The 57671-nt window shown below is 71.5% G+C and carries 47 protein-coding genes and 1 tRNA gene (1 of these 48 running past the window's edge); 34 read left to right on the plus strand and 14 right to left on the minus strand.

The features are described from left to right. The first annotated feature begins 175 nt into the window (after positions 1–175). Positions 176–601 (plus strand): nuclear transport factor 2 family protein, encoded by a 426-nt coding sequence (locus ACZ6EJ_RS13640; RefSeq protein WP_469267026.1) that lies wholly within the window; start codon positions 176–178, stop codon positions 599–601. Positions 602–811: 210 nt separating this feature from the next. Here the strand turns inward: ACZ6EJ_RS13640 and ACZ6EJ_RS13645 are convergent, their stop codons facing one another. The 3 genes from ACZ6EJ_RS13645 to ACZ6EJ_RS13655 all read right to left on the minus strand — a co-directional run bounded on the left by ACZ6EJ_RS13645 (position 812) and on the right by ACZ6EJ_RS13655 (position 4003). After that, the gene (locus tag ACZ6EJ_RS13645) at positions 812–1630 is read right to left on the minus strand and encodes an AfsR/SARP family transcriptional regulator (protein WP_469267027.1); all 819 of its coding nucleotides are present in this window, start codon (positions 1628–1630) and stop codon (positions 812–814) included. 105 nt (positions 1631–1735) lie between these two features. Next, the gene (locus ACZ6EJ_RS13650) at positions 1736–2722 is read right to left on the minus strand and encodes an aldo/keto reductase (protein WP_469267028.1); all 987 of its coding nucleotides are present in this window, start codon (positions 2720–2722) and stop codon (positions 1736–1738) included. 123 nt (positions 2723–2845) lie between these two features. Beyond that, positions 2846–4003, minus strand: coding sequence for an acyl-CoA dehydrogenase family protein (locus ACZ6EJ_RS13655; protein WP_469267029.1), 1158 nt, complete (start codon positions 4001–4003; stop codon positions 2846–2848). Positions 4004–4857: 854 nt separating this feature from the next. On the opposite strand from ACZ6EJ_RS13655, the gene ACZ6EJ_RS13660 reads away from it, so the two are divergent. Both ACZ6EJ_RS13660 and ACZ6EJ_RS13665 read left to right on the plus strand, forming a co-directional pair. Next, positions 4858–9429, plus strand: coding sequence for an AAA domain-containing protein (locus ACZ6EJ_RS13660; RefSeq protein WP_469267033.1), 4572 nt, complete (start codon positions 4858–4860; stop codon positions 9427–9429). 1 nt (position 9430) lies between these two features. Next, positions 9431–10402, plus strand: a complete 972-nt coding sequence (locus ACZ6EJ_RS13665; protein ID WP_469267034.1) for a hypothetical protein — start codon at positions 9431–9433, stop codon at positions 10400–10402. A 253-nt stretch (positions 10403–10655) separates the two neighbouring features. On the opposite strand, the gene ACZ6EJ_RS13670 is transcribed toward ACZ6EJ_RS13665, so the two are convergent. From ACZ6EJ_RS13670 to ACZ6EJ_RS13690, 5 genes are all read right to left on the minus strand, one after another. Further along, entirely contained in the window at positions 10656–11894 is a 1239-nt protein-coding gene (locus tag ACZ6EJ_RS13670) for a hypothetical protein (RefSeq protein ID WP_469267035.1), read from the minus strand. Positions 11895–13683: 1789 nt separating this feature from the next. Beyond that, positions 13684–16182 carry a S8 family peptidase gene (locus tag ACZ6EJ_RS13675; protein ID WP_469267037.1) on the minus strand — a complete coding sequence of 833 codons (2499 nt, stop codon included), beginning with the start codon at positions 16180–16182 and terminating at the stop codon, positions 13684–13686. 142 nt (positions 16183–16324) lie between these two features. Continuing rightward, positions 16325–17311 carry an AAA family ATPase gene (locus ACZ6EJ_RS13680; protein WP_469267038.1) on the minus strand — a complete coding sequence of 329 codons (987 nt, stop codon included), beginning with the start codon at positions 17309–17311 and terminating at the stop codon, positions 16325–16327. A 378-nt stretch (positions 17312–17689) separates the two neighbouring features. Continuing rightward, positions 17690–18097 (minus strand): alkyl sulfatase C-terminal domain-containing protein, encoded by a 408-nt coding sequence (locus ACZ6EJ_RS13685; protein WP_469267123.1) that lies wholly within the window; start codon positions 18095–18097, stop codon positions 17690–17692. Between the two features lie 728 nt (positions 18098–18825). Then, positions 18826–18897: transfer RNA gene (locus ACZ6EJ_RS13690), tRNA-Arg, on the minus strand. A gap of 213 nt (positions 18898–19110) precedes the next feature. On the opposite strand from ACZ6EJ_RS13690, the gene ACZ6EJ_RS13695 reads away from it, so the two are divergent. The 25 genes from ACZ6EJ_RS13695 (at position 19111) to ACZ6EJ_RS13815 (ending at position 45126) form a co-directional block, all read left to right on the plus strand. Further along, positions 19111–19548 (plus strand): response regulator, encoded by a 438-nt coding sequence (locus ACZ6EJ_RS13695; protein ID WP_469267039.1) that lies wholly within the window; start codon positions 19111–19113, stop codon positions 19546–19548. 55 nt (positions 19549–19603) lie between these two features. Then, positions 19604–20686, plus strand: coding sequence for an ArgS-related anticodon-binding protein NrtL (gene nrtL, locus ACZ6EJ_RS13700; RefSeq protein ID WP_469267040.1), 1083 nt, complete (start codon positions 19604–19606; stop codon positions 20684–20686). A gap of 32 nt (positions 20687–20718) precedes the next feature. Then, positions 20719–22110 carry a diaminopimelate decarboxylase gene (gene lysA, locus ACZ6EJ_RS13705; RefSeq protein WP_469267042.1) on the plus strand — a complete coding sequence of 464 codons (1392 nt, stop codon included), beginning with the start codon at positions 20719–20721 and terminating at the stop codon, positions 22108–22110. A gap of 95 nt (positions 22111–22205) precedes the next feature. After that, the gene (locus ACZ6EJ_RS13710; protein ID WP_469267044.1) at positions 22206–23507 is read left to right on the plus strand and encodes a homoserine dehydrogenase; all 1302 of its coding nucleotides are present in this window, start codon (positions 22206–22208) and stop codon (positions 23505–23507) included. Positions 23508–23514: 7 nt separating this feature from the next. After that, complete coding sequence (gene thrC, locus ACZ6EJ_RS13715) at positions 23515–24585, plus strand: threonine synthase (RefSeq protein ID WP_469267045.1); 1071 nt, start codon at positions 23515–23517, stop codon at positions 24583–24585. Positions 24586–24955: 370 nt separating this feature from the next. Further along, the gene (gene thrB, locus ACZ6EJ_RS13720; RefSeq protein WP_469267047.1) at positions 24956–25873 is read left to right on the plus strand and encodes a homoserine kinase; all 918 of its coding nucleotides are present in this window, start codon (positions 24956–24958) and stop codon (positions 25871–25873) included. A 388-nt stretch (positions 25874–26261) separates the two neighbouring features. After that, positions 26262–28325 (plus strand): transcription termination factor Rho, encoded by a 2064-nt coding sequence (gene rho / locus ACZ6EJ_RS13725; RefSeq protein WP_469267048.1) that lies wholly within the window; start codon positions 26262–26264, stop codon positions 28323–28325. A 319-nt stretch (positions 28326–28644) separates the two neighbouring features. Beyond that, positions 28645–29748 carry an LCP family protein gene (locus ACZ6EJ_RS13730; RefSeq protein ID WP_469267049.1) on the plus strand — a complete coding sequence of 368 codons (1104 nt, stop codon included), beginning with the start codon at positions 28645–28647 and terminating at the stop codon, positions 29746–29748. A gap of 211 nt (positions 29749–29959) precedes the next feature. Then, on the plus strand, positions 29960–30184 hold the full coding sequence (rpmE, locus tag ACZ6EJ_RS13735; protein WP_030915942.1) for a 50S ribosomal protein L31: 225 nt from the start codon (positions 29960–29962) through the stop codon (positions 30182–30184). A gap of 154 nt (positions 30185–30338) precedes the next feature. Beyond that, complete coding sequence (gene prfA, locus ACZ6EJ_RS13740) at positions 30339–31415, plus strand: peptide chain release factor 1 (RefSeq protein WP_469267051.1); 1077 nt, start codon at positions 30339–30341, stop codon at positions 31413–31415. 45 nt (positions 31416–31460) lie between these two features. Further along, the gene (gene prmC, locus ACZ6EJ_RS13745; RefSeq protein ID WP_469267052.1) at positions 31461–32306 is read left to right on the plus strand and encodes a peptide chain release factor N(5)-glutamine methyltransferase; all 846 of its coding nucleotides are present in this window, start codon (positions 31461–31463) and stop codon (positions 32304–32306) included. 52 nt (positions 32307–32358) lie between these two features. Next, entirely contained in the window at positions 32359–33006 is a 648-nt protein-coding gene (locus ACZ6EJ_RS13750; RefSeq protein WP_469267054.1) for an L-threonylcarbamoyladenylate synthase, read from the plus strand. Next, positions 33003–33644 carry an arsenate reductase/protein-tyrosine-phosphatase family protein gene (locus ACZ6EJ_RS13755; protein ID WP_469267056.1) on the plus strand — a complete coding sequence of 214 codons (642 nt, stop codon included), beginning with the start codon at positions 33003–33005 and terminating at the stop codon, positions 33642–33644. Before ACZ6EJ_RS13750 ends, ACZ6EJ_RS13755 begins: the two co-directional genes overlap by 4 nt. A 126-nt stretch (positions 33645–33770) precedes the next feature. Beyond that, complete coding sequence (locus ACZ6EJ_RS13760; RefSeq protein WP_469267058.1) at positions 33771–35045, plus strand: serine hydroxymethyltransferase; 1275 nt, start codon at positions 33771–33773, stop codon at positions 35043–35045. Positions 35046–35129: 84 nt separating this feature from the next. Next, positions 35130–36533, plus strand: coding sequence for an MraY family glycosyltransferase (locus ACZ6EJ_RS13765; RefSeq protein ID WP_469267060.1), 1404 nt, complete (start codon positions 35130–35132; stop codon positions 36531–36533). A 263-nt stretch (positions 36534–36796) separates the two neighbouring features. Continuing rightward, complete coding sequence (locus tag ACZ6EJ_RS13770; protein WP_469267061.1) at positions 36797–37237, plus strand: hypothetical protein; 441 nt, start codon at positions 36797–36799, stop codon at positions 37235–37237. Between the two features lie 200 nt (positions 37238–37437). Beyond that, positions 37438–38265, plus strand: a complete 828-nt coding sequence (gene atpB, locus ACZ6EJ_RS13775; RefSeq protein ID WP_469267062.1) for a F0F1 ATP synthase subunit A — start codon at positions 37438–37440, stop codon at positions 38263–38265. A 94-nt stretch (positions 38266–38359) separates the two neighbouring features. Further along, positions 38360–38596: an ATP synthase F0 subunit C gene (gene atpE / locus ACZ6EJ_RS13780; RefSeq protein WP_156726126.1), complete on the plus strand. Its 237-nt coding sequence runs from the start codon at positions 38360–38362 to the stop codon at positions 38594–38596. Between the two features lie 37 nt (positions 38597–38633). Further along, the gene (locus ACZ6EJ_RS13785) at positions 38634–39170 is read left to right on the plus strand and encodes a F0F1 ATP synthase subunit B (RefSeq protein WP_179181440.1); all 537 of its coding nucleotides are present in this window, start codon (positions 38634–38636) and stop codon (positions 39168–39170) included. Then, positions 39167–39982, plus strand: coding sequence for a F0F1 ATP synthase subunit delta (locus ACZ6EJ_RS13790; protein WP_469267063.1), 816 nt, complete (start codon positions 39167–39169; stop codon positions 39980–39982). The genes ACZ6EJ_RS13785 and ACZ6EJ_RS13790 overlap by 4 nt, the downstream gene beginning before the upstream one ends. Before the next feature lie 135 nt (positions 39983–40117). Further along, on the plus strand, positions 40118–41689 hold the full coding sequence (gene atpA / locus ACZ6EJ_RS13795; protein WP_469267065.1) for a F0F1 ATP synthase subunit alpha: 1572 nt from the start codon (positions 40118–40120) through the stop codon (positions 41687–41689). A 3-nt stretch (positions 41690–41692) separates the two neighbouring features. Then, complete coding sequence (locus ACZ6EJ_RS13800) at positions 41693–42610, plus strand: F0F1 ATP synthase subunit gamma (protein ID WP_469267067.1); 918 nt, start codon at positions 41693–41695, stop codon at positions 42608–42610. Beyond that, complete coding sequence (gene atpD, locus ACZ6EJ_RS13805; protein ID WP_469267069.1) at positions 42611–44062, plus strand: F0F1 ATP synthase subunit beta; 1452 nt, start codon at positions 42611–42613, stop codon at positions 44060–44062. It abuts the gene before it with no gap. A gap of 109 nt (positions 44063–44171) precedes the next feature. Next, the gene (locus tag ACZ6EJ_RS13810) at positions 44172–44546 is read left to right on the plus strand and encodes a F0F1 ATP synthase subunit epsilon (RefSeq protein ID WP_469267071.1); all 375 of its coding nucleotides are present in this window, start codon (positions 44172–44174) and stop codon (positions 44544–44546) included. Between the two features lie 133 nt (positions 44547–44679). After that, positions 44680–45126, plus strand: a complete 447-nt coding sequence (locus ACZ6EJ_RS13815) for a DUF2550 domain-containing protein (RefSeq protein ID WP_469267072.1) — start codon at positions 44680–44682, stop codon at positions 45124–45126. Positions 45127–45260: 134 nt separating this feature from the next. On the opposite strand, the gene ACZ6EJ_RS13820 is transcribed toward ACZ6EJ_RS13815, so the two are convergent. The 3 genes from ACZ6EJ_RS13820 to ACZ6EJ_RS13830 all read right to left on the minus strand — a co-directional run bounded on the left by ACZ6EJ_RS13820 (position 45261) and on the right by ACZ6EJ_RS13830 (position 49151). Next, positions 45261–47132 carry a glycosyl hydrolase family 18 protein gene (locus tag ACZ6EJ_RS13820; RefSeq protein ID WP_469267074.1) on the minus strand — a complete coding sequence of 624 codons (1872 nt, stop codon included), beginning with the start codon at positions 47130–47132 and terminating at the stop codon, positions 45261–45263. Between the two features lie 169 nt (positions 47133–47301). Next, on the minus strand, positions 47302–47952 hold the full coding sequence (locus ACZ6EJ_RS13825; RefSeq protein ID WP_469267075.1) for a response regulator: 651 nt from the start codon (positions 47950–47952) through the stop codon (positions 47302–47304). Next, positions 47949–49151: a sensor histidine kinase gene (locus ACZ6EJ_RS13830; protein ID WP_469267076.1), complete on the minus strand. Its 1203-nt coding sequence runs from the start codon at positions 49149–49151 to the stop codon at positions 47949–47951. The genes ACZ6EJ_RS13825 and ACZ6EJ_RS13830 overlap by 4 nt, the downstream gene beginning before the upstream one ends. Positions 49152–49302: 151 nt before the next feature. Here ACZ6EJ_RS13830 and ACZ6EJ_RS13835 point away from each other — a divergent pair, with 151 nt between their 5' ends. Beyond that, the gene (locus tag ACZ6EJ_RS13835; RefSeq protein ID WP_469267077.1) at positions 49303–49872 is read left to right on the plus strand and encodes a hypothetical protein; all 570 of its coding nucleotides are present in this window, start codon (positions 49303–49305) and stop codon (positions 49870–49872) included. A gap of 58 nt (positions 49873–49930) precedes the next feature. Here ACZ6EJ_RS13835 and ACZ6EJ_RS13840 read toward each other — a convergent pair whose 3' ends face one another. After that, on the minus strand, positions 49931–50503 hold the full coding sequence (locus ACZ6EJ_RS13840; protein WP_469267079.1) for a cob(I)yrinic acid a,c-diamide adenosyltransferase: 573 nt from the start codon (positions 50501–50503) through the stop codon (positions 49931–49933). 246 nt (positions 50504–50749) lie between these two features. Here ACZ6EJ_RS13840 and ACZ6EJ_RS13845 point away from each other — a divergent pair, with 246 nt between their 5' ends. The 3 genes from ACZ6EJ_RS13845 to ACZ6EJ_RS13855 all read left to right on the plus strand — a co-directional run bounded on the left by ACZ6EJ_RS13845 (position 50750) and on the right by ACZ6EJ_RS13855 (position 54910). Next, positions 50750–51598 carry a 3-hydroxyacyl-CoA dehydrogenase family protein gene (locus ACZ6EJ_RS13845; protein WP_469267080.1) on the plus strand — a complete coding sequence of 283 codons (849 nt, stop codon included), beginning with the start codon at positions 50750–50752 and terminating at the stop codon, positions 51596–51598. 267 nt (positions 51599–51865) lie between these two features. Continuing rightward, positions 51866–52189: an STAS domain-containing protein gene (locus tag ACZ6EJ_RS13850; protein WP_469267082.1), complete on the plus strand. Its 324-nt coding sequence runs from the start codon at positions 51866–51868 to the stop codon at positions 52187–52189. Positions 52190–52462: 273 nt separating this feature from the next. After that, positions 52463–54910: an ATP-binding protein gene (locus ACZ6EJ_RS13855; RefSeq protein WP_469267083.1), complete on the plus strand. Its 2448-nt coding sequence runs from the start codon at positions 52463–52465 to the stop codon at positions 54908–54910. Positions 54911–54977: 67 nt separating this feature from the next. Here the strand turns inward: ACZ6EJ_RS13855 and nucS are convergent, their stop codons facing one another. Next, entirely contained in the window at positions 54978–55640 is a 663-nt protein-coding gene (gene nucS, locus ACZ6EJ_RS13860) for an endonuclease NucS (protein WP_469267085.1), read from the minus strand. 273 nt (positions 55641–55913) lie between these two features. Here nucS and ACZ6EJ_RS13865 point away from each other — a divergent pair, with 273 nt between their 5' ends. Continuing rightward, a complete protein-coding gene (locus ACZ6EJ_RS13865) occupies positions 55914–56306 on the plus strand; it encodes an SCO5389 family protein (RefSeq protein WP_469267086.1) in 393 nt (130 codons plus the stop codon). 95 nt (positions 56307–56401) lie between these two features. Here the strand turns inward: ACZ6EJ_RS13865 and ACZ6EJ_RS13870 are convergent, their stop codons facing one another. After that, the gene (locus ACZ6EJ_RS13870) at positions 56402–57445 is read right to left on the minus strand and encodes an LLM class flavin-dependent oxidoreductase (protein ID WP_469267087.1); all 1044 of its coding nucleotides are present in this window, start codon (positions 57443–57445) and stop codon (positions 56402–56404) included. Positions 57446–57658: 213 nt separating this feature from the next. On the opposite strand from ACZ6EJ_RS13870, the gene ACZ6EJ_RS13875 reads away from it, so the two are divergent. Further along, positions 57659–57671, plus strand: the 5' end (the start) of a protein-coding gene (locus ACZ6EJ_RS13875) for an ATP/GTP-binding protein (RefSeq protein WP_469267089.1). It continues 317 nt past the right edge of the window; 13 of the gene's 330 nt are visible here — the first part of the coding sequence; the start codon lies at positions 57659–57661; its stop codon lies off the right edge, out of view.

The following is a 57671-nucleotide window of genomic DNA, read 5'->3' on the forward strand; positions in this document are numbered from 1 at the left end:
CCCCCCCCCCCCCCCCCCCCCCCCCCCCCCCCCCCCCCCCCCCCCCCCCCCCCCCCCCCCCCCCCCCCCCCCCCCCCCCCCCCCCCCGGGCCCCGTCCGGACTCCAGGACGGCTCTAGCCCTCCGGGACATCGTGCTGATGTCAACACCGCCCCACCACACGAGAGGCCCCCGCCATGAGCCCGGTCGTCAGCAGCGATCTCTACGCCCAGGTGCAGCACTTCTACGCCCACCAGATGCAGGCACTGGACAACGGACGGTTCGAGGAGCACGCCGACACCTTCACCGAGGACGGCAGCTTCGCGCTGACCCCCGGCGAGGAGCCGGCGGTCGGCCGCGCGGCCATCCTGCGGGAGCTCCACGCCTTCGCCAAGCAGTTCGAGGGCAACCCCACCCAGTTGCGCCACTACTTCAACCAGTTGACGCTCGTCCCGCAGGACGACGGCAGCCTCACCTCCACCGTCTACGCCCTGATCGTGCAGACCCCCCGCGGCAAGCAGCCGGAGCTCGGGGTCAGCATCGTCATCCACGACGTCCTCGACGTGGCCGGCGAGGCGTTCCAGGTGCGGTCCCGCTCCGTCGCGTACGACCAGGCGGTCTGAGCCGCCGGCCGCCCGCACCGGCCCCGCCGCGGGGCCGGTGCGGGCGGCCGTGCGGGCGACGGCCGGAACGCGCGAAGCTCCTGGTGGAACGGGAGGCCCCGGAAGGGGCCCCGTTCCACCAGGAGCTTCGTCGCTTCGAGCGGGTCGCCGGCCGGAGCACGCGGACGGCGCGGGCTGAGGGCGTTCCCGCCAGGGACCGCGGGAGGGCCCTCAGGCGGTGAGCACATGCGGCGCGGAGCAGGGAGCGCCCAGAGGGGCCTCCATGGACGGGTCGTTCGCCAGCACGGCCTGGTGCAGCCGCTGCAACCGGGGCGACGGCTCCACCCCCAACTCCTCGATCAGCGACCGGCGCAGCGACTGGAAGACGTCCAGCGCGCGCCATGGATGGCCGGCCCGGTACAGGGCGGTCATCAACTGGGCGGAGAAGGTCTCGTGCAGCGGCTGGCGGCTGACGAGCATCCGCAGCTCCCCGATGATCTCCGCGTGCCGCCCCAGACCGAGGTCGGCGTCCAACCGCATCTCCAGGGCCCAGGCGCGCTCCTCCTGCATCCCGATGACCTCGGTGCTGAGCACCTCCCCGACCGGCACGTCGGAGAGGGCCGGGCCGCGCCACAGGTCCAGGGCGCTGCTCAGGTGCCCGGTCGCGGCCGCCATGTCGTTCTCCGCCAGCGCCCGCCCGCCGAGGCGGACCAGCCGCTGGAAGCTGTGCAGGTCGAGGGTGAACTCGTCCGGCGTCAGCCGGTAGCCGCCGTAGCAGGTCGTGAGGATGTCCTTGGCGCCGCGGCCGGACTCCTGCGCCCCGGCCTCGTTCAGCTTGCGGCGCAGTTGCAGGATGTACGTCTGGAGCGTCGTGGCGGCGCTGCGCGGCACGGCCGCGCCCCACACCTCGGCCATCAGCGTCTCGACTTGCACGACGCGGCCCGCCCGGATGGCGAGCAGCGAGAGGATCTGGCGGGGCTTGCCCGCGGTCGGCACTACGGATGTGTTGCGCATACGCGCTTCGAGCGGTCCGAGAACTCCGAATTCCATGGATCGAGCATCGCAGTCGGGCGGCGGGCCCAGCCAGTGACGCCGGCACGGGCGCACATGAAGATCTCACATGCGCCCGTGCCGCCGAGACCGCCCGTGCGCGGCTCAGCGGTTGACGAAGCTGAGCCCGACCTCGTCGTAGCGGGTGCCGGCGATCCGCTCGGGCGGGGCCGCGACCTCGATGGCGGCCAGGTCCTCGGGGGACAGCCGCACCGCGAGCGCCGCCGCGTTCTCCGCCAGGAACCGCTGCCGCCGGGTGCCGGGGATCGGGACGGTGTCCTCGCCCCGGTGCTGCACCCAGGCCAGGGCGAGCTGGCCCGCGCTGATGCCCTTCGCGTCGGCCAGGGCGGTCAGCGCCGCGACGACGGCCAGGTTCCGCTGGCGGTTGCCGTCCGCGAAACGGGGGTGGCCCCGCCGCACGTCGCTCGCGGCGAGCCCGTCCACGGACCGGTACCGGCCGGTGAGGAAGCCGCGCCCGAGCGGGGCGTACGGCACCAGGCCGATGCCGAGCTCCCGGCAGGCCGGTGCGATCTCCGCCTCCAGGTCGCGGGACCACAGCGACCACTCGCTCTGCAGGGCGGCGATCGGGTGCACCGCGTGCGCCCGCCGGATCGTCGCCGCGCCCGCCTCGGACAGGCCCAGGTGGCGGACCTTCCCGGCCCGCACCAGCTCGGCCATGGCGCCCACGGTCTCCTCGATGGGCACGTCGGGGTCCACCCGGTGCTGGTAGTACAGGTCGATGTGGTCGACCCCGAGCCGCCGCAGCGAGGCGTCGCAGGACTCCCGCACGTAGGCCGCGTCCCCGCGCACGCGGGTGGGCTCGCCCAGCCGGTTGGCGAAGCCGAACTTGGTGGCCAGCACCACCTCGTGGCGGCGCCCGGCGACGGCCCGCCCGATCAGCTCCTCGTTGTGCCCGGAGCCGTAGAAGTCGGCGGTGTCCCAGAACGTCACGCCCAGTTCGAGGGCGCGGTTCAGGGTGGCGAGGGACTCGGCGTCGTCCACGGCGCCGTAGCCGTGGCTCATGCCCATGCACCCCAGGCCCTGTGCGGACACCTCGAGTGCGCCCAGGCGCCGGGTGGGGACGGTGGTCATGGTGCTGCCTCCTGGGTTCGGAACCTGGATGGTGAACGATGGGCGCCCCCGCGACGGCACGGGAGCGCGCGGCGCGGCGGCCGCGTCACGGGGACGCCGCCGCCGCGCCGGAAGCACGCCGGATCAGCGTCCGAACGCGCGGGACGCGTACAGCGTCGCGGCCGGGTCGAAGGTCAACGCGATGTGCGTGGCGATGGAGTTGACGTCGCGCCAGGCGCGCTGCAACGGGCTGTCGGTGGTGTGGCCCGACGTCCCGGCGGTGGCGAACATCCGGTTGACGGCGTTCACCAGGTACTCGGTCGACAGCGCGTAGTCGCGCACGTTGCGCGCCGTCTCCTCGGGCGTGATCCGCCCGCCCTCGTCCGCCAGCCGCGCGGCCCGGTCCAGGAGCAGCCCGGCGGCGTCGATCTCCCCGGCGGCGCGGGTCAGGACCGTCTCGTACGTGCCGAGCGCCGGGCCGGGCACCCCCGGCCGTCCCGCGCCGCGCTCCAGCCGCTGCGCGGTGTCCGCGGTCCACAGCCGCAACGCCTCACGGGCCGCGCCGAGCGCGGTGGGCGCGCACGACAGCCCGTTGACCGCCTGGATCGGCACGGTGTGGCAGTCGGCCGACGACGCCACGGGCTGCCCGTCGAAGAGGCGCTGCCGCTCGATGCTGCGCCGGTCGGGGACGAACACCTCGTCGGCGACGAGGGTGTTGCTGCCGGTCCCGCGCATACCGGAACCCATCCAGGTGTCCTTGATCGCGTAGTCGCGGCGCGGGATCGCGAACAGGCGCATGGCCGGCGCCCCCGGGGAAGCGTCCCCGCTCCGGGGCACGACGGCCCCCAGCACGGCCCAGTCGGAGTGGTCGACCCCGCTGATGTACGCCCAGGAACCGGTGAGCAGCCAGCCGCCCGGCGCCGGCACGGCCCGCCCGACGGGGGAGAGGGAGCCGACCACGAAGGCGTCGGGCCCCTCGGCCCACACCTCCTCCTGCCCCTCCCGCGGCAGGAGCGCCGCCATCCGGGCCAGGCTCGACGCCACGGAGGCGCACCACGCGGTGGCGGCGCACCCCGCGGCCACCGCGGCGACGGCTTCGTTGAACTCCTCGAACGTCCCCTCCGTGCCGCCCAGGTGGGCCGGCACGAAGTGACGGGCGAACCCGGCCCGCAGTATCCCCTCGGCCACATCCGGAGTCAGCCGCCGCTGGTCCTCCGCGTCCAGGGCCCGATGGCGGGCCAGTTCGGCCAGTTCCGCCGACCGAGAGACGAGCCCGGTCCTCCGGGGAGTCTGGGTGAGCATCCTGCCTCCTTCTTGGTGCCGATGATCGGGCACCGACCCTGACGCACCCCGCTGGACGACGACTCGGGCGGGCCTGGAGTCGTCCGGGGGGAGGGGGCGGGGAGGGAAAGGGGGGAGGGCGAGAGGGCGATGCGTGGGGCCGGCGGCCGACCGGCCTTCCCGCTGCCCGCGGCCGGGGGCGCCGCCGAATGCCCTCCGACCGGCACAAAAAAGGCGCTGACCCGCATTTCTGCTGGCCAGCGCCTTCATGGCACTTCTCGCGAAGTGCCCCCGGCAGGATTCGAACCTGCGCACCCGGCTCCGGAGGCTGTCGCTCATTTGTTCGTTTCCCGCAGGTCAGTGGCATCTCTGACGCTACGTTAGCCACGCGATCCCGCGTATGTCCCATGAAATATGGATGCCCTTTTTAATGCCATATGGGAATGAATATGCTGTAGCGGCCGGACGGTGTGACGTGATGCATGCCACGCCGCTTCGGCGAGTGGGGGGTGGGTGGAGGCGGCGGATGCATGGCTTCAATCGAACGACCGGACGGCTGGTAGTGAACACGGGAGGCGGGAACTGGCGCGGCGGCCGAGGTGGTCACGCGGGCCGCCGGTGCCGGCTGTCGCTCCTTCCGCAGGGGGCGTGACAGCTGTCGCCAAGGTGACGATTGGGCTGAGTGAGGTCGCAGCCGGTGGGGCTGGTCGGCATGCGGTTGAATCCGTGAGGGTTTGCTCTTGATGGATGGCTTGGTTACGGCCAATTTTTGCTTAGTGCGGCTTGTTTCTATCCTTGCTCGCCGCTCCTTGTTGAAGCGATCGCCTCTCTCGTGAATCCTGAAAGGCTTTGTCGAGTCAAGGTCAGGGGGATAGGTGTCCTTCAACTCTCCACTCCGTGCGAACAACCCGGAGGCGGTGCATCGCACACGCCAGCTAATCGAATATATGCGCGAAATCGTCCGGGGGTCGCACAAGCCGGTGCGTGACTGGCGAAAGTACCCGGAGGTCCTCTGGCTTTCTGGGCTGCCGGACGACAGGCTCCGGCGGCACCCGGACGGCGATCGGACGTTGCTCAAGGTGACACACCGCCCGGCACGCCCGGCTCCTGTTTTGCCCGAGGTGCTAGTGGGGTGGGTCGATTCCGAGGCCGCCGTCGCCGCGACGCCCGATTCGCCGCCGCTGGCCGACTCGGGACCGGGGCAGGGCTGGCAGGAAGACGAGAATGGAGACCTGGTCGAGGTCTCCGAGATCCGCCGGGACGAAGCACACGACGTGTTGCGCGCCTACACGCGATGGCTTGAGGCGTGGCGGAAGTGGTCGGAGAAAGAGCGTGCCGACCGGCCATACCGGGAACTCCACCAGCAGCTGTACCGAATGGCGACCAGGATTCAGCAGGACGGCGAGGAATACGAGGCGGTGCTAGGCGTCGGCTTCCTGACCGTTGGGGCCGCACGCCCTTCTGCCCGTGTCGCCCGGCACATCCTGACGGCGCCGCTGACGCTCGCCGTAAATTCCACGGATATGTCCATCACCGTCGCCCTCGCACCTGGCGATCCCGCACGGCTGGAGGACGGAGAGTTCCTTGACGCGGACACGGGCTACAGCGCCCGTCTGTTGAGCCCGCTGCGAGACCGTGTCGACGCAGAGGGTTTTCATCCGCTGTCCCGTGACTGCCAGGACGTGCTAGGTGACTGGTCGGAGCGGGCGTTCGGGACTGATCGAGCGGTCGCACTCCACCATGGTTGGAGCCGACCGCCCGCCGACCCGATGCTGCCGGTGCCCACGCTCGGGTTCGCGCCGGCGATCATTCTCCGTCAGCGGGGCCAGGGCGCCCTGGTGAACTTCTACGACGGCATCGCGAGCCGCCTCGCCCAGCCCGGCGCTGTCGCTCCGCTGGGCCTCGCTCAGTTGCTGTACCAGTTGGAAGCGGAGGACCGCAGGGCGTGGGGCACAACGGGGGGCCGCGACGTACCGCCTGCCCTCGGCCCCGACCCGCTGTTCCCACTGCTGTCGAACGAAGCCCAGCTGGAAGTTCTGAGGCGCCTCCAGACCGACACTGGCGTCGTCGTTCAGGGACCGCCGGGTACGGGAAAGACGCACACCATCGCCAACCTTGTGTGCGCACTGCTAGCCGACGGCAAGCGAGTGCTCGTGACAAGCGAGAAGGGCCAGGCGATTAAGGTCCTGCGGCAGCAACTGCCCGCCGAGCTTCGCAGCCTGTGTGTCCTCCAAGGCGACCGGCGTCAGGACGGCAGCGGCGATCTGGAGCAGTCCGTGCGCGCGCTCTCCCAGCTCAGTGCCACCCAGTCGACGGAACGTCTCGGAAAGAGGATCCAGGACTATGAGGCGTTGCGCTCGGAACTGTCCGACACCCGAGCGCGGCTCCGTGACGAACTCCGCGTCGTTCGCGAGGCGGAGTGGTACGAACACCTCGACGTCGCACCCGGGTATCAGGGACGGCTTGCGGAGATAGTGGAGGCTGTCGCGGCCGGGGCACCGCAGTACGACTGGATGCCGGCCCTGCCCACCTCGGCGCCACGAGAACCTTCGCTGGGCCAGGACGAGGCCCTGCGCCTACTGGGCCTGGTGTCCCGTCACGGTGCCGGGGTGCTAGCCGAGCATGCCGCCCGTTGCCCGGACCCCGCGGACTTCGTCGCACCTGTGCTGTTCGAAGAGGCAGTCCATGCCTTGGACATCGCCATGCGTTCTTGCGCCGAGGCCCAGTCGGATCCGCTCGCTTTCGAACTCGCCGACCAGGGGCGAGGTCTGATCACGACGCTGGTGGAACTCCTGGACTCGGCGGAACACGCGCTCCAAAGTGAGGGTCTGCCGGGTGAGCCCGCCGCTTGGGCGCCCGAAGCGTGGACCACTCATGCCCTGCGGGACGGAATGGCCGGTCAACGCCAGCAGCTCTGGGACAATGTGCGCCGGTCAGCCGCGCGTGCCGAGGAGGTGCAGAGCGTGCTTCGGCACGCGCCCTTCTCCGAGCTCGATGTGCCGGCCGTATCGCTTGCCGAGGAATCGCGTCTCATAGCCGCCGGGAGGGATCTCGAACAGTTCCTGCGCGACGGCGGAAAGCTGCGCAGGCTGGCTCCGAAGGCGGTGCAGAAGGAAGCTCAGGTTCTCCTGCGGGATTGCCGAGTGGACGGCCGGCCGCCCACGACTCCAGGCGAGATCTCCGCGCTGGTGGCTCACCTGGCGGCACGCCAGTGCGTCCGGCAGCTGAATGAGCGCTGGCAGAGCGTCGGTGTGCCCGCAGCCAAGGGCTCCACGGAGGTGGCGCTGTCGGAGCTGCTGGACCGGACGCCGACGCTCCGTGCGGTGGACGGGTTCGCCCACTCCGTGCGCACGCTGCACGATGTGCTGCTCAAGGCCCGGATCAAGGCCACGGTGCGGACGGCACAGCAGTGGGACGACGTCCGCATGTCAGCGATCCGTGCGGAACGGCTGCTCCGTGCCCGCGAAGCGGAGGAGAGGCTGCGGTCCATCGCGGAGCAGCTGCCGCGGCCCGACACTCACGGAGTGGCCGAACTGGCGGAGGTGCACAGGGCGGTCACCGCCCGTGATCCGCAGGCGTATACGTCAGCGATCGACTCCCTGACCCAGGCGTTCCACCGTGAAGCCGATCGCCGGGAGGCCCGCAAACTCCTGGACCGGCTGTCCGAGGACCATCCCGAACTGGCCCGGTGCTTCGCGGAGTCCCCGACCGAGGCGGCTTGGGAAACCCGCCTCGTGGACCTGAACGGAGCCTGGGCATGGCGGCGAGCGCGTACCTTCCAGGACACGAAGTTGGTGCCTGGAAGGGAAGCCAAACTGGAAAGGGAACTGGAAGCCGTCGAGGCACAGCTGAGGGACACCGTGACGCAACTGGCGGCCGGCCGGGCACTCTACCACTGCCTTGACCGGATGACGGCCGGACAGAAGCAGGCGCTGAGCGCCTACGCGTCAGCCACGGCGAACGCCGGAAGGGGGATGACGGCGCTCGGCAGGCGACACCTGAAGGCCGCTCGTTCCGCGATGCGTGACGCGCGTGCCGCGGTCCCGGCATGGATCATGCCGATCAAGCAGGTGGCCGAAATGATCGACCCCGAGCCGGACGCCTTCGACGTCGTCATCGTGGACGAGGCGAGTCAGGTCGGTCTGGACGGCTTGATGCTGTTGTGGCTCGCTCCGAGGATCATCGTCGTGGGCGACAACAAGCAGTGTGTCCCCTTCTACACAGGCGGCAAGCACGAGCGGTTCAACGAACTCCTCGACTCGCTCCTGCCCCATCTCACCGACTGGCAGCGAGACGGGCTCAGCCCCAAGTCCAACCTCTACGACCTGCTGTCCGCGCGCTTCAGCGAGACGATTCGGCTCACCGAGCACTTCCGGTGCATGCCGGAGATCATCAAGTGGTCCTCCGCCCAGTTCTATCCCGACAACGAACTCGTGCCGCTGCGACAGTACGGAGCGGACCGGCTGCGGCCCCTCGAAGTCGTCCACGTCCATGAAGGTCACTGCGAGGGACGGCGGGAGACTCTGGTGAATCGGCCCGAGGCCGAACGCATCGTTGCCAAACTGGCGGAACTCGCGCAGGACGAGGCGTACGCGAAACGGAGTCTCGGCGTCATCGTTCTCCGTTCCGGTCACCAGACAAGGCTGTTGGAGAACCTCATCGACACGCGGATCGACTCCGCGATCCGGGAACGGCACAACATACGCGTTGGCACGGCCGAACAGTTCCAGGGCGACGAACGGGACGTCATCCTGCTCTCGCTAGTCATCGACGCCGACAACGCCCGGGCCCTGACCGGCCAGGGCGACGGCCGGCGGTTCAACGTGGCCGCCAGCAGGGCCCGAGACCAGATGTGGCTGTTCACCTCCGTCACACCCGACCAGTTGCGCAGCCGGGACCTGCGTCACTCCCTGCTCACCTACATGCAGGCGCCGCCGGAGCTCCAGGGCACCTCGCCCAGCCTTTCCGCCGTCTCGCCAGATGAGCGGTGCGAACCGTTCGAATCTCTGTTTGAGCAGCGAGTCTTCCGAAGGATCAAGGAACGCGGCTACCACGTCGTCCCTCAATGGAAGGTCACTGGCAAGCGCATCGACCTCGTCGTCGTCGGAGAGACAGGCCGCCTCGCCGTGGAGTGTGACGGCAGCCCGTACCACTCCACCCTTGACCAGATCCGCGACGACGCCGAGCGGGCCCGGGAACTGCGCCGGGCTGGCTGGCAGTTCTGGCGCGTCCGCAGCAGCGAGTTTGCCCTGTCTCCGGAGGGCTCGCTGGCTCCGTTGTGGAAGCGCCTCGACGCTCTGGGCATCCGGCCCGGAGTCACCGAGGAGGGCCAGGGCGACTCACGGAGCACCTGGGCCCCGGTCGACATGGACGACATCGATTTCACCTCCGACGAACTCGACGCCTTGCAGGGCGAGGACATGTCGGTCTCTCTTGAAGGAGTCTGACGTGAGTGAGCCCTTCGACGACAGCACGCTGACCGAGATCGCCCACCTCATCTGCGGGGACGAGACGCCACTCCTCTATCGGAAGGGATACGAGATCGCCGCATTCTTCGAGCGGGCGGGCTGGGACGACGTCCCGGAGTACGACGGCACACCGAGGCACAAGTGGACCCTGGATCTCCTCAAGGAGCGACAGGAAGACGGCACCAACGATGCCGAGCGAGCCGTCCTTCGCCTGGCGAATCGTCTCGAGTACTACAACCAGCAGCGGGAGTATCACGCCACTCTGGAGAGGCTGAGCGAGGTTCTCGTACTCGACGGACGCCGGATCGATCACGCGGAGGGTCAGCCGCTCCTCGTCCCGTGCGAAGCCGGTTTCGGGGCCGACACGCGGCAGCTGCTACGTGTCGAGCTGAAGGTCTCCGTGACAGAAGTGGTGAGCGACCCGGAGCTCGCCTCGACCGTGCAACTCCGGCTTGACGAGGCGCGCACCTGTTATGAGCACGGCGCCTACACGTCAGCGGTGATCATGCTAGGCAGCCTGCTGGAAGGTGTTCTGGTGCACGCCGCCGAGGCCCGCGCCAGCGTTACGCGCTTGCCGAAGCCGCTGCGGGACATGGGCCTGAAAGATCTCGTGGACTTCGCACACCGAAACAAGTGGATCGAGCACGATGCCAAGCTGGCCTCGGAACTCGTCCGGTACTACAGGAACCTCGTCCATCCCCTCGCAGAGAAACGGACGGGGCACAGCCCGAACCGAGACACGGTCGACATGTGCTGGCCGGTGGTGAACGCCACCCTGAACGATCTCGCGGCCACGGCTGGAGCGCACCCTGCTCCATCTTCTCCCCGTGCGTCAACAGATCGAGGTCGTGAACCCACAGACCCCGTGCGACGTCCCACTCCAGCTACCGTGGCCCGTCGCCAGCCGGGCGTGAGGACGCCAACGGGAGATTCGGCCAGGGGCAAACCTTGATGACGGTGACTCGTTCGTTGCACAGAGTGGCGAGGGCCTCGGGGGCGGAGGTGACGAAGGGGGGCCGACCCCGGGGCGGCCAAGGCGGTGGCTGCGAGCATGGCGCCGACGGGTATTCGTGATTGCAGAAAGTGACAGTGTAGGGAGCAGTATCCGGAGAATCCCCGGTTGGGGAAAACGGGGATCTTCGGCTATATTCCGGCCTCGCTCAGGCGCTCGCCTCAGGCGAGTTTGAAGTGACGCGGCTCAGGGATCAGAGAGGGCTTCTTCGGCGGACAGGCAGGATACTCAGGGCCATGACGGTGCCGTCCTCGTGGAACGAGATCGGCCCGTTCCATTTCTTGGCCTCTTCGGCGCTGGGCAGGGCGGAGCGGAACTCGTAGGCCGCGCGCCGGTATTCCTCCACGTGCCCTTCGCTGATGAGCCCGTACAGGTCCGCGTCCATTCCGGAGAATGCCTCGATGCGGACGGTCTCCATGCGGAAGACGTGGTCGGTGCCGACGAATTTCCTGCCGCCGACCGTGATCTCGGCGTCGTGTGAGCTGGAGGTGACGGCGAAGGTGGGCACGTCGTAGTGCTCGCGGCCTTGGTGTTTAGTGAGGTACTGGGCTGTCTTCTTGCCTCCGCCGGCGAAGGCGGTCAGCCCGGCGGCGCCGGTGCGGGCCAGGAGCTGACCGAACCAGGAGAGGTCGTTCTCGCCGACCTGGAATCCGTCGACGTTCCGAGCCCGTCGGCCCTCGTGGGCCGGGATGCGGATGGCATTGGGGTAGGGGATACCCGACTTGCCGTCGATCTCCACATCGGCGTTCCCAGGTGCTCCCGGTATACGGAGAGGAAGCCGGGCTTCGCCGGGGGACTGCAGGGTGTTGACGACGACCCCGCCCTGCCCCATGAGCTCGGTGGACAGCATCAGGCACGGTGTCGAGTTCCACTCGCCGATCTGCATGCCCTCGGCCAGCTCTGTTCCCTTGACCAGTTGCTGGATCGTGGTGCTGCGGGTGAGGCCGGACCGTTTGGACGGCTTCTGGTGGTTGCCCCGGCAGACCACGAACGTGACTTTCGACGGCTCACCGGGCTTCCACGCCTCGATGATGAAGTCGGGCCGGGGACGTGACCCCTTGTCCCGCTGCGCGCCGCCGAGGGCCCACCCGGCCCGCAGGATCGTGCTCGTGTCCACGACCGAGACGATGTGATCCGGATACCGCTCCCGCACGATGCGCTCGGCGGCGGCGAGGCCGAAGCCGACCGCCAGCTCCCGGGCCTGCATGGACTTGTACCAGCGCTCGGCGGTGCGGCCCTTGTCGGTGAGGTCCATGCTGCCGGCTCTGTTGCCGTGCAGCGCCTCGCAGTACTTCAGGCTCAGCCAGTGCTCCGCGAGTCCTCGCCCCATGCCCTGGCCTGCCAGTACGTACCCGCGGGCGACAGTGTGCAGCACCTGCCAGGGGGTCAGGCCGAGAGAGCCGCCGACGTCGGCCTTGGCGATGGGACGCACGTTGGGCTTCCTCCGGACCGCCCCCTGGCCCTTCTCCCTGCGCTTTTTGTCGAGGGCCGCTGCCGCGGAGTCGACATGGGCGACGAGGTCTGCAGTCGACGTGAGGTGAACGTTCTGCGTGCGGCTGAGTGAGTTCAGGATCTGTCGAGCGGTTCTTGCCATGCATCCCCCACGGTGTCCGCGTGCCCTGGCCGACCGGGACGGTAGTCGGGTGTGTGAGGGCGCACGCAAGTACGCATGGTGTGTCATCGTGCGGATCTGGCCATGGCGGCTGTCGGGCATCGGCGGCACCGGACACCTCCATCAGGTACCGGCCTTTCTGTTCGTCAACTCTGCGTGACCCGGGTGGCCTCGTTCAGGTGGATGTCCGAATGCTCGTGCCGGGAAGTCATGCCTGTGCCGATCAGGAGGAGGGGACATGGACTCGAACGTGCGCAGCCTCGGGGCCGCGCCGTATTACGCGGTACCGCTCCACGGTGAAGCGCGGTGGGACGGGAGCAGCGCCGTCGCGGAGATGGCGGGTGAGTTCGGTGCGCAGCTGGTGCGGGCCATCCAGGCGGGCCTGGCGCAGGGCCCCAGCACCGCCCGGGAACCGCAGAGACTGTCCCAGCTGACCTGGTACGCCTTCGCGACCGAGTACGCCCGGGCCCACTGGCCCGGCCGGGCGGCCAAGACCCGCGACGAGGTCAGCGACGCGCTGACCGCCGTCACGCTGGCGATGTGCTGGGACCGGCGCGGCAGACCCACCGAGCAGGTGCTGCGCCGGGCCCTGCGCCACTGGGCCTTCGTCATGCCCAGGCAGGGCGACCCTATGCCGTCACCGCAGGACCGGCTGGCCCTACAACGGGTGGCCAAAGCGTCCCGGCCCTTGATCGACCTGTACGACCCGGTCCTGGCTCGCGACGTGCTGGAGTCGCTGCGCCGCAAACAGGACGGCGGCGAGGCGGCCGTGGAGACGATGCGCCGCAAACGCAAAGTCCTCGTACACGCCCTGGGGTACGCCATGGAGCGGGGCGAGTTGGGCAGCAACCCGCTGGAGCGTGCCCAAACCGGCTGTTTCCGTAGCCCCGCGAGTCGTCGCCAACCCGAGCCAGGCCCGGGATCTGCTGACGGCCATCTCCTAGGTCGGCGGATACCGGCGGGCCCGCAGACGCCGATTGGTAGGACTGTTCGCGGGCATGTACTACGCCGGTCTACGCCCCGAAGAAGCTGTTGCGGTGACGCTGTCGGACTGCCGCCTGCCGAGCAGTGGCTGGGGCCGGCTGGTCCTGCACCGCACCCTGCCGCAGGCCGGGAAACGGTGGACCGACACGGGCCTGAACCACGACGAGCGCGGCCTGAAGAACCGCCGCCCCGGCGACACGCGGGTGGTGCCGCTCCCGCCTCACCTCGTCGCAATGTGGCGCGAGAGCGTCACCACCTTCGGCACGGCCGACGACGGTCGGCTGTTCTTCAGCGAACGCGGCAACATCCTCAGCTACACCGCCTATCACCACGTCTGGCGCGAAGCCCGCGCCCTGGCCCTGCCACCCGCCCTCGCGGCCACCCCACTCGCCAAACGCCCCCTACGACCTGCGCCACTCCGCTCTGTCGACCTGGCTGTGCGCCGGGGCGGATCCGGCCGAGGTCGCCCAACGCGCCGGCAACAGCGTCGAAGTCCTCCTCACCCGCTACGCGAAGTGCCTCTACGACCGCCAGTCCATCAACAATCAGCGTATCGAGGAGCTGCTGTACGCCTACGATCCGCCGGTCGATCCGGAGGAGTAGGCCGTTGCCGGCCTGGGCAAGGTCACCAGCCGAGCTCCATCTGGACGGGGAGTCCGTCGGTGATCTCGGGCCGCGCCTCCGGCGCGATCTCCACCGGGACGCCGAGCTGAGTGGCAATGGGGGTGTACAGGTCGGTGGAAACCTCCGAGGTTCGCAGGGAGACCAGCAGGGCGTAGCTGACGGGCAGGCCGATCCGGTCCTTACGCTTGTTGGCCTTCCACCAGCCGCCGACGGGGTAGACGGCGAGCATGCCGCAGTCGGCGAGTTCGGCGGCGGAGCCGCGCCAGATGTCGGCGTGCAGGGAGCCGAGGTTGCGGAACCGCGGGCCGACCAGCCAGTGGCCGTCGGACTCGAACGCCTTGGGGTTGCCGGTTCCGTCGGTTTCGTGTTCTGCCTGTTCGGCCAGGCGGCTCTGGAAGGCGTCGGCGGACTCGGTGGAGCCTTTGACGGCGAAGCGCAGGCCGTGCGAGGCGTAGCTGTAGCGGCCGAGCATGCCGCGCCGGCCGGGTTTCGGCTCGAACATATAGGCGAGGGTCACGCGCAGGTCGACGGTGGTCTCGGCCAGGTCGCGCAGCTGTTCCAGTGGCCAGGGCAGTTGGTGCAGTTTCAGTTCGGCCAAGCGGAGCTGGCCGTTCTTGCCCTGCTTCAGCGGCATCAGGGTGTTCTGGATGATCATCGTGACGGCGTTGGACGCGCTGCTGCGGATGCGGTCGGCGGTGGGAACTCCCCAGCCGTAGCGGCGGATCACCTGCCGCATGAGATCGCCCTTGGCGAGCTTGGGGGTACCGGTCTTCTTGAACAGGCCGGGCTCGACCATCGCCGGGGTCCACTGGGCCTCGTGGACGAGCAGGGCGCGGACGGTCTCCGCGCGCAGTCCCGGGTAGGTGCTCATGGCCGTGGCGGCCAGGGCCGCTGCCTGAGCGGTCGCGGCGCTGGTGGCGTTGGCCCAGGCGAGCTGACGCGCGGCGTCGTGGTGGGTCGTCGGCACGCTCACCAGCTCGTGCGCGTCCAGCAAGCTGTCGTCGGGGGCGACGAGGAGGTTGCCGCCTTCCAGGACGATGTCGGGCTTGGTGATGGCCGGGTTGGTCAGGGCCACCGAGGTCCGGCTAAACGGGGACAGGCCGCCCGGAGCAACCAGGGGCCTGAAGCCCCGGAAAGGAGGGAGGTCGGGGACTGTGTCCAGGTGGGTGCAGGCGCCGACGGTCAGCACGTTGTGTGCCTGGGCGGGCTCCTCGATCCGGGAGAGGTCGCAGAGCAGCAAGGGGTCGAGCCGGCCGGTGTCGTCGCGCATCTGGTGCGGGACGTGTCCGCGGATGTTGCCGGCGCTGACGATGATCAGCCGCGACGCCTGCGGGTCCGGTGCGCCGATCAGATCGATACGGTCCTCGCGTACGGCCACGGTCGTTCCGGCTGCCAGGGCGTCCAGGGTGGCCGACCACAGGGTCGCTGTGCCGTCGACACCGTTCTCGCCTTCGCCCGAGTGCCGGGTGACGGCCATGGAGAAGACCCGGCTCGAGGGTGCGGGGCCGCCGTTGCCGATCTCGGTGGTCGCCACGGCGTTCGCGGTCGTCTCGGCCAAGGTCCGCGGAGTCTTGACCGGTGCAAGACCGTCGTCGAGGATTTTCACGGACTCGAGGCCGTGGCTGAGGACCACAGGGCCTTGTACTTCCAGGGCGGCGGCGAGATCGCCGAACAGGGCGAGTCCGGCCATCTGCGTCCCGTGCCCGTTGCGGTCGCCCGGGGTGCTGCCGGGCAGCACGCTGTAGGCGCGCTCGTGCAGCGCCGGCTTCAGCAGCGGGTGCTCCTGCGCTATCCCCGTGTCCAGGACGCATACGGCGGGTGCGTGCGGGTCGGCGGGCTTGACGCGCTGGGCGAGGTCCTCGGCGAGGCGCACCCGGAAAGAGCGGTCGACTGCGTAGAGGCCCTCGGCGAACGTCGGCGTGCGGATCTCGACAGGGCAGGTATTCGTGCCCAGCAGGGCCGTCAAGTCGTTGCCGGTTGCCGAGACGTGCGCGACGATGCGTTCGCCCACGTGGATGGCACGGTCGCTCATCCGCCACCGCCATGCCTCCGCCAGGGCGCGCAGAGCGGCCACCGGATCTGTCGGCGAGATCCGGGGATCGAACCACAGCTCCCACCACCGCTCGTCGGCCAGCGGCGGCAGCGCGTGCCGCTCCTGCCAGAGGTGCTGCAGCAGTGCCCGCCGGATGTGCTCCATATTGGCCACGAGTGCGGCCTGCTGGGGGTTGCCGTCTTCGGTATCCAGGGTGAAGGCGGAGATCCGCTGTGTGAAAGAGGCGACCTTGTCGAACGGGACCCACACCAGCGCATCCTGTGACCTGTCGTCGGTCTGCGGATGGCTGCTCATCAAGGTCAGGCCGGAGCCGTCCAGACGGTCCAGCTGCATGGGATGGTCACGCGCCGCCTCGATCCGCACCGCGAAACCGTCGGGCTGGAAGCCGTCGGGCGCCTCCTGGGCGAGCCGGGCCGACTCCCGTTCGGCCGTTTCCAGACCGTCCACTAAAGCAGCGGCGTGCCCGCTGCGGTCCTCACGGCGGACCAGCTTCGTACCGCCTCCGCCGGAGGGCTCGGAACGCGGTGTCAGGGTGGCGGCCCGCCAGGGCACCATCAGGTGCGGCGTGGACCGTGCGGGGGTGGAAGGCTCAGGCATGACGGGAGGCGTGCCGTTCGGTCAGCGCCTCCAGCAGCAGCGGTTCGTCCACCACGTCCTGGTCGGCGAGGATGGCCCGCTTGGCTGCGGCTTCCGCCGCCTTGACCAGCTCGGCATGGCTCAAACCGGATGCACTGTCTGTCACAGCGTCCCACCGTACTGTGCTCGTATCCATTCCGGCTAGGCGCCGGCGCATGACCTGAACCGCCTGTTCGGGAGTAGGGGGGCCGTAGGTGGCGACCATGTCGAAACGGCGGAACAGCGCCCGGTCCAGCAGTTGGTGGTGATTGGTGCCGGCCACCACGAGGCTCTCGGAGGGCGCCTCGTCCAGGAACAGCAGGAACGAGTTGAGGATCCTGCGGGCCTCTCCGACGTCATTACCTGCCGCGCGTTCAGCCCCGAGCGCGTCGAACTCGTCGAACAGATACACCGCCCGCGTCTGGGCCACCGCGTCGAAGACCAGACGCAGCTTCGCCGCCGTCTCGCCCATGAACCGGCTGATCAGACCGTCCAGGCGGATGGTGAACAACGGCAGCTTCAGCTCGCCGGCCAGGGCCGCGGCGGTCATGCTCTTGCCCGTACCAGGGGGTCCTGACAGCAGGATCCGGTGTACCGGAGTGAAGCCGAAACGCTCCAGCCGGGCACGCTGACGCTGCTCGTGCAGCACCCGGTCCAGGGAGGCACGCAACCCGGCGTCCAGCGTCATGTCGTCTAGCTGAATATCGGGATATCCGGCCGTCAACAGGCTGGAGAGCTCACCGCGGGGCTGCACCACCGGTGTCGCGGCACGCCGTTTGCTCACCTGTCCCTGTTTTTGCCGTGCTGCCTCCACGAGCTCCCGCAGGTCCACAGCGAACTTCCCCTGCCCTTGCCGGGCGGACTTCGCCGCCACCTGCAGAGCCACGCTGTAGAAGAGATCGTCATCGGCCTCGGCATGTGCACGCACCAGCGCCTTCAGGTGCTCGGCGTTCGCTGCCATCGCCTGTCACCTTCCCGATGCCGACCGCTGATGTACGAGTGTGCTCGGTGGTCTGATACCCGGGGGCCGTGGAGGCACCCGCGCCTGCATCGTACGGCCCGCCAGGACCGGCCGCCGCCCGGATGGGCAGGGCCAGCGAGGCCGGCAGGAACGCTCCCCGAAGATGGTGTGCAGCAGATGTGGCGGCGGCCTGGCTGTGCGACCGCCCTCGGGACCTGGCCCGGTTGCGAAGCAAGGGCCGATCGTCGTGGATGTGCTGTCCTGCCGCATGGCAGCGCAGGCGTGCGGGCCGCCGCAGGGACAGGGCAGGGCAGGGTGCGGTCGAGAGCCGATAGGCGCCGGGCGGACCGCTGCGTGGGCCGGTGGCCCGCATGGATTTCAGGTGGGGTGGTTCCTCTGCCTCTGCCAGGCTGTCACAGGGTGACGATGGAGACGTTCTTGTCTGCCCGGGTCCAGCGCATCGGTGAGCCGGGCGAGTACGGAGACGTCGCCGCTCATCTGGATGCCGGTGGCGGCGAGCTGTTCCGGGGCCAGGCCGAGGGCCGGCAGCGCGCGCCCCGTCGTCGTGATCGTGGCATCGGCGTCACCGGACGAAGCCGCCGCACTGTAGGTCAGTACTCCGTTAGCCAGGCGCAGCCGGAAACGGGCGTCGGTGTCGGTGAGGACGATGTCGATGGACAGGTTCTCGTCCCACGCCTTGAGGCGGTCGATCTGGATGGCGAGGGCGTCGGAGAGCATCTGCGGGGTGAGCTGGCTCATGACGTCGGGGGCGGGCGTCTCGGTCAGTGTTCCGAACCGGCCTCGCGCAGTTCGGTGGCCGCAGAGAGGAAGAAGGAGCGCCAGGTGCCGTTCTCCGCCCCGTAGTCGACACGCTCGCCAGCCTTGTCCGTCATGTCCGCCCCGGCGGTGACCACGGGGCGCGGTGGGAGCCGTCCGACTCGCGCCGCACGGGCCGTGTCTGGGCGGCAAACCAGGCACCGGGCGCCTGGCACTCGGCCGCCCCTTCGCGTCGCATCGCCCTGCAGACTTCCGGGGATCAGGGAGCCAGGATCCCGAGGCGGGCGCCAGGACAGGCAGCAGGTGAAGACTGGCGTGGGTGACGCGGCCTGCCGGTCCGCAGACAGGTACCGCGAAGAGCGGAGGCGCCATGGGAGGCGGAGCCCTCCATGAATGGCGTAAATGATCCGACATCGGGCTAGGGCAACGACCCACTGGATCACTTGCGTTTTGATGCGCGGTCGACCGCGTTCGCTCAGGTCGCAGCCGGTGTGTGAGGGAAACGGCACCACTCAGTCGTACGTTCCGTCACATCATTTGGTTTTTGATGGCGGGTGGATTCGCCGGACCTCGGAGGGGTGCCTGACCTGCAGGAACGAGTAGCGAGAGGGGTGGTGCTCGAATCGCAGACCCCGCGGGTCAGGGAAACAGTAATGGCCGACGGGCCGTTTGCGTTTTGACATGTACGAGAAAGGGCCTGACCGGCGTTTCCGCTGGTCAGGCCCTCTTTCCGGAAGTGCCCCCGGCAGGATTCGAACCTGCGCACCCGGCTCCGGAGGCCGATGCTCTATCCCCTGAGCTACGGGGGCGTGTCGCTGTCGTGCTCTGCGACGGGTGAAACACTACCAGCTCCCGCGGGGTGCCCGTGAACAGGTATTCCGCGCCGCCGCTCCGCCCCTCCCGGCCACCGGGAGGCCGCCCGGACCGGTGCCCCGGCGGTCCCCCCGAGGCGCCGCCACCCCTCCGGGGCGGAAGTGGACAAAACCCGTACGCGGCCGCTCGGGCACCCCTACTCTCGAAGGGTGTCAGGGGCGTACGGCCGCGTGCTCGTTGTCGACGACAACAGGGTCATCCGGCAGTTGATCAGGGTCAACCTCGAGCTGGAGGGCTTCGAGGTCGTGACCGCGGCCGATGGTGCCGAATGCCTGGAGCTGGTCCACCAGGTCCGCCCCGACGCGGTCACCCTGGACGTCGTGATGCCCCGCCTCGACGGGCTGGAGACCGCCACCCGGCTGCGCGCCGACCCCCGCACCCGCGGCCTGCCCATCGCCGTCGTCAGCGCCTGCACGCCGTGCGAGGTCGACGCGGGCGTGGCGGCCGGCGTCGACGCGTTCCTGGCCAAGCCGTTCGAGCCGAGCGAGCTGGTGCGGATCGTGCGCCGGCTGGTGACCGGCGCGCCCCGGCCCCCGGTGGACGGGCGGCGCGGGGCGGCCGGGCGGGCGGGGAGCGCCGCCGGCTGACCGGATGGCGAAACGCGGTCGCGGAGCGCCCCCCGCTCTCCCCTACGCTTGTCCTGTGACCCCCGCCGACCTCTCCCGGACCGTGCTGTGCGCCGTGCGCCGCGCGGTCGACGAGGGCGCGTTGCGCGCGCCCGTGCCCGCGCGCGTGCGGGTGGAGCGGACGCGGCCCGGCGGCAGCGGGGAGTACGCCTGCGCCGTCGCGCTCCAACTGGCCGGGCCGGCCGGCCGGCCCGCCCTGGACGTCGCCCGCGTCCTGCGGGACCGGGTCGCCGCCGAGCCCGGCGTGGCACGGGTGGAGATCACCGGACCGGGGTTCCTCAGCCTCACCCTCGACGCCCCCGCCCGCGGCGACCGCGCACTCCTCGACGCCGTACGGGAACAGGGCCCGGCGTACGGGCACGGGGACGCGCTCGGGGCGGAGGTCCACCAGCTCCACCACGCCCACGAGGTGCGCGCCGCGGTCACCGCCCACGCCGTGCGCCGGCTCCTGGCGGCCCAGGGCGCTCGGGTCCGGACCAGTTGCGCGCACGCCCCCGACCCGGACTGGGCCCGCCTCGGCGTCACCGTCGACGCCCACGGGCGGCCGCCCTCCCCGCTCACCGGCATCCGCCCCGTCCCCGCCGGGGCCACTGCCGCGGAGCTGCTGGAGCGGCTCGGCCCCGACGCGGCCCGCTGGGGGCTGCTGCGCCCCGCCGCGCACGACCGCGCGCCCCTCGGCGCCGACCTGCTCGTCCAGGGCGAGGCCAACGCGCTCTTCCGCGTCCGGTACGCCCACGCGCGCGCCCGCGCCCTCACGCGCGGGGCCGCCGCCCTCGGCTTCACGGCCGCCCCGGCCCCGTCCGGGCGCCCGTCCCCGTACGGCGAAGGCGCCGCCCGCCGCCTCCTCGACCTGGTCGCCGACCACCCCGGCGTCCTGCTCGCCGCGGCTCGCCACCGTGCGCCCGACCGGGTCGCCCGGCACCTGGAAGCCGTCGCCCAGGCGTTCTTCGACTTCCACGACGCCTGTCCGCCGCTCCCCGTCGGCGACGAGAAACCCTCGGCCGCCCACCGTGCCCGGCTGGCCCTCGCCGAAGCCGCCGGGACGGTGCTGGCAGGCGGCCTGTCCCTGCTCGGCGTCCGCGCGCCCGAACATCTCTGACGAGATCCGAGAAGACCCGAGAGAACACCACGATGAGCCGCTCCGCACACCCCGCCGGTCCCCGCCACGCCGACGTCCTGACCGAGGGGCACTACTCCGCCCCCGCCGCCGACCTCAACGCGCTGGACGAGAAGGTCTGGTCCCGCACCGTCACCCGCGACGCCGACGGCGGCCTCACCGTGGGCGGGATCGCCGTCGCGCGGCTCGCGGAGGAGTTCGGCACCCCCGCCTACTTCCTCGACGAGGCCGACTTCCGCGCCCGGTGCCGGGCCTGGGCGGACGCCTTCGGGCCGGACGCCGACGTCTTCTACGCCGGAAAGGCCTTCCTCTCGCGCGCCGTCGTGCGCTGGCTCAAGGAGGAGGGGCTCAACCTCGACGTCTGCTCCGGCGGCGAGCTGACCACGGCCCTCGACGCCGGGATGCCCCCCGAGCGCATCGCCTTCCACGGCAACAACAAGACCGCCGCCGAGATCGAGCGGGCCGTCGAGGCCGGCGTCGGGCGCATCGTGCTCGACTCGTTCCAGGAGATCGTCCGCGTCGCCCACACCGCCCAGCGGCTCGGCCGGCGCCAGCGCGTCCAGATCCGCGTCACCGTGGGCGTCGAGGCGCACACCCACGAGTTCATCGCCACCGCGCACGAGGACCAGAAGTTCGGGATCGCGCTGGCCGACGGGCAGGCCGCCGAGGCGGTGCGCCGCGCGCTCACCCTCGACGGCCTCGAACTCATCGGCATCCACTCGCACATCGGCTCGCAGATCTTCGACATGGCCGGCTTCGAGGTCTCCGCCCGGCGCGTGGTCCAGCTCCTCGCCGAGATCCGCGACGAGCACGGCGTCGAACTGCCCGAGATCGACCTCGGCGGCGGCCTCGGCATCGCCTACACCTCCGAGGACGACCCCCGCGAGCCGCACGAGATCGCCGCGTCGCTCACCGACATCGTCACCCGCGAGTGCGACGCCGCGAGCCTGCGCACCCCCCGCATCTCCGTGGAGCCGGGCCGCGCCATCGTCGGCCCCACCGCCTTCACGCTGTACGAGGTCGGCACCATCAAGCCGCTGGAGGGGCTGCGGACCTACGTCAGCGTCGACGGCGGCATGTCGGACAACATCCGCACCGCGCTGTACGACGCCGAGTACAGCGTCGCGCTCGTCTCGCGCACCTCGGACGCCGAACCCATGCTCGTCCGGGTCGTCGGCAAGCACTGCGAGAGCGGCGACATCGTCGTCAAGGACGCCTTCCTCCCCGCCGACCTCGCCCCCGGCGACCTGATCGCGGTCCCCGCCACCGGCGCGTACTGCCGTTCCATGGCGAGCAACTACAACCACGCCCTGCGCCCCCCGGTCGTCGCCGTCCGGGACGGTGAGGCCCGTGTCATCGTCCGGCGCGAGACGGAGGAGGATCTTCTGCGCCTCGATGTCGGCTGATGAAATTGTCATCTCAGAATCCGGACGAGTGGCAGAATCGCCCGTCCGGTGAGTGAGACTGGTCCCCAATGAGCATGTATGAGAAACGAGGTCGGATGATGCGTACGCGTCCGCTGAAGGCAGCGCTGCTGGGCTGCGGAGTGGTCGGCTCAGAGGTGGCGCGCATCATGACGACGCACGCCGACGACCTCGCCGCGCGCATCGGCGCACCCGTGGAGCTGGCCGGCGTCGCCGTGCGCCGGCCCTCCAAGGTGCGCGAGGGCATCGACCCCGCGCTGATCACGACCGACGCCACCGCGCTCGTGCGGCGCGGCGACATCGACGTCGTCATCGAGGTCATCGGGGGCATCGAGCCGGCCCGTACGCTCATCACCACCGCCTTCGAGCACGGCGCGAGCGTCGTCTCCGCCAACAAGGCGCTCCTCGCCGAGGACGGCGCGGCGCTCCACGCCGCCGCCGAGAAGCACGGCCGCGACCTCTACTACGAGGCCGCCGTCGCCGGGGCCATCCCGCTGGTGCGGCCGCTGCGCGAGTCGCTCGCCGGGGACAAGGTCAACCGGGTGCTCGGCATCGTCAACGGGACGACCAACTTCATCCTCGACAGGATGGACACCAGCGGCGCCGGCTACTCCGAGGCGCTCGACGAGGCCACCGCCCTCGGGTACGCCGAGGCCGACCCCACCGCCGACGTCGAGGGCTTCGACGCCGCCGCCAAGGCCGCGATCCTCGCCGGCATCGCCTTCCACACCCGCGTGCGGATCGGCGACGTGCACCGCGAGGGCATCACCGAGGTCACCGCCGCGGACATCGCCTCCGCCCGGCGCATGGGCTGCACCGTCAAGCTCCTCGCCATCTGCGAGCGCGCCGCCGACGGGCGGTCCGTCACCGCCCGCGTCCACCCCGCGATGATCCCGCTCAGCCACCCCCTGGCCTCCGTGCGCGAGGCGTACAACGCGGTCTTCGTCGAGGCCGAGGCCGCCGGGCAGCTCATGTTCTACGGGCCCGGCGCCGGCGGCTCGCCGACCGCGTCGGCGGTCCTCGGCGACCTCGTCGCGGTCTGCCGCAACAAACTGGGCGAGGCCACCGGACCCGGTGAGTCCGCCTACACGCGCCTGCCGGTCAGCCCCATGGGCGACGTCGTCACGCGCTACCACATCAGCCTCGACGTGGCCGACAAACCGGGCGTGCTCGCCCAGGTAGCGACGGTCTTCGCCGAGCAGGGCGTATCCATCGACACGGTGCGCCAGCAGGGCCGACCGGACTCCGACGGCGAGGCGTCCCTCGTCGTCGTCACCCACCGCGCGCCCGACGCCGCCCTCTCGGGGACCGTCGAGGCGCTGCGCAAGCTCGACACCGTGCGCGGTGTCGCCAGCATCATGCGTGTTGAAGGGGAGTAAAGGACCCATGACCAGCAAGGGCACCCACCAGTGGCGCGGCATCATCGAGGAGTACCGGGACCGGCTCCCCGTCACGGGCGCGACGCCCGTCGTCACGCTCCGTGAAGGCGGTACGCCGCTCGTCCCGGCGCAGGTCCTCTCCGAGCGCACGGGCTGCGAGGTGCACCTCAAGGTCGAGGGCGCCAACCCCACCGGTTCGTTCAAGGACCGCGGCATGACCATGGCCATCACCCGCGCCAAGGAGGAGGGCGCCAAGGCCGTCATCTGCGCCTCCACCGGCAACACCTCGGCCTCCGCCGCGGCGTACGCGGTGCGCGCGGGCATGGTCTGCGCCGTCCTCGTGCCGCAGGGCAAGATCGCGCTCGGCAAGATGGGCCAGGCGCTCGTCCACGGCGCCACCATCCTCCAGGTCGACGGCAACTTCGACGACTGCCTCACCCTGGCCCGCTCGCTCTCCGACAACTACCCGGTGGCGCTGGTCAATTCGGTCAACCCGGTGCGCATCGAGGGCCAGAAGACCGCCGCGTTCGAGATCGTCGACGCGCTCGGCGACGCCCCCGACGTCCACGTCCTGCCGGTCGGCAACGCGGGCAACATCACCGCGTACTGGAAGGGGTACACCGAGTACGCCGGCGACGGCGTCTCCTCGCGCACCCCGCGCATGTGGGGCTTCCAGGCCTCCGGCTCCGCGCCCATCGTGCGCGGCGAGGTCGTCAAGGACCCGGCCACCATCGCCACGGCGATCCGGATCGGCAACCCGGCGTCCTGGAACTACGCGCTCGCCGCGCGCGACGAGTCGGGCGGCTTCATCGACGAGGTGACGGACCGACAGATCCTGTCCGCCTACCGGCTGTTGGCCTCCCAGGAGGGCGTCTTCGTCGAGCCCGCGTCGGCCGCGTCCGTCGCCGGACTGCTCAAGGCCGCCGAGCAGGGCAAGGTCGATCCCGGCCAGCGCATCGTCTGCACGGTCACCGGCAACGGCCTCAAGGACCCCGACTGGGCCGTCGCGGGCGCGCCCCAGCCGGTCACGGTCCCCGTCGACGCGGCCACCGCCGCCCGGAAGCTCGGACTCGTCTGACCGCCCCCGGCCGCGGTGGGACGCCGCGGCCGGGCCGGTCAACCGAGACAACCCGGCCCAACCGCCCTCTTTTCGGGGCGGAGAGCGCATAGGAGGCGGGCGACACGCATCGTGCGCCTCCTGTGCGCCCTATGTCGCCGCGGAACCTTCCTTCGATAAGCTGTACCCCATCCGCCCGACATCCGCCCGCGGAGCGCCACGGCCGTCGTCGTGGCCGCCGCGGCCGTCGGGTCGGAGCCGCGCACCGCACGGAGGACGCCCTCCGCGCGGCCGCGATCCCCTCCCACGCCCCAGCCACCCCCACCCCGCACGCCCCGCCGCGAAGCCGCCGCACTGCTTCCCCGCCGCCTGACAAGGAGTCGTCCGACCGATGGCCGGTCCCGCGTTCCGAGCCGCCGCCGTCAGGGTGCGCGTCCCCGCCACCAGCGCCAACCTGGGTCCGGGCTTCGACGCCCTGGGCCTGTCGCTGGGGCTGTACGACGACGTCGTCGTCCGGGTCGCCGACTCCGGGCTGCACATCGACATCGCAGGCGAGGGCGGCGAGACGCTGCCCCGCGACGAGAGCCACCTGCTCGTACGCTCCCTGCGCACCGCGTTCGACCTGCTCGGCGGCCAGCCCCGCGGCCTGGAGATCGTCTGCGCCAACCGCATCCCGCACGGCCGCGGCCTCGGCTCGTCCTCCGCCGCCATCTGCGCCGGCATCGTCGCCGCCCGCGCCGTGACGACCGGCGGCGACGCCCGCCTCGACGACGCGGCCCTGCTGGAGCTGGCGACCGAGATCGAGGGGCACCCGGACAACGTCGCCGCCTGCCTGCTCGGGGGCTTCACCCTCGCCTGGATGGACGGCGGCGCGGCCCGCGCGATCAGGATGGACCCGGCCGACTCCGTCGTCCCGGTGGTGTTCGTGCCCGGCCGCCCGGTGCTCACCGAGACGGCCCGCGGCCTGCTCCCGCGCACCGTCCCGCACGTCGACGCCGCGCTGAACGCCGGTCGGGCGGCCCTGCTCGTCGAGGCCCTGACCCGCCGGCCCGAACTGCTGCTCGCCGCCACCGAGGACCGCCTCCACCAGGAGTACCGGGGCCCCGCGATGCCGCAGAGCGTGGAGTTGGTCAACCGGCTGCGCGCCGACGGCGTGCCCGCGGTCATCTCCGGCGCGGGCCCCACGGTCCTCGCGCTGACGGAGGAGGGCGCGGCCGACAAGGTCGCCCGTCTGGCGGGCGAGGGCTGGGCCGCCAATCGACTGGCCATGGACGCCGCGGGCGCCAGCGTGCTGCCGCTGGCCGCGTAACCGCGTCTGATTACCGGTGAGCGAGAGGGGGAATGTTTGTTGGAGCCGGTAGTGTTAACCTCAAGTCTGCAACCGACGTCTCGAAGGCGCGTTGCTTCGTGTCCCCCTCCGGGACCACCATTCTTCCGGGAGCCTCCCCAACTGCCTGAGCAGCCCGCCTGAGCAGTTTCGAGCACGCTCCGGAACCGGCACGACACCCCTCGCTCGTCCAGGAGTGGGCCGAGCAGGGGATCTCGCGCCGGACCCCGCACATTCATCTCTCCGCCGTACCCGGCGGACCACCGCCCCGGCACGGTCCGCGATCCAGCAAGATCAACAGACCGCAGTCGGACAGCACAACCGGTCGCCGAGCCAGAAGGCCGACGTCCGCTCCAGGGAAGGACCCTTCGTGAGCGACACCACCGATCTGATGGGCGTCACTGCCGACAAGAACGTCGACAGCGCCGCGCCCGCCGAAGGTGCTGCCACTGGCACACCCGCACGGCGCCGCCGCTCCGGCACCGGCCTCGAGGGCATGGTCCTGGCCGAGCTGCAGCAGGTCGCGTCCGGCCTCGGCATCAGGGGTACCGCGCGGATGCGCAAGGGCCAACTGATCGAGGTCATCAAGGAGGCGCAGGCGGGCGGCGGAGCCCCCGCCAAGGCCCCTGCCAAGGCCGCCGAGGCCCCCGCCGAGGCGGAGAGCAAGCCGAAGCGCCGCGCCACCTCCAAGGCGCGCACCGGGGACGACGCCGCCGCCGAGAAGTCCGCTGCCCAGCAGCAGATCGAGATCCCCGGCCAGCCGGCCAGCGACGACCAGCCCGCGGGCGAGCGCCGCCGCCGCCGTGCCACCGCGCAGGCGGGCAGCCCCGAGACCAAGGCCGAGACCCGGACCGAGACGAAGACCGAGGTCAAGGTCGCGGAGCCGCAGGTCGAGCAGAAGTCCGAGGACCGCGGCGAGCCCAAGGGCGAGGCCAAGGCCGAGGCCGCCGCCGACACGGCCGAGGGCCGCCGCGGAGACCGCCAGAACCGCGGCGACCGCGGTGAGCGCGGCGAGCGCGGTGACCGGAGCGAGCGCCGCGAGCGCCAGCGCGACCGCCGCGGCAAGGGCGACGACCAGGGCCAGCAGGGCGGCGGCGGGCAGCGCCCGCAGCGCCAGGGCCAGGGTCAGGGCCAGAGCCAGGGACAGGGCCAGCAGAACCGCGACAACGGTCCGCAGGACGACTTCGACGACGAGGCGGGCGGCCGCCGGGGCCGCCGGGGCCGCTACCGCGACCGCCGCGGCCGCCGCGGCCGCGACGACTTCGCCGGCGACGTCCAGGTGGCCGACGACGACGTCCTGATCCCCGTCGCGGGCATCCTGGACATCCTCGACAACTACGCGTTCATCCGGACCTCCGGCTACCTGCCCGGCCCGAACGACGTGTACGTCTCGCTCGCCCAGGTCCGCAAGAACGGCCTGCGCAAGGGCGACCACGTCACCGGCGCGGTGCGCCAGCCCAAGGACGGCGAGCGCCGCGAGAAGTTCAACGCGCTGGTCCGCCTCGACTCGGTCAACGGCATGGCGCCCGAGTCCGGCCGCGGCCGCCCCGAGTTCCAGAAGCTGACCCCGCTCTACCCGCAGGACCGGCTCCGCCTGGAGACCGACTCCAACATCCTGACGACGCGGATCATCGACCTGGTGGCCCCGATCGGCAAGGGGCAGCGCGGACTGATCGTGGCTCCGCCGAAGACCGGCAAGACCATGATCCTGCAGGCCATCGCCAACGCGATCACGGTCAACAGCCCCGAGTGCCACCTGATGGTCGTCCTGGTCGACGAGCGTCCGGAAGAGGTCACCGACATGCAGCGGTCGGTGAAGGGCGAGGTCATCTCCTCGACCTTCGACCGCCCCGCCGAGGACCACACCACCGTCGCCGAGCTGGCCATCGAGCGCGCCAAGCGCCTCGTGGAGCTGGGTCACGACGTGGTCGTCCTGCTCGACTCGATCACCCGCCTGGGCCGCGCGTACAACCTCGCGGCGCCGGCCTCCGGCCGCATCCTCTCCGGTGGTGTCGACTCGACCGCGCTGTACCCCCCGAAGCGCTTCTTCGGCGCCGCGCGCAACATCGAGGACGGCGGCTCGCTGACCATCCTGGCCACCGCGCTCGTCGAGACCGGCTCGCGCATGGACGAGGTGATCTTCGAGGAGTTCAAGGGCACCGGCAACATGGAGCTCAAGCTCGACCGGAAGCTCTCGGACAAGCGCATCTTCCCGGCGGTGGACGTCGACGCGTCCTCCACCCGCAAGGAGGAGATCCTGCTCGGCACCGACGAGCTGGCGGTCGTCTGGAAGCTGCGCCGGGTGCTGCACGCGCTCGACCAGCAGCAGGCGATCGAGCTGCTCCTGGACCGGATGAAGAAGACCCAGTCCAACGCGGAGTTCCTGCTCCAGATCCAGAAGACGACGCCGGGCAGCGGCAACGGCAACGACTGACGTCCTTCGGCACGTCGTCCGCGAGGGCCCCCGTCACCGCCGGTGACGGGGGCCCTCGCGCGTCCGGCGGCGCACCCGAGACCTTCGCCACACGCCGACCCCTCCAGGAGCCACCCGCGCGAAGCGGCCGCCGGGCGCGAAAGCCCAGGTGACCACCGTGATCACGGCGCGTACGCGGGCGGGTCCCGCCCCCCGCGCACCCCGGCGGTGGTCACAGGACCGTGTGCGACCCTTCCAGGTGCTCCGGCGTCCGTCGGGGCCCGGCGAGGTCGCTGGACGCGCGGCGAGGAGCAGCGCGGCGCCGTAGCGGAGGAGACGTGTGAGCGAGCAGAACAGGACCACGGGCCGGATACGCGGCACCGGCAGCCGGCGGCGCAAGCCGTCCCGCCGGCGCCGCGCGAAGACCCTCGCGGCGTGGTCGGCGGCGGGCGCGGTGCTCGTCGGCGGCGCCGGGCTCGGCTACGCCTACGTCGCGCTCGACGGCAACCTCTCCAGCGTCGACATCGACGCCCGGCTCGGCGCCGACCGGCCCGACGACAGGGACGACGGCTCCCAGGACATCCTGGTCCTGGGGTCGGACTCGCGCTCCGGCGACAACGGCGCGTACGGCGCCGACGAGGGGGCCGCCCGCTCGGACACGGCGATGGTGGTGCACGTGGCCAAGGGCCACAGGTCGGCGAGCGTCGTGTCGATACCGCGCGACACCCTGGTCGAGCGCCCGGCCTGCGCGAGCGACGCGACGGGGGAGGAGGTCGGGGCCGAGCGGCGGACGATGTTCAACACCGCCTACGAGGTCGGCGGGCCGGCCTGCGCGGTCAAGACCGTCGAAGCGATGTCGGGCATCCGCATGGACCACTACGTCGAGGTCGACTTCACCGGCTTCACCCGGCTCGTCGACGAGCTGGGCGGCGTCGAGGTCACCACCCGTACGGCGATCGACGACTCCAAGAGCCGCCTGGAGCTGGAGCCCGGCACGCACACCCTCGACGGCGAGCAGTCCCTCGGCCTCGTCCGCACCCGCAAGGGCGTCGGCGACGGCAGCGACCTGGGGCGCATCCAGCTCCAGCAGGCGTTCGTCAAGGCGCTGATGGAGCGGGTGAAGAGCGTCGGGGCGCTGACCAGCCCCAAGAAGCTGTTCGGGCTCGCGGACGCCGCGACGAAGGCCGTCACCACCGACGCGGGGCTCGGCTCGGTCAGGCGGCTCGCCGGGTTCGCGGGCGGCCTCAAGGGGCTGAACGCGCAGGGCGTCCACATGGTGACCCTCCCGGTGGAGTACGACCCCGCCGACCCGAACCGCGTCCTCCCGCAGGAGGAGGCCGGCCGCCAGGTCTGGTCCGCGCTCCGGCACGACCGGCCGATCCCCGCCTCCGCCACCGAGCGGTCGGCCGGCGACCGGGGCGAGGCCGGGCGGGTCGTCGAGTAGGGACCGTCCCCGGACGCCCACTGCCCCCGGAGGCCCGCAGCCCCGGACGCCCGCGGCCCGCGACCCGGCGCGCGGGGGCCGGGGAATACCCGGACCGCGCCCCTCGTTTTGGGAGATACGGCCCGTCCTGGCAGACTGGTACGTCGGCCCCGGTTCACGCCCGCGCAATCCGCGCGGACGACCCGGCGCCCTCCCGAAACTAGGAGACACCTTGAAGCGCGACATCCACCCCGAGTACGTCGAGACGCAGGTCAGTTGCACCTGCGGCGCCTCGTTCACCACCCGGAGCACCATCGACGGCGGCGCGATCCGCGCCGACGTCTGCTCCGAGTGCCACCCGTTCTACACGGGCAAGCAGAAGATCCTCGACACCGGCGGCCGCGTGGCCCGCTTCGAGGCCCGCTTCGGCAAGGCTGCCGGCTCCGCCAGCAAGTAGCGAGCCACTGCGCCGGCTCTCGGCGCCCTCTTCGCGGGGGGCGCCGGGACCGGCGTTTTTTCCGGTCGGGTCGTCGGGGGAGCCCCCGCGCCGGACCCGCCGGGAGTACGCCCTTCCAGCAGGCCCGTAGACGTAACCAACCAGGAGCCCCCGCATGTTCGAGGCGGTCGAGGAACTGATCGGCGAGCACGCCGATCTCGAGAAGAAGCTCGCCGACCCGTCGGTCCACGCCGACCAGGCCAACGCGCGCAAGCTGAACAAGCGCTACGCGGAGCTGACCCCGATCGTCTCCACGTACCGGGCCTGGAAGCAGACCGGCGAGGACGTCGAGACCGCGCGCGAGTACGCCGCGGACGACCCCGACTTCGCCGCCGAGGTCAAGGACCTGGAGAAGCAGCGCGAAGAGCTGACCGAGAAGCTCCGCCTCCTCCTCGTCCCGCGCGACCCCAGCGACGACAAGGACGTGCTCCTGGAGATCAAGGCGGGCGCGGGCGGCGACGAGTCCGCCCTGTTCGCCGGCGACCTGCTGCGCATGTACCTGCGCTACGCCGAGCGCGTCGGCTGGAAGACCGAGATCATCGACTCCACCGAGTCCGAGCTGGGCGGCTACAAGGACGTCCAGGTCGCCGTCAAGACCAAGGGCGGCAACGGCGCGACCGAGCCCGGCCAGGGCGTCTGGGCCCGCATGAAGTACGAGGGCGGCGTGCACCGCGTGCAGCGCGTGCCCTCCACCGAGTCCCAGGGCCGCATCCACACCTCCGCCGCCGGCGTGCTCGTCACGCCCGAGGCCGAGGAGGTGGACGTCGAGATCCACGCCAACGACCTCCGGATCGACGTCTACCGCTCCTCCGGCCCCGGCGGGCAGTCCGTCAACACGACCGACTCCGCCGTCCGCATCACGCACCTGCCGACCGGCGTCGTCGCCTCCTGCCAGAACGAGAAGAGCCAGCTCCAGAACAAGGAGCAGGCCATGCGCATCCTGCGCTCCCGGCTGCTGGCCGCCGCCCAGGAGGCCGCCGAGCAGGAGGCCTCCGACGCCCGCCGCAGCCAGGTGCGCACCGTCGACCGCTCCGAGAAGATCCGGACGTACAACTTCCCGGAGAACCGCATCTCGGACCACCGCGTCGGATACAAGGCGTACAACTTGGACCAGGTCCTCGACGGCGACCTGGACGCGGTGATCCAGGCGTGCGTCGACGCCGACTCCGCCGCCAAGCTCGCCAACGCGTAAGCGCACCGCCCGCCCGCACGCCCGTAACCCGTACGGAGAACCGCGATGAACCTGCTGCTCGCCGAGGTGGCCCAGGCCACCCAGCGGCTGGCCGACGCCGGTGTCCCCTCGCCGCGATTCGACGCCGAGGAGCTCGCGGCCTTCGTCCACGGCGTGAAGCGGGGCGAGCTGCACACGGTGCCTGACACGGACTTCGACGCCCGGTACTGGGAGACCATCGCCCGCCGCGAGGCCCGCGAACCCCTCCAGCACATCACCGGCCGCGCCTTCTTCCGCTACCTGGAGCTCCAGGTGGGCCCCGGCGTCTTCGTCCCCCGGCCGGAGACCGAGTCCGTCGTCGGCTGGGCCATAGACGCCGTCCGCGCGATGGACGTCGTCGAGCCCGTCGTCGTCGACCTGTGCACCGGATCGGGCGCCATCGCGCTCGCCATGGCGCAGGAGGTCCCGCGCTCGCGGGTGCACGCCGTGGAGCTGTCCGAGGACGCCCTCACGTGGACCCGGAGGAACGCCGAGGGGTCCAGGGTCACCGTCCACCGCGGGGACGCCCTGACCGCCCTGCCCGAGCTGGACGGCCAGGTCGACCTGGTGATCTCCAACCCGCCGTACATCCCGCTCACCGAATGGGAGTACGTCGCCCCCGAGGCCCGCGACCACGACCCGCAGATGGCGCTCTTCTCCGGCGAGGACGGCCTCGACACCATCCGCGGCATCGAGCGGACCGCCCACCGCCTGCTGCGCCCCGGCGGCCTCGTCGTCATCGAGCACGCCGACACCCAGGGCGGCCAGGTGCCGTGGATCTTCACCGAGGAGCGGGGCTGGGCGGACGCCGCCGACCACCCCGACCTGAACAAGCGGCCCCGGTTCGCCACCGCCCGCAAGGCCATGCCGTGACCGGACCGCTCCACCACCACCCGTACCCGTACACGCTCCAGGAGGCCGGCTGATGGCACGGCGATACGACTGCAACGACGCCACCGACCGGGCCTCGGGCCTGCGTGAGGCCGCCTCCGCCGTCCGCCGGGGCGAGCTGGTCGTGCTGCCCACCGACACCGTGTACGGGATCGGCGCGGACGCCTTCAGCGCCGAGGCCGTCACCGACCTGCTGGACGCCAAGGGCCGCGGCCGCAACATGCCCACCCCCGTCCTCATCGGCTCCCCGAACACGCTGCACGGCCTGGTCACCGACTTCTCCGAGGAGGCATGGGAGCTGGTCGACGCCTTCTGGCCCGGCGCCCTCACCCTCGTCGCCAAGCACCAGCCCTCGCTCCAGTGGGACCTCGGGGACACCCGCGGCACCGTCGCCGTCCGGATGCCGCTGCACCCGGTCGCCATCGAGCTGCTGACCGAGGTCGGCCCGATGGCCGTCTCCAGCGCCAACCTCACCGGCCACCCGGCGCCGGAGAACTGCGACGCCGCCCAGGGGATGCTCGGCGACTCCGTCTCCGTCTACCTCGACGGCGGCCCCACGCCCGGCATCGTGCCGTCCTCGATCGTCGACGTCACCGGCCCCGTCCCGCTCCTGCTGCGCGCCGGCGCCGTCTCCGCCGAGGAGCTGCGCAAGGTGGTACCCGACCTCGAGGTGGCCAATTGACCGCCCCCGAGGGGCGTGGCATAGCGGGGCGGACCGACACCTTCCGCATCCTCCACGTCAGCACCGGCAACGTCTGCCGCTCGCCGATCACCGAGCGGCTGACCCGGCACGCCCTGGTGGACCGCCTCGGCGACCCGCTCAGCGGCGGCCTGATCGTGGAGAGCGCGGGCACCTGGGGCCACGAGGGCGCGCCCATGGAGGCCAACGCCGAGGTCGTCCTCGCGGACTTCGGCGCGGACGCCAGCGGCTTCGTCGGCCGGGAACTGCTCGACGAGCACGTGATCCGCGCCGACCTGGTCCTCACCGCCACCCGCGACCACCGCGCCCAGGTCATCTCCATGGGCCACTCCGCGGGCCTGCGCACCTTCACCCTCAAGGAGTTCACCCGGCTGGTACGGGCGATCGACCCGGCCACCCTGCCCGACCCGCGCGACGAGGGCGTCGTCGAGCGCGCCCGCGCCCTGGTCCGCGCCGCCGCCGCGCTGCGCGGCTGGCTGCTGGCCCCGACCGCAGAGGCCGACGAGGTCTACGACCCCTACGGCGCGCCCATCACCTTCTTCCGCTCCGTCGGCGACGAGATCAACCAGGCGCTCGACCCCGTCGTCACCGCGCTCACCGGCGTCCCCGCCGCGCACTGAGCGCCGGTGCGCCGACCGGCGTACACGGCCGCGCGACAGCGGGCGCGTCCGCCCGCACCGGCCTACATTGGAGTCGACACCGGCACACCTCGCCGGCGCGCCCCCCCACAGGTCCGGAGCCCTCCCATGCCGGTCACCTCCTCCGCCGCGTCCGCGCCGCCCGAGCCCGGCGCCCCGCCCCAGGACTTCGGCGCCCTGCTCCGCCAGGACCCGGAGGTCGCCGGGGTGCTGCTCGACGAGACCGACCGGCAGGCCACCACCCTCCAACTGATCGCCGCTGAGAACTTCACCTCGCCCGCGGTCCTCGCCGCCCTCGGCTCCCCGCTCGCCAACAAGTACGCCGAGGGCTACCCCGGCGCGCGGTACCACGGCGGCTGCGAGCACGCGGACGCCGCCGAACGCATCGCCGTCCGCCGCGCCACCGCCCTCTTCGGCGCCGAGCACGCCAACGTCCAACCGCACTCCGGCTCCTCGGCCGTCCTCGCCGCCTACGCCGCGCTGCTGCGCCCCGGCGACACGGTGCTCGCCATGGGACTGCCGTACGGGGGACACCTCACGCACGGGGCGCCGGGCAACTTCTCCGGCCGCTGGTTCGACTTCGCCGGCTACGGGGTGGACCCGGAGAGCGGGCTCGTCGACTACCAGCGGCTGCGCGCCCTGGCCCGCGCCCGCCGCCCGAAGGCCATCGTGTGCGGCTCGATCTCCTACCCCCGCCACCTCGACCACGCGCTGTTCCGGGAGATCGCCGACGAGGTCGGCGCCTACCTGATCGCGGACGCCGCGCACCCGCTGGGCCTGGTCGCGGGGGGAGCGGCGCCGAGCCCCGTCCCGTACGCCGACGTCGTCTGCGCCACCACGCACAAGGTGCTGCGGGGGCCGCGCGGCGGCCTGCTCCTGTGCCGCGCCGAGCTGGCGGAGCGCATCGACCGGGCGGTGTTCCCCTTCACCCAGGGCGGCGCGCAGATGCACACGGTGGCGGCGAAGGCCGTCGCGTTCGGGGAGGCGGCCACCCCCGCGTACGCGCTCTACGCCCACCGGACCGTCGCCCACGCCCGCGCGCTCGCCGCCGGCCTGGAGGCGGAGGGCTTCGAGGTGGCCACGGGCGGCACCGACACCCACCTCGTCGTCGCGGACCCGGCCCCGCTCGGCGTGGACGGCCGGACCGCCCGCGCGCGGCTGGCGGCGGCCGGCATGGTCCTGGACACCTGCGCCCTCCCGTACGGCGAGGCGCGCGGCATCCGCCTGGGGACCGCCGCCGTCACCACCCAGGGGATGGACGAGGCGGACATGGCCGCGATCGCCGCCCTGTTCGGGGCGGCCGTGCGGGAGCCGGGCGACGCGGGCCGGATCGCGGCCGAGGTGCGCGAACTGGTCCTGCGCAATCCGCCGTATCCGGGGTAGGCGGGACCGGGGGAACCATCACCCGTACCGTGGAGTCCTCGTTCATGGGACTAGGGTGTGGGGCTGAGATGGTCGGCGAATTCTGTGGGGCAGCCCGTGCGTGATTACCTGCTGACGCTCTGTGTCACGGCAGCGGTGACTTACCTGCTGACCGGACCGGTGCGCAAGTTCGCCATCGCGGTCGGGGCGATGCCCGCGATCCGCGCACGCGACGTCCACCGGGAACCGACTCCCCGGCTCGGCGGCATGGCGATGTTCGGCGGGCTGTGCGCGGGGCTGATCGTCGCCGACCACCTGTACAACCTCACCAGCGTCTTCGAACTCTCCAACGAGCCCAGGGCGTTGCTCTCCGGCGCCGCGCTGATCTGGCTGATCGGCGTGCTGGACGACAAGTTCGAGATCGACGCCCTGATCAAGCTCGGCGGCCAGATGATCGCCGCCGCCGTCATGGTCATCCAGGGCCTGACGATCCTGTGGCTGCCCGTCCCCGGCGTCGGCACGGTCGCCCTCACCCAGTGGCAGGGGACGCTGCTCACGGTGGCGCTGGTCGTCATCACGATCAACGCGGTCAACTTCGTGGACGGCCTGGACGGGCTCGCGGCCGGCGTGGTGTGCATCGCCTCGGCCGCGTTCTTCCTCTACGCCTACCGCCTCTGGTTCGGGTACGGGATCGAGGAGGCCGCGCCCGCGACCCTCTTCGCCGCCATTCTGATGGGCATGTGCCTCGGCTTCCTCCCGCACAACATGCACCCGGCCCGGATCTTCATGGGCGACTCGGGGTCGATGCTCATCGGCCTGGTGCTGGCCGCCTCGGCGATCTCCATCACCGGGCAGGTCGACCCGGACCGCCTGGGGATCTTCGCGGGGGGCGAGCGCCAGGCGACCCACGCGATGTTCCCGGTCTTCATCCCCCTGCTGCTGCCGCTGACGATCATCGCGATCCCGGCCGCCGACCTGGTCCTCGCCATCGTCCGGCGCACCTGGAACGGCCAGTCGCCGTTCGCCGCCGACCGGGGGCACCTGCACCACCGGCTGCTGGAGATCGGGCACTCGCACAGCCGCGCCGTGCTGATCATGTACTTCTGGTCCGCGCTCATCGCCTTCGGCGCGGTCGGCTACTCCGTGCACTCGGCCTCCATGTGGATCGTCTTCGTGATCATGGCGGCGAGCGCGGTCGGCCTGCTGCTCCTGCTGATGCCGCGGTTCACCCCGCGCACCCCGCACTGGGCCAACCGCTTCGTGCCGCCCCGCTACCGGCGGCGCGGCGAGACGGAGGGCGCGGAGCCGGCCGCCTCGGCGACCTCTGGGGAGGACGGGACCGCGCCCTCGGGCGCGGAGGCCCAATCGAGCGCGGAAGACGCTCAGATGGGCGAGGAGGGCTCCGAACGGGCCCCTGTGGCGGTCGGAGTGTCCGGCGTCAACGGAGCGACCGCGATCGGCGCACGTTCGCGTTTCCCCGATCGCCGTTCCGTCGACACCTCGCGTTGACGTTTCGGAACCCGCAGTGCATTACCAGACATCGCGTCTAGTTGTCAGGTGCACATGCTGCGTCTCACTCTTCTGTGTGACCGGTGGCACACTTTTCAGGTAAAGACCTCATCAAATAGTTTGTGATACCGTTCACGAGACCCGGTGACGGAGGCGAAGAACCCCGCAGGGCGGTCCTCGCCCCGCATCTCCGCCCCGCGGACCGGGCCTACGCTCGTCCATGACGACGCCCCATTCCTCCCCAGACCAGTGGAGCTGCCGCCATGCAGTCCGACATGCGCGAACTACTGCGCATCGCCACCCCCACCGCCGCGGTGGGAGCCGTCGCCACGCTCGTGGGCGGCCTGCTCGCCGGTGGCGAGGGGGCGATCGGCGCGGCGGTGGGCTGCGTGGTCGTGATCGTCTTCATGGCGCTCGGACTGCTGGCCCTCCAGTGGGTCGCCAAGACCATGCCTCACCTGTTCCAGGGCATGGGGCTGATGATTTACTCGGCTCAGCTCGTGCTCCTGCTCATCTTCATCCTGAGCATCAGGAACACCTCTCTCTTCGATCTTCAGGTCTTCGCCCTCTCGCTGGTCGCGGCCGTCATCACGTGGATCACCACCCAGGCCGTGCTGCATTCCCGGAGCAAGACCCCCTATGTCGACCCCGACGCGGACACCCGGAACCGTCCGGGCGGAGCGGGGGGAGAACGTGGCGAGTAGGGCCGGAATAAAGCCGTGTTCGACGTGCTGCTATCGTCCGGTCTCGGTTGCGGTAGTGCGAGCGCGGGCAACAGGGCGGTCGCTTGATTCATCGCGAGGCTTCGGGCCCGGCCGCCGCCTCCTCACCGTAAGAACCAGTCCGGTGCCGACCTGCGGCCACCCGCCGCTCCGACACAACGAGGTAGCCGCATCCATGCGCCATGCAGAAGGAGCTCTTGGTGACTGACGCCCAGACGCTCGCCTTCGAGACGAACTGCCACCTTTTCAAGGACTGCGGGTTCCATGCCCCCAGCGTGTGGTCGTTCCTCTTCGAGCCGCTCTTCACCATTGGGCCTGTCGAGTTCAACAAGCCCATGCTGCTCGCGATCATCGGCACGTTCGCGATCCTGGCCTTCTTCTGGGCCGGTTTCTCGAAGCCCAAGGTCGTTCCGGGCAAGCTCCAGATGGTCGCCGAGGCGCTGTACGACTTCGTCCACCGCGGCATCGCCCGCGAGGTCATCGGCAAGAAGGGCGAGCCCTTCGTCCCCCTGCTGGTCTCGCTGTTCTTCTTCGTGTGGATCCTGAACCTCTGGGCCATCATCCCGATCGCCCAGTTCCCGGTCAGCTCCGTCATCGCCTACCCCGCCGGCCTTGCGCTGATCGTCTGGGTGACGTACATGACGGCGACCTTCCGGACGAACGGGTTCGTCGGAGGCATCCGCAACCTCTGCGTTCCGAGCGGTCTGCCCAAGCCGATCTACGTGCTGCTGACGCCGCTGGAGTTCATCTCCAACGTCTTCGTCCGGCCGTTCACGCTGGCGGTGCGACTCTTCGCGAACATGTTCGCGGGCCACATCCTGATCCTGATCTTCACGATCGCCACCTGGTACATGCTCGGCACCGTCCTGGGCACGGTCTACGCCGGCGCGTCGTTCATCATGACGCTGGTCCTCACCGTGTTCGAGATGTTCATCCAGGCCCTCCAGGCCTACGTGTTCACCGTGCTGACCGCCACGTACCTCTCCCAGGCGCTCGAAGAAGCCCACTGAGGACCTGCCGGCTCCCGGCTGCCGCCCTCAGCTCCCCAGTCGCCCGGTGTGAAGACCATTTCCACCGGTCCCACCAAGAGAAGGAACCACAGACATGTCTGCTGCTTTCGAGACCCTCGCGGCCGTGAACGGCAACGTCGGCACCATCGGCTACGGCCTCGCCGCGATCGGCCCCGGCATCGGCATCGGCATCATCTTCGGTAACGGTGTGCAGGCCATCGCCCGCCAGCCCGAGGCTGCCGGCCTCATCCGCCAGAACATGCTGCTCGGCTTCGCCGTCGTCGAGGCCCTGGCCCTGATCGGCTTCGTCGTTCCGTTCATCGTCACGTGATGCAGCGGCCGTAGCCATATTCGACGAAAGGTTCACCATGATGTACCTGGCAGCCGAGGAACCGCAGATGCCTCTGCTCCCGGTCTGGCCTGAAGTCGTCATCGGCCTGATCTGCTTCGGCATCGTCTTCTTCGTCTTCTCGAAGAAGCTGCTTCCGGTGATCAACAAGACCCTGGAAGAGCGCCGCGAGGCGATCGAGGGTGGCATCGAGAAGGCCGAAGCGGCGCAGACCGAGGCCCAGAGCGTTCTTGAGCAGTACAAGGCTCAGCTCGCCGAGGCGCGTCACGAGGCCGCGCGCCTGCGCCAGGAGGCGCAGGAGCAGGGCGCCGTCATCATCCAGGAGATGAAGGCGGAGGGTCAGCGGCAGCGCGAGGAGATCATCGCCGCCGGCCACGCCCAGATCGAGGCCGACCGCAAGGCTGCGGCCTCCGCGCTGCGCCAGGACGTGGGCAAGCTCGCCACCGACCTGGCCGGCAAGCTCGTCGGCGAGTCCCTCCAGGACCACGCCCGGCAGAGCGGCACGGTCGACCGCTTCCTCGACGAGCTCGAGGCGAAGGCCGAGGCTGCCCGATGAACGGCGCGAGCCGCGAGGCACTGGCTGCCGCACGCGAGCGTCTCGACGCGTTGACCGACAACACGTCGGTCGACGCGGCGAAGCTCGCGGAGGAGCTGGCATCGGTCACCGCGCTGCTCGACCGCGAGGTATCCCTGCGCCGGGTCCTCACCGACCCGGCCCAGAGCGGCGAGAGCAAGGCGGAGCTGGCCGCGCGCCTGCTCAGCGGCCAGGTGGGCGGCGAGACCGTCGACCTGGTCTCCGGGCTGGTCCGGGCCCGCTGGTCGCGCTCGCGCGACCTGGTGGACTCGGTCGAGGAGCTGGCGGACACCGCCGACCTGACCGCGGCCCAGCGTGCCGGCGCCCTCGACGACGTCGAGGACGAGCTGTTCCGGTTCGGCCGGATCGTCGGCTCCGACACGGGGCTGCGGTCCGCGCTCACCAGCCGTACGGCCACCGCCTCCGCCAAGAGCGAGCTGCTGCGCAGCCTGCTCGGCGGCAAGGCGCAGCCGGTCACCGAGCGGATCATCGTCCGCCTGGTGACGCAGCCGCGTGGACGTAGCCTGGAAGCCGGGCTGGACTCGCTGTCCAAGCTCGCCGCGGAGCGCCGGGACCGCACGGTCGCCGTCGTCACCTCGGCGGTGCCGCTCAGCGACCGGCAGAAGCAGCGCCTCGGCGCCGCCCTGGCGAAGCTCTACGGCCGGCAGATGCACCTGAACCTGGACGTGGACCCCGCGGTCCTCGGCGGGGTCTCGGTGCGCGTCGGTGACGAGATCATCAACGGCACCGTCGCGGACCGCCTCGACGAGGCGACCCGCCGCATGGCCGGCTGACACAGCGCAGCGCACAAGAACAAGCAAGACCAGCGGCCCGGTTGGGCCGTGCAGAAACTGCAGAAGATTCCTGGGGGTCGGCCCCCAGACCCCCTTAAGAAACTTCGGGCCCAACAAGGAGAGCAGGGAACCCAGATGGCGGAGCTCACGATCCGGCCGGAGGAGATCCGGGACGCGCTGGAGAATTTCGTCCAGTCGTACAAGCCGGACGCGGCCTCGCGCGAGGAGGTCGGTACGGTCAGCGTTGCCGGTGACGGCATCGCGAAGGTGGAGGGTCTGCCCTCCGCCATGGCGAACGAGCTGCTGAAGTTCGAGGACGGAACCCTCGGTCTCGCCCTCAACCTCGAGGAGCGCGAGATCGGTGCCATCGTCCTCGGCGAGTTCAGCGGCATCGAAGAGGGCCAGCCGGTGCAGCGCACCGGTGAGGTGCTCTCGGTCGGCGTCGGCGAGGGCTACCTCGGCCGCGTCGTCGACCCGCTCGGCAACCCGATCGACGGTCTCGGCGAGATCGAGACCGACAGCCGGCGCGCCCTCGAGCTGCAGGCCCCTGGCGTCATGGTCCGCAAGTCGGTGCACGAGCCGATGCAGACCGGCTACAAGGCCGTCGACGCCATGGTGCCGATCGGCCGCGGCCAGCGTCAGCTCATCATCGGCGACCGCCAGACGGGCAAGACCGCCCTGGCCGTCGACACGATCATCAACCAGCGCGACAACTGGCGCTCGGGCGACGTGAACAAGCAGGTCCGCTGCATCTACGTCGCCATCGGCCAGAAGGGCTCCACCATCGCCTCCGTGCGTGGTGCGCTCGAAGAGGCCGGCGCGCTGGAGTACACGACCATCGTCGCCGCCCCGGCGTCCGACCCGGCCGGCTTCAAGTACCTGGCGCCGTACACCGGTTCGGCCATCGGCCAGCACTGGATGTACCAGGGCAAGCACGTCCTGATCATCTTCGACGACCTCTCGAAGCAGGCCGACGCCTACCGCGCCGTGTCCCTGCTGCTGCGTCGCCCGCCGGGCCGCGAGGCCTACCCCGGTGACGTCTTCTACCTGCACTCGCGTCTGCTGGAGCGCTGCGCCAAGCTCTCCGACGAGATGGGCGCCGGTTCGATGACGGGCCTCCCGATCGTCGAGACCAAGGCGAACGACGTGTCGGCGTTCATCCCGACCAACGTCATCTCCATCACCGACGGCCAGTGCTTCCTGGAGTCCGACCTGTTCAACGCGGGTCAGCGTCCGGCGCTCAACGTCGGTATCTCGGTCTCCCGCGTCGGCGGCTCCGCCCAGCACAAGGCCATGCGCCAGGTGTCCGGCCGGCTCCGCGTGGACCTCGCCCAGTACCGCGAGCTGGAGGCGTTCGCCGCCTTCGGCTCCGACCTGGACGCGGCCTCGAAGGCGTCGCTGGAGCGCGGCAAGCGCATGGTCGAGCTGCTGAAGCAGCCGCAGTACGCCCCGTTCCCGGTCGAGGAGCAGGTCGTCTCGGTCTGGGCCGGCACCACCGGCAAGATGGACGACGTCCCGGTCGAGGACATCCGCCGCTTCGAGGCCGAGCTGCTGGAGTACCTGCGCCGCGAGCGCAAGGACCTCCTCACCAGCATCGCCGAGGGCGCGAAGATGTCCGACGACACGCTGCAGTCGATCGCCGACGCGATCGCCGCCTTCAAGCAGCAGTTCGAGACCTCGGACGGCAAGCTCCTGGGCGAGGGCTGATCGATGGGCGCTCAGCTTCGCGTTTACAAGCGCCGCATCCAAGCCGTCACCGCGACCAAGAAGATCACCAAGGCGATGGAGATGATCGCCGCCTCGCGCATCGTCAAGGCGCAGCGCAAGGTGGCGGCGTCCATGCCGTACGCGACCGAGCTCACCCGCGCGGTGACCGCGGTGGCGACCGGCTCCAGCGCCAAGCACCCGCTCACCACCGAGGTCGAGGCCCCGGTCCGGGCCGCGGTCCTGCTCGTCACGAGCGACCGCGGTCTGGCCGGCGGCTACTCCTCCAACGCCATCAAGGCCGCGGAGCGGCTGCGGGAGCGCCTTGCCTCCGAGGGCAAGGAGGTCGACGCGTACATCGTCGGCCGCAAGGGTGTCGCGTACTACGGCTTCCGCGAGCGCAAGGTCGCGGACTCCTGGACCGGCTTCACCGACAACCCGACGTACGCCGATGCCAAGCGCGTCGCCGCTCCGTTGATCGAGGCCATCCAGCGGGACACGGCCGAGGGCGGCGTCGACGAGCTGCACATCGTCTTCACGGAATTCGTGTCGATGATGACGCAGAACGCGGTCGACGACCGGATGCTGCCGCTTTCGCTCGACGAGGTGGCGCAGGAGAGCACCCGCAAGGGTGAGATCCTTCCGCTGTTCGACTTCGAGCCGTCGGCTGAGGACGTCCTCGACGCCCTTCTGCCGCGCTACGTCGAGAGCCGTATCTACAACGCACTGCTCCAGGCGGCCGCTTCCGAGCACGCCGCCCGCCGCCGTGCGATGAAGTCGGCCACCGACAACGCCGGGGACCTCATCAAGAGCCTGTCCCGGCTTGCCAACGCGGCCCGCCAGGCCGAAATCACCCAGGAAATCAGCGAGATCGTCGGCGGTGCCAGTGCTCTGGCCGACGCGACCGCGGGGAGTGACAAGTAAATGACGACGACTACTGACAGCGCTGTGACGGCCGCTGCCACGGGCCGCGTCGCCCGGGTCATCGGCCCGGTCGTCGACGTGGAGTTCCCCGTCGACGCGATGCCGGAGATCTACAACGCCCTGCACGTCGAGGTGGCCGACCCGGCCGAGGACGGCGCCCGCAAGACGCTGACCCTCGAGGTCGCCCAGCACCTGGGCGACGGCGTGGTCCGTGCGATCTCGATGCAGCCCACCGACGGCCTGGTCCGCCAGGCGCCGGTCACCGACACGGGCGCGGGCATCACCGTCCCGGTCGGCGACATCACCAAGGGCAAGGTGTTCAACACCCTCGGCCAGATCCTGAACGACCCGTCGGCCGAGGCGCAGATCACCGAGCGCTGGCCGATCCACCGCAAGGCCCCGGCCTTCGACCAGCTCGAGTCGAAGACCGAGATGTTCGAGACCGGCCTGAAGGTCGTCGACCTGCTGACCCCGTACGTCAAGGGCGGCAAGATCGGTCTCTTCGGTGGTGCGGGCGTCGGCAAGACGGTCCTCATCCAGGAAATGATCATGCGTGTGGCGAAGCTGCACGACGGTGTGTCGGTGTTCGCCGGTGTCGGCGAGCGCACCCGTGAGGGCAACGACCTCATCGACGAGATGACCGAGTCGGGCGTTCTGGACAAGACCGCGCTCGTCTTCGGCCAGATGGACGAGCCGCCGGGGACCCGTCTGCGGGTCGCCCTGTCCGCCCTGACCATGGCGGAGTACTTCCGCGATGTGCAGAAGCAGGACGTGCTGCTCTTCATCGACAACATCTTCCGCTTCACGCAGGCCGGCTCCGAGGTCTCCACGCTGCTCGGCCGTATGCCGTCCGCGGTGGGCTACCAGCCGACCCTGGCCGACGAGATGGGTGTGCTCCAGGAGCGCATCACCTCGACGCGCGGTCACTCGATCACCTCGATGCAGGCGATCTACGTCCCCGCGGACGACCTGACCGACCCGGCCCCGGCCACCACGTTCGCCCACCTCGACGCGACGACGGTTCTCTCCCGTCCGATCTCCGAGAAGGGCATCTACCCGGCCGTGGACCCGCTGGACTCCACGTCCCGCATCCTGGACCCGCGCTACATCTCGCAGGACCACTACGCCGCGGCCAGCCGCGTCAAGGGAATCCTGCAGAAGTACAAGGACCTCCAGGACATCATCGCGATCCTCGGCATCGACGAGCTGGGCGAAGAGGACAAGCTCGTCGTCCACCGCGCCCGTCGCGTCGAGCGCTTCCTGTCGCAGAACACCCACGCCGCCAAGCAGTTCACCGGCCTGGACGGTTCGGACGTGCCGCTCGACGAGTCGATCGCCGCGTTCAACGCGATCTGCGACGGTGAGTACGACCACTTCCCGGAGCAGGCGTTCTTCATGTGCGGTGGCCTGGACGACCTCAAGGCCAAGGCCAAGGAGCTCGGCGTCTCCTGAGCCTCCGGCTCACCGAGGGGGGCGGGTGTGTCCCGCCCCCCTCACCACGCCCCGTAGAATTGACCCAACACCCGGCTCGACCGCCGGGTGGTGACCCGAGGAGCCACCCTTGGCTGCTGAGCTGCATGTCGAGCTGGTCGCCGCCGACCGTAGTGTCTGGTCCGGCGAGGCCACCCTGGTCGTCGCGCGCACCACGTCCGGCGACATCGGCGTCATGCCCGGTCACCAGCCGCTTCTCGGTGTGCTGGAATCGGGCCCGGTGACGATCCGCACGAGCGAGGGCGGCACCGTCGTCGCCGCCGTGCACGGTGGTTTCATCTCGTTCGCGGACGACAAGCTGTCGCTGCTGGCCGAGATCGCCGAGCTGGCGGACGAGATCGATGTCGAGCGCGCCGAGCGGGCGCTGGAGCTCGCGAAGTCGGAGGCGGACGGCGCTGCCCAGCGGCGTGCGGACGTACGACTGCGCGCGGTGGCGGTGCGCTAGCACCCCGCTGACAGATGTTTTTACTCAGCCGCGGCCCGAGCTGGAGCGATCCAGCCGTGTCGCGGCTGAGGCGATGCAGGTGCACTGACGTTTGCGGTATCCGTTACTCGACGATGCGAGGAGGTCGGTGGAGATGGTCCTCGCGTTGTGGGTGGGCGCATCGGTCGTCGTACTGGCCCTGTTGGGGCTGTTCGTCTTCGGACTGCGCCGGCGGTTGATCCAGCGGTCCGGCGGAACGTTCGACTGCAGTCTGCGCTGGGACGTCTCCGAGGAGCCCGACCCCTCCGGCAAGGGCTGGGTGTACGGGGTCGCCCGCTACAGCGGTGACCGCGTCGACTGGTTCCGCGTCTTCTCCTACGCTCCTCGCCCCCGCCGGGGCCTGGAGCGTTCTGCGATCGAGGTGGTCGCGCGCCGGTTGCCGGAGGGCGAGGAGGAGCTGGCCCTGCTCTCCGACTCCGTCGTGCTCGGCTGCCTCCACCGCGGGATCCGCCTGGAGCTGGCGATGAGCGAGGACGCCCTCACCGGCTTCCTGGCCTGGCTGGAGGCGGCGCCGCCCGGCCAGCGGGTCAACGTGGCCTAGGAGCGGCCCCCCGGCCCTCGGGAAGGGGCGGGGCGCACAGCGAAAGACCGGGGAGACAGGGGGCGGACCTGTCTCCCCGGCGCTTTTCGGGGGTGGTGCGGGGTTCGGCTCAGGGTGCGGGGTTCAGCCCGGTGCTACCGGAGACCGCTGTCCATCGCGGTCACCAGCTCGCCGTTGCTGGTGTCACCGCTGAACTCCCAGAAGAACGCGCCTCCCAGGCCCTGGTTCTTGGCCCAGGCCATCTTGGTGCCGATGGTGGCCGGGGTGTCGTAGCTCCACCAGTTGGTGCCGCAGTGGGCGTAGGCGGTTCCGGCGATGGTGCCGGTGGTCGGGCAGGTGCTCTTGAGGACCTTGTAGTCCTCGATGCCCGCCTCGTACGTGCCGGGGGCCGCGCCGGTCGCCGTGCCGCCGGGGGCGGACTGGGTGACGCCGGTCCAGCCGCGGCCGTAGAAGCCGATGCCCAGGAGGAGCTTGTTGGCCGGGACGCCCTTGGCCTTCAGCTTGGCGATGGCCTCGGCGGAGGTGAAGCCCTGCTGCGGGATGCCGGTGTAGGGCGTGAGCGGGGAGTGCGGGGCCGTCGGGCCCTTGGCCGCCCAGGCGCCGAAGAAGTCGTACGTCATCACGTTGTACCAGTCCATGGACTGGGCGGCGCCCGCGTAGTCGGCGGCGTCGATCTTGCCGCCCTCGGAGCCGTCCGCGGTGATGGCGGCGGTGACCAGGTTCTTGGCGCCGAACTTCGCCCGCGTGGCGGAGGCGAGGTTCTTCAGTGCGGCCGGACCGCTGGTGTCACAGGTGAGACCGCAGGCGTTGGGGTACTCCCAGTCCAGGTCGATGCCGTCGAAGACATCGGCCCAGCGCGGGTCCTCGACCAGGTCGTAGCAGGACTGGGCGAACGCGGCCGGGTTCTGCGCGGCCTGGGGGAAGCCGCCGGACCAGGTCCAGCCGCCGAACGACCAGAGGACCTTGATGTGCGGGTACTTGGCCTTCAGCTTGCGGAGCTGGTTGAAGCTGCCGCGCAGCGGCTGGTCCCACGTGTCGGCGACGCCGTCGACCGACTGGTCGGCGGTGTAGGCCTTCTCGTAGTCGGCGTACGAGTCGCCGATGGTGCACTTGCCGTTCTGCACGTTGCCGAAGGCGTAGTTGATGTGCGTGATCTTCGCGGCGGAGCCGGACGTCACCAGGTTCTTGACGTGGTAGTTGCGCCCGTAGACGCCCCAGTTGGTGAAGTAGCCCAGGTTGACCTTGTTGCCGCCGGGCTGCTCGCCGCCGCCACCGGTGGTGCGCACGGAGACGGTGCCGGAGACCGGGCCGGTCTGGTCGGCGGTGTCCCGCGCCTGCACGGCGTAGGTGTAGTCGGTGCCCTTGGTCAGGCCGGTGTTGGTGTACGTGGTGCCGGTGACCGTGGCGACCTTCGCGCCGTCGCGCAGCACGTCGTAGTTCTTGACGCCCTTGTCGTCCGTGGCCGCGGCCCAGCTCAGCTTCACCGAGGTGTCGGTGACGTCGCTGGTGGTGGGGGTGCCGGGGGCCGAGGGGGCGGCGTCGCCGGGCTGGCCGCCGCCGTCACAGGAGGCGCCGTTGAGCTTGCAGCCGGAGGGGGAGCCGGAACCGGTGCCGTTGAAGCCGAAGCTGATGCTGGCGCCGGGGGCGAGGGTCCCGTTCCAACTGAGGTTCTTGGCGGTCCAGTGGCCGGCGGCGCCGGTCACGTTGGCGTCCCAGGCGGAGCCGACCGACGTGCCGGAGGGGAAGTCCCACTCGACCGTCCAGGAGGAGAGCGCGGCGGTGCCGGTGTTCTTCACCGTCCACTGGCCCTCGAAGCCGCTGCCCCAGTCCGACTTCTTGACGTACGTGGCGGTGGCGGAGGCGGCGGCCGACGCGGGGGAGGCGAGCCCCACCATCGCGGCCAGCGGGACGACGAGCGCGGTCAGGCCCGCGACGACCTTGGATCTGCCGGTCCGGGCGGGTATCCATCTGAACCTGGATCGGCGTTGGGGGGATTCAGTGCTCAACGGTGCTCCTCGGGTGAGGTCCAACGAACGGGGGTAAACCGTGGACTGCCACCCTGCGCCGCCCTGAGTACAGGGTGCTCCCCGTACTCACCGCAGTGTGTGTTCGGTGACAGTAGGAAGGTCTGGACCAATCGTCAAGAGGTCTGGACCAAAGTCCGCGGGGCACGGGTCAAACCCCCAACTCCCGCGCCAAAACCGCCGCCTGCACCCGGCTGCGCAGCTCCAGCTTGCCCAGCAACCTGCTGACGTGCGTCTTCACCGTGGCCTCGGCCATCGACAGCCGCAGGGCGATCTCCGCGTTCGACAGCCCCTCGCCCAGGCATCCCAGCACCTCCCGCTCGCGCCGGGTGAGCGGGTCCAGCACCGCCGGATCGGCCGCCCCCCGGCCCCGTACGGAGGCGGCGCCCGCGAACTCCGCGATCAGCCGGCGGGTCACGGCCGGAGCGATCAGCCCCTCGCCGCGCGCGACCGTGCGCACCGCCTCCAGCAGGTCGCGGGCGTCGGCGTTCTTCAGCAGGAAGCCCGCCGCGCCCGCCCGCAGCGCCCCGAAGACGTACTCGTCCAGGTCGAACGTGGTGAGCACCAGGACGTCCGCCAACCCCTCGGACACCACCCGACGGGTCGCCGACACCCCGTCCAGCCGCGGCATCTGCACGTCCATCAGGACCAGGTCGGGGCCCAGCTCGCGGGCCAGGCGCACCGCCGCCTCGCCGTCCGCCGCCTCCCCGACGACCTCGACGTCCGGCGCGCTGGAGAGGATCAGCACCAACCCCGCGCGCACCGCCGACTGGTCCTCCGCGACCACCACCCGAATCGTCATGGCCTCATGGTCCTCTCCGCCGCGGGCAGTCGGGCCCGGACCCGCCAGACCGTGCCCCCCTCGCCGCCGCCCGCCTCGGGTCCGGCGCCGATCGTCCCGCCGAGCAGCGCCACCCGCTCCCTCATGCCGACGAGCCCGGCCCCCGAGCCCGGCGCGGTGGGCCCCGGCCGACGCCCGTACACGCTGGCCACCTCGACCGCCAGCACCCCGTCCGCCAGCGAGAGCCGCACGGTGACCGGGCCCGGCGCGGCGTGCTTGAGGGCGTTGGTCAGCGACTCCTGCACGATTCGGTACGCGGCCAGCTCGACCGGTGTCGGCAGCCCCCGGCCGCCCGCCGCACGGGTGTCCTCCAGCGTGCAGACCAGCCCGCCCGCCGCACCGGCCGCGTTCGTCTGCTCGACCAGCGCGTCCAGCGCGTCCAGCGACGGGGCGGCGGCGGGCGCGCCCTCCTCGCCGCCCTCGCGCAGCAGCCCGATCAACCGGCGCATCTCCGCCAGGCCCTCGACGCTGTTCTCCCGGATCACCCCCAGGGCGCGCCGCGAGGTGTCCGGGTCGTCGATGGACAGGGCCGCCGTGGAGTGGATCGCCACGGCGGAGAGGTGGTTGGCCACCATGTCGTGCAGCTCCCGCGCCATCCGCGCCCGCTCGGCGACCACCGCCTGCCTCCGGTCCATCTCGGCCAGCCGCGCGGTCTGGCGGGCGGCCAGCCGGGCGGCGTCGGCGGCGGTGCGGTGGCTGCGCACGCTGACCCCGGTGAGCGCCGGGACGAAGACGACCAGCCCGACGACGACGCCGACCAGCAGCGCCTCGGACGTACGGAACCACGCCGGCAGGCCGACCGCGGCCGCGACGCTGACCAGGAGCGAGGCCGCCGGGACGCGGCGGGCCGCGGCCGGGGTCCCGTACAGCACGGCCGCGTACACGATGTCCGTGTACATCAGGACGGTCACCAGGCTGCCGGAGGTGAACTGGTCCGCGACCAGCGCCAGGGAGCCGACGGCCAGGGCCGTCGAGGGGGCGTTGCGGCGCAGCAGCTCCCCGCCGGCCATCACGGTCAGCGGGACGAGGACCGCCCAGGGCGCGTCGAAGGGGCGGCCGCCCTGGATGAGCGGCCCGAAACGCCACATGAGCAGGCCCCCGAGCAGCCCGGAGACGGCGAGGGCCACGTCGTCGCGGTGGGGTCGGAGCGCGGTGGACATCCCTCCATCCAACACGCGCCGCCACCGCCCGGCCTCCCTACGCGGACCGATGCCCGGCTACATCGAAGGATGCAGCCGCGTCTCGTCACCGCCGACGACGCCCCGCCGCCGGGCGCGGGGGAGCCTGGAGGGGAACGGGAGGAGGGAAACCATGATCGCCCTACTGGTCGTGGCCTGCGAGATCGCCTTCTGGGTGCTGCTGGCCGCCGGGCTCGCGCTGCGGTACGTCGCCCGAAGGCCGAGGCTCGGCGCGGCCGTGCTGCTGTGCGAGCCGCTGCTGGAGGCCGTGCTGCTGGTGGTGACCGCGATCGACCTGAGGAACGGGGCCGAGCCGGACTGGAAGCACGGCCTGGCCGCCGTCTACATCGGCTACACCGTGGGCCTGGGCCGCGCCACGGTCGCGTGGGTCGACGCCCGCGTCGCCCACCGCTGGTTCGGCGGCCCGCCGCCGGTCCGGCCGCCGAAGTACGGCATGGCCCGCGCCGCCCACGAGTGGCGCACGGCGGCCCGCTGGATCATCGCCGCGACGACCGCGCTCGCCCTGCTCCAGGCCGCCGTCTGGTACGTCGGCACGGCCGGGGAGATCGGCTCGCTGCGGATGTGGCAGCAGAAGATGGGCCTGGTGATCGCCGTCAACCTGGTGATCGCCGCGGGCTACACCGTCTTCCCGAAGCGCGCGCCCGAGGGCCTCGCCGAGCGGGAGACCGCCCACCGTTCGTAGGCCCCGCTATCCGAGCCCCGGTCCGCGCCCCGCTCCTCCGGGGCGCGGACCGCCGCCGTCAGCGCTCGCCGCCCGGCACCCACAGCACGTCCCCGACCTCCTTGTTGGCGCTCCGCGCCAGGATGAACAGGAGGTCGGAGAGGCGGTTGAGATAGGTGGCGGTCAGGGCGTTCATCGACGCGCCGTGCACCTCCAGGGCCGCCCAGGTGGAGCGCTCCGCCCGGCGGACCACCGTGCACGCCTGGTGGAGCAGGGCCGCGCCGGGCGTGCCGCCGGGGAGGATGAAGCTGCGGAGCTTCTCCAGCTCCTCCAGGAAGCGGTCGCAGTCCGCCTCCAACTTGTCGACGTAGGACTGCTCGACCCGCAGCGGCGGGTACGTGGGCTCCGCCACCACCGGGGTGGACAGGTCGGCGCCCACGTCGAAGAGGTCGTTCTGGACGCGCACGAGGACCTTCACCACCTCCTCGGACAGGCTCCCGAGCGCGATGGCGGTCCCGATCACCGCGTTGGCCTCGTTGGCGTCCGCGTACGCCGCGATCCGCAGATCGGTCTTGGCGGTGCGGCTCATGTCGCCGAGCGCCGTGGTGCCCGCGTCGCCGGTCCGGGTGTAGATGCGCGTCAGATTGACCATGGGCCCAGCGTAGTCAGCCCCGGCCCGGCGCACCCCCGTACGGGGCGCCGGCCCGGCGGGCGGGACCCCAACTCCGAGCGCCGCGCCGCCCGGTGGGCCCACCCGGTGTGATGTCCGTCAAACGGGACGTGACGCGCATCTCTTCAGGGCCCCAGTGTGCCCGGCGGGTACTAATCTCCGCCGGAGAACATGTGAACCGCCGTGAACACGAGCCGCTCAGGCGGACAGAGACCAAGGGGTGCGAACGTGGCCAGGAAGCTCGCCGTCATCGGGGCCGGACTCATGGGGTCCGGTATCGCCCAGGTCTCCGCCCAGGCCGGCTGGGACGTCGTGCTGCGGGACGTCACCGACGCCGCGCTGGCCCGCGGCCGCGACGGCATCAGGGCCTCGTACGACAAGTTCGTCTCCAAGGGCACGCTGGCGGCGGCCGACGCCGAGGCCGCCCTCGGCCGCATCACCACCACCACCGACCTCGACGCCGTCGCCGACGCGGACGTGGTGGTGGAGGCGGTCTTCGAGAAGCTGGAAGTCAAGCACGAGATCTTCCGGGCCCTGGACAAGGTCGTCGGCGAGCACACCGTCCTGGCCTCCAACACCTCCGCCATCCCGATCACCAAGATCGCGGCCGTGACGGAGCGTCCGGAGCGCGTCGTCGGCGTGCACTTCTTCTCGCCGGTGCCGATGATGCGGCTGTGCGAGCTGGTGCGCGGCTACAAGACCAGCGACGAGACCCTCGCCACCGCGCGCGCGTTCGCGGAGTCCGTCGGCAAGACCTGCATCGTCGTCAACCGGGACGTGGCGGGCTTCGTCACCACCCGGCTGATCTCGGCGCTCGTCGTGGAGGCCGCCAAGCTGTACGAGTCGGGCGTCGCCTCGGCCGAGGACATCGACACCGCCTGCAAGCTGGGCTTCGGCCACGCCATGGGGCCGCTCGCCACGGCCGACCTGACCGGCGTCGACATCCTGCTGCACGCCACCGGCAACATCTACACCGAGTCCCAGGACGAGAAGTTCGCCGCCCCCGAGCTGATGCGCCGGATGGTCGACGCAGGTGACATCGGGCGCAAGAGCGGGCAGGGCTTCTACACGTACTGACCGGGCCGCGCGCCGCACCGACGGCGCCCGCGCCCGTACCGACCGGATTCCGCTCTCCCCGGCCCGCCGCCCCACCGCCGTCAGGGCCGGGGGAGCCGGGGAGTGTACCGGGCAGGGACCGGCCTCCGTCGAACCGGCTTCACTCCACCGAGTGAACTTGGTATCGGTTCGCTCACAGACGGCAACTTCCCTGTCGTCGCGGCAGTCAGTTGTGGCAGACAGAACAGACAGACGGACCTTGCTACCGAGCACCACCGGGGAGCGCATATGCACATCAGGGGCGACCACGCCGAGCTGGTCGTCGGGGGCCGCCTCGACGTCCGAAGCGCGGCGGACGCCCGTACGGTCCTGCACTCGGCGGTCGACGACGGAGCCGGCGACCTGGTGCTGGACCTGACCGAGCTGGACTCCTGGGACGCCACCGGACTGGGCGTCATCATGGGGGCCCACCGCCGGGCCGGCCGGGCCGGACGCCGCCTCGTGCTGCGCGGCGTGCCGCCGCAGATGCAGCGCCTCCTGGTGGCCACCCGGCTGCACCGCATCCTGGCGATCGAGGGCGGGCTCGCCGCCGAATCGCTGCCCCGCGTCTGATTTCCGCCCGCCGCCCCCGACGCGCCGCTCCGCCGTACGGGAATCCCCGGCCGCGCCGACCGCGCACGGCGGAAGAAGTCACGCAATCCTCACCGGAACGTGACGTCACGGACGGCGTGGCACCCCGCCGGTTCGGAGATACTGGGACACGGTCTAGGGTTCGGCCGTCCGCCGAATGCACCTGACCCACGGGCGGACGCCGGGCCGGAAGCGACAGCGGGACGTGCGAGGCCGGAGGGACGACCGCGCACGACGCGTCTGGGGGACTTGGCGATGGACCCGACACACCGGGCACCGGAAGAGCACGGACAGGGCCGGGACGGCTCGGGCGGCGAGCCCGGCCAGCGGCGGCCCGCGCGCGAGGCCGGGGCGGCGGACTTCGCCCAGCGGTCCCCGCAGCAGGTCCGCGTCGTCCAACTGACCGCCGGAGACCTCCTCCTGACGGTCAACCCCGTCGACGGCAGCGAGGTCGAGTCCTGCCCGCCGGGCTCGCGGCCCGCCGCGCCCGTCCGCCGCACCCCCGCCGAGCGCGCCGAACACGAGCGCGCGGGCGCGCCCCCCGTGCCCGCCGGCCCGCCCGCGCCCCAACTGCCCCTGCTGGAACGGCAGGAGGAGCGCGAGAGGCTGGTCGGCCTGCTGTCGCGCGGCCGCAGCGTACGGCTGACCGGCCAGCCCGGCTCCGGCCGCACCGCGCTGCTGGACGCCGTCGCCGCCGACTGCGCCGACCTCGCCCCCGACGGCGTCATACGCCTCTGCGGCCGCGGGCGCACCGCCGCCGACCTCACGCACACCCTGTTCGACACGGTGTACAAGGCGCCGCTGCACCGGCCCGACCAGGACGAACTCCTCGCGCTCGTCCGGGACGTGGGCGCCGTCGTCATCATCGACGACCTGGAGTTCGGCGGCACGGCCCTGGACGAACTGCTCGACGCCACGCCCGAGTGCGCCTACCTCCTCGCCGCCACCCCCGAGGTCACCACGCCCGGCGTCGACCCCCACCTGGACGAGGTCCTTCTCGCCGGCCTCGGCCGCGCCGCCTCGCTCGAACTGCTGGAGAAGGTGGTCGAGCGCCCCCTGACCGAGCCGGAGCGGAACTGGGCGGGCGACCTCTGGTTCGAGTCCGAGGGCCTGCCCCTGCGCTTCGTCCAGGCCGGGTCCCTGCTGCGTCAGCACGACCGGCTGCGCGCCGACGCCGAGGCGCACGACGGCGAACCGCCCGCCGCCGACGCCCCGGACGTCCCCCTGCCCAGCATCGGCACGGCGGCCGCGCCCGCCGTGCCGCTCGCCTCGCGGCTCAGCGAGGCCGCCCGCGACACCCTGCGCTTCGCCGTCGCCCTCGGCGGCGAGGTGCCCCACCAGGCCCACCTGCCGGCCCTCGTGGGCGACACCCACGCGGACGCCGCGCTCGGCGAGCTCGCGGGCTGCGGGCTGCTCTCCCCGGCCGGACCGCGCTACCGCCTCGCCGCCGGGGTCCTGGCCCAACTGGAGGCCGGCGGTTACGCCGACGACGCCACCGCCCACGCCCGTACCGCGGCCCAGCACTACGCCTGGTGGACCTCGCACCCCTCGGTCACCCCGCGGCGGGCCGTCGCGGAGTCCGACGCGATCGTCGCCGCCCTGGGCCGGCTGGTCCCCGGCGGCGAGGCGGGACAGGCCAGCGCCGCCGTCCTGCTGGCCCGCGGCGCCGCTCCCGCCTTCGCCGCCGGGCTCGGCTGGGGCGCCTGGGAGCGGGCCCTGCGCATCGGCCAGGAGGCCGCCAGGATCGCCGGCGAGGTCGCCCAGGAGGCGTACTTCCACCACGAGCTGGGCGTCCTCGCGCTCTGCACCGGCGACCCGGACCGGGCCCGCACCGAGCTGGAGACGTCGGTCGGGATGCGCGGCGCGCTCGCGGACCGGGCCGGCGCGGTCGCCGGGCGCCGCGCGCTCGCCCTGGTCGCGGACCGCACGGGCGACTTCGCCCCCCTCGGCGGCGCCGCCGCGGTCGACGAGGCCGCCGCCGTACGCCAGGACACCCCGCCGATGGGCTTTCCCGGTCCGGCGCGGTTCCCCCGGCCGGCCCCCGAGGAGCGCCCCACCCTGCTCTCCGCCGCGCTGCCCGCCGGGCCCGCCGCGCCCCGAGGGCCCCGCCGCCGCGGACTCCTGGGCGGCGCCCGGCGCAACCTGGCCGCCGCGGGGGCGGGCGCGCTGCTGATCGCGGTGCTCGGGACCGTGGTCACCCTCGGCGTCACCGCGGACGGCGAGGAGCCGACCCGCCGCACCGTCACCACCGAGCAGTCGCCCACCGGCGACGGCGCCGGCGACCCCGCGCCCTCCGACGCCACCGGCGACGGGTCGGCGCCCGGTCCGGGGACGGCCGAGGACGGCGCGCCCACCACCCCGTCCGCCTCCGCGTCGCCCCGCCCCAGCACCTCCGGCACGCCCACCCCCAGCGCCACCGCGACGGGCACCGCCTCTCCGGGGACGGGCGCGCCGACGGACGACGGGAGCGGCGACCCGTCCGGCGAACCGTCCCCCACGCCGACCTCGCCGGAGCCCACGCCGACCGACGGCGGCGGGTCCCCGACCACGACGCCGTCCGAGTCGCCGACCGGCCCCCCGCCCTCCTCGCCGACCCCGGACCCCGAGCCCTCCGCGCCGGACACCACCGACTCCGCGAGCGGCCCGGAGCTGACGTCCTCCGCCGCAGCGGAGAGCGACGAGGCCGCCGAACCGACCCTCTGACCGGCCCCGGACACGCGGAAGCCGGGCGGCCCACGATCCCCGTGGGCCGCCCGGCTCCCCGCCGCCGTCAGAACAGCCGCAGCTTGTCGTCCTCGATGCCGCGCATCGCGTCGTAGTCCAGCACCACGCAGCCGATGCCCCGGTCCGTCGCCAGCACCCGTGCCTGCGGCTTGATCTCCTGCGCCGCGAAGACGCCCCGGACCGGCGCGAGGTGCGGATCGCGGTTCAGCAGCTCCAGATAGCGGGTCAGCTGCTCCACGCCGTCGATGTCGCCGCGCCGCTTCAGCTCCACGGCCACCGTCCGCCCCTCCGCGTCCCGGCACAGGATGTCCACCGGGCCGATCGCGGTGGGGTACTCCCGGCGGATCAGGGTGTGGCCCTCGCCCAGGATCTCGATCCGGTCCGCGAGCAGCTCCTGGAGGTGCGCTTCCACGCCGTCCTTGATGAGCCCCGGATCGACGCCCAGCTCGTACGACGAGTCGTGGAGGATCTCCTCCATCGTGATGATCAGTTTTTCGCCCGCCTTGTTCACCACGGTCCAGACGCCCTCGTCGCCCTCCTTCAAGGTGCACGGCGGGGACATCCAGTTGAGCGGTTTGTACGCCCGGTCGTCGGCGTGGATCGAGACGCTGCCGTCCGCCTTCACCAGGATCAGACGGGGGGCGGAGGGCAGGTGGGCTGTGAGCCGGCCCGCGTAGTCCACGGAGCAACGGGCGATGACGAGACGCATGGTCCGCAACGCTACTCGACGACCGGGGCCCGGCGCGATTCCCCACCCGTGGCCCCCCGTCACTCCGGACGCCCCGCGTCACGACCCCGCGGGCTTGCCCCTCTTTGCGCCCCTTCGACAGTGGCCGGTTGTGTTCCCAATCTCCTGGTGCGGCCCAGGCCGCGCCCTTACCGTGGAAGCAGGAGGTCGCCGCCCGTGCACGCTGCGTCGTGGCCCTTCTTCCCTGCCCGTAAGGCCCCGGCCACCGTCTCCGGGGCCGCGAGAGGAGAACCCATGTCGCTCGACGTCTCACCGGCTCTGTTGGAACAGGCCGAGCGAGGCGAGGTCGACGAAGCCGACTTCGTCGACTGCGTCCGGACCTCCCTGCCCTACGCATGGGAGATGATCAGCTCGCTGGTGGCTCAGTTGAAGGTCGACGGCGGACAGTTCGCCGACAACCAGACGCCGCCGCCGGACGAGCAGGCTCGTGGTCAGCTTCTGCGAGCGCTCGCGAGCGATGCGATACGCGGTGCGCTGCAGCGGCATTTCGGAGTGCGTCTCGCCTTCCAGAACTGCCACCGCGTCGCGGTGTTCCCGCTGGACCCCTCGGTCGACGAGCGGCTGGCCAAGTTCACCTCGGTGAGGGGCCAGTTGCTCAACCAGTCGCCCGGACTCCGGGACTGCTGAACGCCTCGCCGCCGCTCCGGACCGGTGGAGGTGCGACTGGCTCCGGGGCGGCGGCTCCCGCACCACCGTCGGGGAGAACGCCCTCGTGCCCAGCGTCAGGCGAGCAGAGGCAGCACGTCCGCGCCCAACCGGCGCACGTTCTCCTCGGTCGCCGCGAGATCGCCCGACCCCTCCACCAGCAGGGCGAAGCGCGTGATCCCGGTCCGCTCGGCGGTGGCCGCGAGCCGGTCGGCGGCGAGCCTCGGCGGCCCCACCGGGTGCAGCCCGCACAGCAGCTCCGTGTACGCGACGGGGTCCCGCATCACGCGGTGCCGCCCGTCGACCGTGACATGGGCGTCGAGCCCCTGGCGCAGCCAGCCCGGCATCGCCTTCACCAGCGTCTCGGCCGCGTCGGCGGGGCGGTCCGCGATCTGGGCCACCCCCGCGGACACATGTGCGGCCCCCGCCACCACCTCGGGAGGGTGCCCGGCCTCGCGGGCGGCCGTCCGCCACAGCGCGACCATGTCGGCCTTCTCCTCGTCCCCGCAGTGCATCCCCAGCAGCATGGGGAGCGCCCGGTCCCCGGCGAGCCGCACGCTCGTCGGCGAGGTGCACGCCACGACGACCTCGGGCCCCGCCCCCTCCTCGCCCCCCGGTCCCGCCGGCAGCTCGTCGGCGCGCGGGACCACCGCCACCTCGCGGAAGTCGAACCGCTCGCAGCGCCCCGCCACGCGGGGCTCCCGCAACCAGTCGAGCAGCAGGCCGAGCGCCTGGGGGAAGCCGTTCTCGTACGCGTCGAGACCGCCGCCGAAGACCTCCAGATCCACCCACGGGCCGCCCCGGCCCACCCCCAGCGAGAACCGGCCGCCGCTGGTCAGATGCAGCAGCGCGGCCTGCTCGCCGAGGGCGACGGGGTGGTGGTTGGGCAGGACGCTGACCGCCGTGCCCACCCGGATGCGGCGGGTGCGGCCCAGCAGCAGCGCGGCCAGCGTGGTGGCGGACGGGCAGACCCCGTACGGCACGAAGTGGTGCTCCGCCAGCCACACCGAGTCCAGCCCGGCCTCCTCCGCCGCCTCGGTGGACCGGACGGCCCGGTGCAGGGCCTCGCCCGGTCCCTGCCCCGGAAACTGGGCTGCCAGAACGAACGTTCCGATGCGCATCGCCTATTGCCTCCTCGCGGCCGACGCGTTGCTCCCCCCACCGGCAACAACGCCTGACACGTGCCAAAGGCACGGTCCCGTCGGGAAGTTGTTGCGATTTTCCGCTAACCCTCCACGCGGCCGGTGCGTAACGGCCGCCCACCCGACGACTGCCCCGTGCGACAGGCTCTAGGCTTGGGCGCACCGTGCCCGAACCGCCCCGTGAGGTGTCCCGTGTCCCCGCGCC

This window comes from Streptomyces sp. NPDC041970 (assembly GCF_055588985.1).

Bases quoted from the DNA above. Each gene is read 5' to 3' on its own strand.
- ACZ6EJ_RS13760 (WP_469267058.1), top strand. From the start codon at position 33,771: ATGCCGGTCACCTCCTCCGCCGCGTCCGCGCCGCCCGAGCCCGGCGCC.
- ACZ6EJ_RS13770 (WP_469267061.1), top strand. From the start codon at position 36,797: ATGCAGTCCGACATGCGCGAACTACTGCGCATCGCCACCCCCACCGCC.
- atpA (WP_469267065.1), top strand. From the start codon at position 40,118: ATGGCGGAGCTCACGATCCGGCCGGAGGAGATCCGGGACGCGCTGGAG.
- thrB (WP_469267047.1), top strand. From the start codon at position 24,956: ATGGCCGGTCCCGCGTTCCGAGCCGCCGCCGTCAGGGTGCGCGTCCCC.
- ACZ6EJ_RS13785 (WP_179181440.1), top strand. From the start codon at position 38,634: ATGATGTACCTGGCAGCCGAGGAACCGCAGATGCCTCTGCTCCCGGTC.
- atpB (WP_469267062.1), top strand. From the start codon at position 37,438: ATGCAGAAGGAGCTCTTGGTGACTGACGCCCAGACGCTCGCCTTCGAG.
- nucS (WP_469267085.1), bottom strand. From the start codon at position 55,640: ATGCGTCTCGTCATCGCCCGTTGCTCCGTGGACTACGCGGGCCGGCTC.
- prfA (WP_469267051.1), top strand. From the start codon at position 30,339: ATGTTCGAGGCGGTCGAGGAACTGATCGGCGAGCACGCCGATCTCGAG.
- prmC (WP_469267052.1), top strand. From the start codon at position 31,461: ATGAACCTGCTGCTCGCCGAGGTGGCCCAGGCCACCCAGCGGCTGGCC.
- ACZ6EJ_RS13830 (WP_469267076.1), bottom strand. From the start codon at position 49,151: ATGTCCACCGCGCTCCGACCCCACCGCGACGACGTGGCCCTCGCCGTC.
- ACZ6EJ_RS13645 (WP_469267027.1), bottom strand. From the start codon at position 1,630: ATGGAATTCGGAGTTCTCGGACCGCTCGAAGCGCGTATGCGCAACACA.
- ACZ6EJ_RS13870 (WP_469267087.1), bottom strand. From the start codon at position 57,445: ATGCGCATCGGAACGTTCGTTCTGGCAGCCCAGTTTCCGGGGCAGGGA.
- atpE (WP_156726126.1), top strand. From the start codon at position 38,360: ATGTCTGCTGCTTTCGAGACCCTCGCGGCCGTGAACGGCAACGTCGGC.
- ACZ6EJ_RS13650 (WP_469267028.1), bottom strand. From the start codon at position 2,722: ATGACCACCGTCCCCACCCGGCGCCTGGGCGCACTCGAGGTGTCCGCA.
- ACZ6EJ_RS13855 (WP_469267083.1), top strand. From the start codon at position 52,463: ATGGACCCGACACACCGGGCACCGGAAGAGCACGGACAGGGCCGGGAC.
- ACZ6EJ_RS13750 (WP_469267054.1), top strand. From the start codon at position 32,359: ATGGCACGGCGATACGACTGCAACGACGCCACCGACCGGGCCTCGGGC.
- ACZ6EJ_RS13800 (WP_469267067.1), top strand. From the start codon at position 41,693: ATGGGCGCTCAGCTTCGCGTTTACAAGCGCCGCATCCAAGCCGTCACC.
- lysA (WP_469267042.1), top strand. From the start codon at position 20,719: ATGAGCCGCTCCGCACACCCCGCCGGTCCCCGCCACGCCGACGTCCTG.
- ACZ6EJ_RS13865 (WP_469267086.1), top strand. From the start codon at position 55,914: ATGTCGCTCGACGTCTCACCGGCTCTGTTGGAACAGGCCGAGCGAGGC.
- ACZ6EJ_RS13850 (WP_469267082.1), top strand. From the start codon at position 51,866: ATGCACATCAGGGGCGACCACGCCGAGCTGGTCGTCGGGGGCCGCCTC.
- thrC (WP_469267045.1), top strand. From the start codon at position 23,515: ATGACCAGCAAGGGCACCCACCAGTGGCGCGGCATCATCGAGGAGTAC.
- ACZ6EJ_RS13680 (WP_469267038.1), bottom strand. From the start codon at position 17,311: ATGGCAGCGAACGCCGAGCACCTGAAGGCGCTGGTGCGTGCACATGCC.
- ACZ6EJ_RS13825 (WP_469267075.1), bottom strand. From the start codon at position 47,952: ATGACGATTCGGGTGGTGGTCGCGGAGGACCAGTCGGCGGTGCGCGCG.
- ACZ6EJ_RS13790 (WP_469267063.1), top strand. From the start codon at position 39,167: ATGAACGGCGCGAGCCGCGAGGCACTGGCTGCCGCACGCGAGCGTCTC.
- ACZ6EJ_RS13710 (WP_469267044.1), top strand. From the start codon at position 22,206: ATGATGCGTACGCGTCCGCTGAAGGCAGCGCTGCTGGGCTGCGGAGTG.
- ACZ6EJ_RS13640 (WP_469267026.1), top strand. From the start codon at position 176: ATGAGCCCGGTCGTCAGCAGCGATCTCTACGCCCAGGTGCAGCACTTC.
- atpD (WP_469267069.1), top strand. From the start codon at position 42,611: ATGACGACGACTACTGACAGCGCTGTGACGGCCGCTGCCACGGGCCGC.
- ACZ6EJ_RS13815 (WP_469267072.1), top strand. From the start codon at position 44,680: ATGGTCCTCGCGTTGTGGGTGGGCGCATCGGTCGTCGTACTGGCCCTG.
- ACZ6EJ_RS13835 (WP_469267077.1), top strand. From the start codon at position 49,303: ATGATCGCCCTACTGGTCGTGGCCTGCGAGATCGCCTTCTGGGTGCTG.
- ACZ6EJ_RS13655 (WP_469267029.1), bottom strand. From the start codon at position 4,003: ATGCTCACCCAGACTCCCCGGAGGACCGGGCTCGTCTCTCGGTCGGCG.
- ACZ6EJ_RS13840 (WP_469267079.1), bottom strand. From the start codon at position 50,503: ATGGTCAATCTGACGCGCATCTACACCCGGACCGGCGACGCGGGCACC.